The sequence below is a fragment of the Sulfitobacter sp. G21635-S1 genome, from assembly GCF_027213915.1.
Taxonomy (GTDB): Bacteria; Pseudomonadota; Alphaproteobacteria; order Rhodobacterales; family Rhodobacteraceae; genus Sulfitobacter.
In genome coordinates this window covers 55,904-112,089 of the sequence record NZ_JAPWGV010000001.1, presented here as the reverse complement: position 1 = coordinate 112,089, position 56,186 = coordinate 55,904, and the positions used below count along the sequence as shown (strand labels likewise).

The following is a 56,186-nucleotide window of genomic DNA, read 5'->3' as shown; positions in this document are numbered from 1 at the left end:
TATTGATTTAACCCTCTGCTTTTCCCAACCTGAAGCTCAGGAAGACAATGGCGTCTTCCGAAATCCAATTCCCAAAGTCCGGGTAATCCGAGCACAGCCGCTCGACCCCTCGTGCATGCGCATGGGGCTGGTCAGCGGTTATTTTCGTTTGTCCGGGGCGCCTGCCTTCCGGATCACACAAGGGACAAAGTACATGAACAGACTTGCGACCTGCCTACTCGCCTCCACCCTGCTGACCGGCCCGGCCTTTGCCGAGATGCTGGCGCTTGAAAAGGATGAACTGACACTCGGCTTTATCAAGCTGACCGATATGGCCCCGCTCGCGGTGGCCTATGAGAACGGCTATTTCCTGGATGAGGGGCTCTTCGTCACGCTTGAAGCACAGGCAAACTGGAAAGTGCTTCTGGACGGGGTGATCGGCGGTCAGCTGGACGGGGCGCATATGCTGGCCGGTCAACCGCTGGCAGCGACCATCGGCTATGGCACGCAGGCCCATATCATCACCCCCTTCTCGATGGATCTGAATGGTAACGGCATCACCGTATCCAATGCGGTCTGGGAAGAGATGAAACCGAATATCCCCACCAATGCCGACGGGTTGCCGCAGCATCCGATCTCGGCACAGGCGCTGGCTCCGGTGGTGGAACGCTACAAGGCCGATGGCAAACCCTTCAACATGGGCATGGTCTTTCCGGTCTCGACCCACAATTACGAGCTGCGCTACTGGCTGGCTGCCGGCGGGCTGAACCCGGGTCTTTACAGCCCCGATGACACCTCGGGGCAGATTGGCGCGGACGTATTCCTGTCCGTCACCCCGCCGCCGCAGATGCCCGCCACGCTGGAGGCCGGCACGATCGACGGCTATTGCGTGGGCGAGCCGTGGAACCAGCAAGCGGTGGTCAAGGGCATCGGCGTGCCGGTGATCACCGACTATGAGCTGTGGAAGAACAACCCGGAAAAGGTATTCGGCATCACCGCCGAATTTGCCGAGCAAAATCCAAACACCACGCTGGCCCTGACCAAGGCGCTGATCCGCGCCGCCATCTGGCTGGACGAGAACGAGAATGCAAACCGCGAGGCCGCGGTCGAAATCCTGAGCCGCCCGGAATACGTGGGCGCCGATGCCGAGGTGATCGCCGCCTCGATGACCGGAACCTTCGAATATGAACCAGGCGATGTGCGCGAAGTGCCCGATTTCAACGTCTTCTTCCGCTACAACGCCACCTACCCGTTCTATTCGGACGCGGTGTGGTATCTGACGCAGATGCGCCGCTGGGGCCAGATCGCCGAAACCAAGGACGACACATGGTTCGATGAAACCGCGCGTTCGGTTTACCGCCCCGACATCTATCTGGACGCCGCACGCCTGCTGGTGGACGAAGGCAATGCCGCCGAGGCCGATTTCCCCTGGGACAGCGATGGCTACAAGGCGCCGACACCCGCCGCAGATGTCATCGACGGCATTCCTTTCGATGGCAAAGCGCCCAATGCCTATATCGACAGCCTGCCCATCGGACTGAAGTCCGGTGAAGTTGCCGGCGGCTGACCTTTCCGCACCGCCCTGCCTGCGGGGCGGTGCATCTTTCCCTTTTACGTACCGGAGACCGCAATGACAGTCGTCGATCCCGATCACCTGGATACCAAGCACAAAGAGGCGCGCCGCGCCGTCTGGTTCACCCGCATCAACAAGGCAGACGCCTGGTTTTCCGTTCTTGGTCTTGCCTGGCTGACCCCCCTGCTCAAGGCCGCGGCGGGCGACAATCCGCGCGGACAGATGCGCGATGTCTGGCGGCTGCTGGGTGTGCCGCTGTTGTCCATCATCGTCTTCCTGATGCTCTGGGCCACCCTCGCCCCGCGTGTCGTCACGTCACTGGGCGCGATCCCCGGCCCCGTTGCGGTCTGGGAACAGGCCATGGAGCTGAACGCGGATGCCATCGACAAACGCGCCAAGGCAGCAATGTTCCACGAGCGGCTGGACCAGCGCAACGCGCGGCTGATCGAAGCCGGGCGCGCGGATGAGGTCAAGCAGATCGCCTATACCGGCGCGCCCAGCTATTACGACCAGATCTGGACCTCGATCAAGACCGTGTTCTTCGGCTTTCTGGTGGCCTCGGTGGTTGCGATCCCGCTGGGCATTGCTGCGGGCCTGTCGCCCACGGCCAATGCGGCCCTGAACCCGTTGATCCAGATTTTCAAACCGGTGTCGCCATTGGCATGGCTGCCGATTGTCACGATGGTGGTTTCGGCAGTCTATGCCACCAACGACGGGATGTTCTCCAAATCCTTCCTGGTCTCCGCGATCACCGTGACGTTGTGTTCCCTCTGGCCCACGCTGATCAACACCGCCCTTGGCGTCGCCTCCATCGACCGCGACCTGATCAGCGTAAGCCGGGTGCTGAAGATGGGCCCCTACGCCAAGATCACCAAGCTGGTTCTGCCCTCGGCGCTGCCGCTGATCTTTACCGGCCTGCGGCTGAGCCTTGGCGTGGGCTGGATGGTGCTGATCGCGGCGGAAATGCTGGCGCAGAACCCCGGCCTTGGCAAATTCGTCTGGGATGAATTCCAGAACGGATCATCGCAATCACTGGCCCGCATCATCGTGGCGGTGCTGACCATCGGCATCATCGGCTTCCTTCTGGACCGGGTGATGTACGCGATGCAGTCGTTCTTTACCTTCTCGGCGCAGCGGTGAGCGGCATGGGTATTCTTGAATTCAGGAACGTGAACAAGGGCTTTGGCGAAGGCACGCACCGCGCCGAGGTTCTGAAAAACATCACCCTGAGCGTGAAGGAGGGCGAGTTCCTGGCCATCCTGGGGTTCTCCGGCACTGGAAAATCCACCCTGATGAACCTGATCGCAGGGCTTGAGATGCCCGACAGCGGCACCTTGACCTTTCGGGAAGCGCCGGTCACAGGCCCGGGACCGGACCGGGGTCTGGTCTTTCAAAGCTACAGCCTGATGCCCTGGCTGACCGTGCGCGGCAACATCATGCTGGCCATCGAAGCGGTGCACGGCAAGCTGTCCAAGCCCGAAAAGATTGCCAAGGCGGATCATTACATCGCCATGGTTGGCCTTGCCCATGCCGCGCACCGCCGCCCGGCGGAACTGTCGGGGGGCATGCGTCAGCGGGTGGCCGTGGCACGGGCGCTGGCGATGGAGCCTGACCTGCTGCTTCTGGACGAGCCGCTGTCGGCGCTGGATGCGTTGACCCGCGCCAATCTGGCCGATGAGATCCTGGAGATCTGGGAGGCCGACAAGAAGACCTGCGTCCTGATCACCAACGACGTGGACGAGGCGATCCTGCTGGCCGACCGCATCATCGTGCTGAACCCCGACGGCACGCTGGCAGCGCCGATCCCGGTGACCATCCCGCGCCCGCGCAACCGTGACGCGATGAACCATGATGCGGGCTTCAAGAAGCTGCGCGCAGAGGTCACGCAATACCTGATGGACGTGGGCATTGCCGCCAAGGTTGCCGAAACACGCCACCTGCCGGACGTGAAACCGGTTCACCAGATGATCCCGGCTGCCGTCCGGGGCGCCCGCGAAGGCATGATCGAGCAGCGGTTCCTCGACTTCTCTCAGCTGCACAAGGTGTATCCGACCCCCAAGGGGCCGCTGACGGTGGTCGAGGATTTCGACCTCAAGGTAAATCAGGGCGAATTCATCAGCCTGATCGGCCATTCCGGCTGCGGCAAATCCACCGTGCTGACCATGGCTGCCGGCCTGAATGACATTTCCCAAGGCGCGATCAAGCTGGACGGCCGCCACGTCGAGGGCGCCGACCCGGAACGTGCCGTCGTGTTCCAGTCGCCCAATCTGTTCCCCTGGCTGACCGCCAAGGAAAACGTCGCGATTGGTGTGGACAAGGTCTATCCCCGGGCGAGCCAGTCCGAGCGGCAGGAGGTGGTCGAATACTACCTTGAACGCGTGGGACTGGCCGATGCGATGGACCGTGGCGCCCATTCCATGTCGAACGGGATGAAGCAACGCGTCGGCATCGCGCGGGCCTTTGCCCTCAGCCCCAAGCTGCTGTTGCTGGATGAGCCATTCGGGATGCTGGATTCCCTCACCCGCTGGGAGTTGCAGGAGGTCCTGATGGAGGTCTGGTCGCGCACCAAGGTGACGGCGATCTGCGTCACCCATGACGTGGACGAGGCGATCCTGCTGGCGGATCGCGTCGTGATGATGACCAACGGACCGCAGGCCACCATTGGCAAGATCACCGATGTAAAGCTGCCGCGCCCGCGCACCCGCAAGGCGCTGCTGGCCCACCCCGATTACTATGCGTACCGGCAGGAGGTCCTCGACTTTCTGACCGAATACGAACACGGCGCGAAGCCCGCGCCCAAGCCAAAACCCCTTGCGGCGGAGTAAGTCATGACCAGAAATCTGATTGTTATCGGTGCCGGAATGGCCTCGGGGCGGATGCTGGAGCATCTGTTCGAAACCCAGCCCGGCGTGTGGAACGTCACCCTGTTCAATGCCGAACCGCGCGGCAACTACAACCGGTTGATGCTCTCGCCCGTGCTGGCGGGGGACAAGACCTATGCGGAGATCGTCACCCATGATGCCGATTGGTACGAAAGCCATGGTGTGACCTGCCGTTTTGGCGAAAAGGTGCTGCGGATCGACCGGGAGGCGCAGGTCGTTGTCGGTGAAAACGGCGCTGTGCCCTATGACCGCGTCGTCATCGCCACCGGATCGAACCCCTTCATGATCCCACTGCCCGGCCATGATCTGGAGGGCGTGATCCCCTACCGCGATCTGGACGACACCGAAACGATGATGGCCCTGGGTGCCAGACCCGGCGCGCGAGCCATCGTCATCGGCGGCGGCCTGCTGGGGCTGGAAGCCGCCGCAGGCATGAAGGCGCAGGGCGTCGATGTGACGGTTATTCACGTCATGGGTCACCTGATGGAACGCCAGCTGGACGAGGCCGCAGGCTATCTGCTGAAAAAGTCGCTGGAGGAGAAAGGCATCAATGTCCTGACCTCGGCCAACTCGCAGGAAATCCTTGGCACCGACGGGCGCGTCAGCGGGTTGCGGCTGGACGATGGCACCGAAATTCCCTGTGACCTGCTGGTCATGGCGGTGGGCATCCGTCCGAACGTGGCGCTTGCGCAGGAAGCCGGACTTGCGGTCGGGCGCGGCATCCATGTGGACGATGCCATGGTCACCTCCGACGCCAATATCCTTGCCCTGGGCGAATGTGTGGAACATCAGGGCGCGGTCTTTGGCCTTGTTGCCCCGCTTTACGATCAGGCCAAGGTCGCGGCCGAAACCCTGGGCGGCAGGCCAGCGGCCTTCACTCCGAAGGAGGTGGCAACCAAGCTGAAAGTCACCGGCTGCGACCTGTTCAGCGCGGGCGATTTTGCCGAAGGCGAGGGCCGCGAAGACATCGTTTTCCGCGATCCCGCCCGCGGCGTCTACAAACGGTTGGTGCTGGAAGGGTCCCGGCTGATCGGTGCGGTCATGTATGGCGACACCGGTGACGGCGCCTGGTTTCACGGGCTGATCAAGGACCACAGCGACGTGTCCGACATGCGCGACACCTTGATATTCGGACCGGCGTTTCAGGGGGGTGCCCCCTCGGACCCTTTGGCAGCCGTTGCAGCCTTACCGGGTGACGCAGAAATCTGCGGCTGCAACGGCATTTGCAAATCCACCATAGTCGACGCGATCAACGGCGGGGCCACCACCCTGTCCGATGTGCGCGCCCAGACCAAGGCCAGCGCCTCCTGCGGGACATGCACCGGGCTGGTCGAACAGGTCATGGCACTGACACTTGGGGACGGGTTCGAGGCGCAGACCGTCAAGCCGATGTGCCCCTGCACGCCGCTGACCCATATGGACGTGCGTCGCCTGATCAAGTCGCGCGCGCTGAAGTCCATGGCCGCCGTCATGCAGGAATGCGGCTGGACCACCTCCTGCGGCTGCGCCTCCTGCCGTCCGGCGCTGAATTATTACCTGCTGTGCGACTGGCCCGGCGAATATCAGGACGACGATCAAAGCCGTTTCGTGAACGAGCGGATGCATTCGAACATCCAAAAGGACGGCACCTATTCCGTCGTGCCGCGCATGTGGGGAGGCATCACCACCCCGGACGAGCTGCGCGCGATTGCGGATGCGGCGGATAAATACGCGGTGCAGACCGTCAAGGTGACAGGCGGCCAGCGCATCGACCTGCTGGGCGTCAAGAAACAGGACCTGCCCGACATCTGGGCCGACCTGAATGCCGCAGGCATGGTCAGCGGTCAGGCCTATGCCAAGGGCTTACGCACGGTGAAAACCTGCGTCGGCAGCGATCATTGCCGCTTTGGCACACAGGACAGCACCGGGCTTGGCATCCGCATGGAAAAGGCGCTTTGGGGGTCGTGGACACCGGCCAAGGTCAAGATGGCGGTGTCGGGCTGCCCGCGCAACTGCGCCGAAAGCACCTGCAAGGACGTGGGCGTGATCTGCGTCGACAGCGGCTATGTGCTGCACATCGGCGGCGCTGCGGGGCTGCACATTCAGGGCACCGAGGTGATGTGCACCGTCAGGACCGAGGACGAGGTTCTGGAATACACCGCCGCGGTGGTCCAGCTCTACCGCGAAGAGGCCGCCTATCTGGAACGGATGTACAAGTGGATGGACAACGTGGGCCTTGACCACATCGTCGAACGGGTCGTGACCGATGCCGACAGCCGTCGTGCACTGGCCGACCGTTTTTACTACGCGCAAAAGTTCATGCAGCAGGACCCCTGGGCGGAGCGTACCAAACCGGCCTATCGCGCGCTCTATGCGCCGCTGGCCGATCTTACCCTGGAGGCTGCGGAATGACCGACTGGACAGATATCGGCGCTCTGGAAGACATCCCCGAACGGGGTGCGCGCATCATCAAGACCCACATCGGCTGCATTGCCATCTTTCGCACCGCCGAGAACGAAGTCTTTGCCATCGACGACGCCTGCCCGCACAAGGGCGGACCGCTGAGCGAAGGTATCGTGCATGGCAGATCCGTCACCTGTCCGCTGCACAACATGGTGCTGCGGCTGGACACCGGGCTGGCGCAGGGCGCCGACAGCGGTGCGGTCAATACCTATGCCACGCGGATCGACGGTGGGCGCATCCTGCTGGATACCACGCAACTGCGCCGCGAGCGGGTGGCCTGATGGACGGATCGGCGCATCGCGAAGAGCTGCGCACCACCTGCGCCTATTGCGGCGTCGGATGTGGCGTTCTGGTGCGGCCCGATGGCAAGGGCGGCCTGTCGGTGCGCGGCGATCCGGAGCATCCGGCCAACTTCGGACGGCTGTGTTCCAAAGGCACGGCGCTGGGGGATACCCTGTCGCTGGACGACCGGCTGCTGTCACCGCGCGCCTTTGGCGCAGATACCGATTGGGACAGCGCCCTTACACTGGTCGCGGACCGGTTTTCGCGCAGCATCGCGGAGCATGGCCCGGATTCGGTCGCCTTCTATGTCTCGGGACAATTGTTGACCGAGGATTATTATGTCGCCAACAAGCTGATGAAAGGCTTCATCGGCTCGGCCAATATCGACACCAATTCCCGCCTCTGCATGGCCTCGACCGTTGCGGGGCAAAAACGCGCCTTTGGCACAGATACGGTCCCCGGCACATACGAGGACCTTGAACTGGCCGATCTGGTGGTGCTTGTGGGCAGCAACCTGGCCTGGTGCCATCCGGTCCTTTACCAGCGCCTTGCGGCGGCCAAGGCCGCGCGCCCCGCGATGAAGGTCGTGGTGGTCGACCCGCGCCGCACCGCCACCTGCGATCTGGCGGATATGCATCTGGCCCTTGCGCCGGGCAGTGACGTTGCCCTGTTCAACCGTCTGCTGGCCGCGATCCATGAGGGCGGCGCGCTGGACCCGACCTATCTGAACCATGTCGACGGCTTTGAGGAGACCTTGCAGGCGGCACAGGCACAGCGCGCGGAGGTGACCGGCCTGCCCGCAGAGCAACTGGCCGCCTTCTGCGCGATGTGGCTGCGCACCGAGAAGGTCGTGACCGTGTTCAGCCAGGGCGTGAACCAATCCTCCTCCGGCACTGACAAGGTCAATGCGATCATCAACTGCCACCTGGCCACGGGCCGCATTGGTAAACCGGGGATGGGGCCGTTCTCCGTCACTGGCCAGCCCAATGCCATGGGTGGTCGCGAGGTCGGTGGCCTGTCCAATGCGCTGGCCTGTCACCTTGACCTCGAAGACGCGGGTCACCGCGCGCTGGTTGGCGAGTTCTGGAAAGCCCCTGCCATGGCCGAGGGCGCAGGGCTGAAGGCGGTTGACCTCTTCAGGCAGGTACGGGCCGGCCGGATCAAGGCGCTGTGGATCATGTGTACCAACCCCGCCGTCTCCATGCCGGATGCCGATGCGGTGCGCGAGGCGATTGCGGGCTGCGATTTCGTCGTGGTCAGCGATGTGACAGCCCGGACCGATACGGCGCGGCTGGCCCATGTGCTGCTGCCGGCAACCGGTTGGGGGGAGAAAGACGGCACCGTCACCAATTCCGACCGCACGATCAGCCGCCAGCGCGCTGTGCTGCCCGCCCCCGGCGCGGCCCGGCCCGATTGGGCCATCATCTGCGACGTGGGCCGTCGCATGGGCTGGCCCGAGGCGTTTGACTATGCCACCCCGGCCCAGATCTTTGACGAACATGCCAGACTGTCGGGTCTGGCCGCCGCCACGGCGGGGCGCGATTTTGACATATCCGGGCTGACCGGGCTGGGGGCCGACGGCTATGCCGATCTGGCACCCACCCGCTGGCCCGTGACCAAGCAGGGCAGCACCGAACGGTTCTTTGCCGATGGCCGGTTCTTTACCCCGCAGGGCCGGGCCCGGATGATTCCCGTGACCGCCCGTGCGCCCATGGCCCGTACCGGCCCGCGATACCCTTTCGTGCTGAACACCGGCCGCATCCGCGACCAGTGGCACACGATGACCCGCACTGCCAAAGCTCCGCGCCTGAACCAGCACCTGGGCGAGCCCTTCCTGGAAATTCATCCGCTGGACGCTCGGGCGCTTGGCATCGCGCCTGCTTCACTGGTCGCAGCCACCAGCCCGACAGGCCGCTGCATCTTGCGGGCGCTCATTACAGACCGGGTGCAGCGTGGGCAGGTCTTTGCCCCGATGCACTGGACCGGCGAAACCGCCCCCACCGGGCGCATCGACGCATTGGTCCCCGGCGTCGTGGACCCGTTGTCGGGCCAGCCCGAAAGCAAGGCCGCCGTGGTGGCGCTTGCCCCCCATGATGCCGCCTGGTTCGGCTTTGCCGTCAGCACCGGCACCCTGACCCCCGACTGCAGCTATTGGGCGCGCAGCCGCGTGACCGGCGGCTGGCGGGCGGAACTGGCGGGCGACATCGCAACGCAGGACTGGGAGGCCGAGGCGCGCCGCCTGTTCGACCTGCCCCATGCCCGCTGTCAATCCGTCGCGGACCCCGCGACCGGCACCGCGCGCCTGGCCTTTCTGGACCCCGACAACCGCCTGCTGGCCGCATTGTTCGTTTCGCCCAAGCCAGTGACACTGTCGCGCGACTTTCTGGCCGCGCAGCTGGGACAAGTCGCAGGAACCCCGCTGTCGGGGCGCCCCGGTGCCGATATGCCGGACCCCGGCCCCGTTGTCTGTGCCTGTCTGGGTGTCGGGTTGAACACCATCGGTGCCGCCATCGCCAGCGGACAGGCAACAACCGTCGCGCAGGTGGGCGAATGTACCGGCGCGGGGATGACCTGCGGCTCCTGCCGCCCGGAAATCGCCGCTCTGCTGGCCGGTGCCAGACAGGTGGAGGCCGCAGAATGACCGAACCCACCGCACTGGCACCCTATGTTGCCATCCTTGGTCGCGGACAGGGCCGCGCGCGGTCGCTGACGATGCCCGAGGCGCGGGCGGCAATGTCGGTGATCCTGTCGGGGAATGCCGCCCCCGAAGCCATCGGCGCGATGCTGATGCTGATGCGGATGAAGGGCGAGGTCGCCGAAGAAATTGCCGGGCTGACCGACGGGGCGCGGGCCGCACTTGCGCTCTGGACAGGGCCCGCCCCCGCTATTGACTGGCCGTCTTATGCCGCCGGGCGCACCCGTGGGCAGCCGTGGTTTCTGGCCGCGGCGAAACTGGTGGCCCAGGCGGGCTATCCGGTGCTGATGCACGGCTGGAATTCACATCAGGCGACGGGGGCAAGCGTACGTGCCGCGCTCGCCGATGTTGGTATCCCGCAAGTACCATGGGCCGACGCCCCCGGAACACTGGCGCAAACCGGTATTGCCTATGTCCCGCTGGAAGCGCTTTGCCCTGCCCTGCTGGACCTGTTGCGCCTGCGTGACGTTCTGGGCCTGCGGTCCTGCATCAACACGGTGCTGCGCATGTTGAACCCGGCCGCTGCGCCGATCGCCTTGCAGGGGGTCTTTCATCCCTCCTACCGCGAACTGCAGCGCGATGCGGCACTGCTGCTGAACCAGCCCGGCCTGCGCGTGCTCAAGGGCGGTGGCGGCGAGTTCGAACATCACCCGACCAAGGACATCACCCTGCACGGACTGCAGGACGGCGCCATCTGGGAAGGGCAGACCGGCACGGTGTTGAGCGGCCACCAGCGCCTGTCCGAAACCGACAGTACATTGGCCGATGTCTGGCAGGGCCGCATTCAGGACCCGTTCGCCATGGCCATCATCATCAGCACTGCAGCCCTTGCGCTGGAGGCCTGCGGCGTTGCCGACCCGGCCCGGCTGGCACGCGACCTGTGGCTGCGCCGCCACGACGCCAAAGCCGCCTGAAGGGACCATCATGCACAGCTTTCCCATGTTCATCCGCACCACCAACCGCCGCGTTGTGATTGCGGGCGGTGGGGAGCAGGCAGCGCAAAAAGCGCGCCTGATGCTCAAGACCGATGCGAAGCTGGTGCTGCTGGCACCGGTCCTTGACGTTGAACTGGCGGATCTGGTGGCGACGGGGCGTGCGACACAGGATGCCGGGCCCTTCACACCGGAACATTTTGCCGATGCGGCGCTTGTCTTTATCGCGAGCGGTTGCCCCGGCCTCGATGCGGCGCTGCATGCGCTCGCAAAAGCGGCGGGGGCGCAGGTCAATGTGGTGGACCAGCCCTCGCTTTGCGACATGACCACGCCGTCACTGGTGGACCGCGATCCGGTGGTCGTGGCCATCGGCACCGAAGGAACCGCCCCGGTGCTTGCCCGTCGGATCAAGACAGAGGTCGAGCAGATGCTGGACCCCCGGCTTGGCAGCTTTGCAGCCCTTGCCGGGCGGCTGCGCGGCGCGGTTGCGGCACATATCCCAAAACCGGACCGTCGGGCGTTCTGGCGGTGGGCGTTCGCCGATGCCCCCTGGCAGTTACACAAGACCGGACAGGAACGCGCCGCCGCCGATCTGCTGAAGCGCACAATTGCAACAAAAGACGTGCCTGACCGTCAGGGTCAGATTGCAATTGTGGGCGCTGGCCCCGGTGCGCGCGATCTGCTGACCCTGCGCGCTGTCGAGCGTCTGCAAGAGGCCGATGTGATCTTTTACGACGGGCGTGTCGATCCTGATGTGCTGGAACTCGCCCGCCGGGATGCAGAGCGTGTCTTTGTGGGAAATGTCCCTGGCACGCATATCTGGCCAGGGGAACGCATCAGCAGATTGGTCCTGGCCGAAGCCGCCAAGGGCCGCCGCGTCGTCCGTCTGGAATCCGGCGACGCGGGCATTTCCGGTCGTGCCAAAGAAACATTGGACGCCGCTACCGCCGCCAATATCCGCGTCGAGATTGTTCCCGGTGTCACGGCGGCAAGCGCCCTTGCCGCCGCCTCAGGTCAGCAGCTGAGCGGGGGAAGAGACCCGCAACCTGCCTTTCGCTCGGCAATCGCTGCCGGGCAGAACATTGGCGTTTGACCTGAAGTCAGAATGACAAAAGCGCCTTTCCGGCGCAGCGCCCGGGCCTCCAGCGGTTGCGAGACGGCACCGCAAAACCCTGCTATTTACCGGCCAGATATTCAAAGAAGGCCCCCACGGAATCCACGATCAAATCCTTGTCGTTGTCGAGCGTGGCGACGTGATATGATTCATTCAGCCAAAGCAGACGCACCTCATCCGACGATACGCCGTTGACGATCAAATTCGCATTCGCAGCCGGAACCACATGATCTTCGCGGCCCTGGATCACCAGCGTCGGACAGGTGATTTCCCGCAGCATGGTGCCGGTCGCCATGATCAACTTGGTAAGTTCCCCAAGGCAGACGGTCGGTACTTCGGTATAGGCCAACTCTTTCACATCCGGCGCCTTGATGTCCGATCCCACGCCCGGCAACAGCTCCGGCATCGGGTCAAGGAACATGGCACCTGACATCGGGTCGTTGAGGATGCCGACCGCGCCGGCAATCGGCGCGATGCCCTGGACAATCTCCTTGTGCCGCCAGGCCAGGTTGAGGGTAATCGTGCCACCCATGGAAAGACCCGTCACAAAGACCTTTGACTTGCGCGCGGCAAGCGCCTTCAGCGCCCGCTCTGCCTCTCCGACCCAATCGGTGGCACCGGTCGTCGCCATATCGGCAACCGATGTGCCATGACCGGGCAGACGCGGACCCACGACGGTAAAGCCGAATTTCTTGTGCAATTGCTCGCCAAGGTAACGCATGCTTTGGGTGCTGCCGGTAAAGCCATGAATTACAAGCACGCCGATGTCGTTTCCCTCGAACTCGAATGCTTCGGCTCCTTCAAGAACATCTACCATGTCATTTTCTCCTCCATGATCTGCCGATCCTCCGGTGCAAGGGGCATTGCCCAGCCTTGTTCAGTTTTGCGCTACAAAGCCACTTGGATCGACAAGTACCTTGCATTGGGTTGTGCGGCTTCTCAATGCCTCAAAAGCCTCTGGCATTGACAGCAGACTCACATGGTCGGAAATCAGATGGTGCGGCGTATGGGTGCCGCCGTCCAGGGCGCGGATGGCCATTTCGAATTCGGGCATCGAGAAGAACACCGACATTACGATGTCGACCTCCTTGGAGATTGCGCGAAAGCTGTTCATGTGATCGGGCGCGGTGCAAAGCCCGAGGACAAGCACCTTGCCGCGCGGCGCAACAAGATCGACACAATGATCAATCAGCCCCGGTTTGCCAACGCATTCAAAGACGATCTCCGGCGCGCTCCCGCCGCAGCTTTCGGCCAGGCGTCGGGCCATGTCTTTGCCGGACAGGATGAAATCCGTGGCGCCCAGTTCCATGGCGCGGTCGCGTTGATGGTCGTGAAGGTCAGCGACCACGACATGCGCCGCCCCCATGCGTCGCGCCCAGAAGGCGACGGCAAGCCCGATGGCACCGGCGCCGACGATAAGCACCCGGGCACCCGGTTGCATACGCGCACGCCGGATGCCGTGAAGCGCCACGCTCAGCGGTTCTGCGAGCGCGCCGTCGATGGCGGAAATGCCCCAGGGGAGCTTTCGGCATTGCACCGCGTCGAGCGCCGCAAATTCGGCAAACCCGCCGCCGATCAGATCGAAGTTCGCGCACCACGCAGGCTCGCCCCGTTTGCAGGACGCACAGGTGCCGCAGCCCCGCAGGGGAGCAGCCGAAACGTGATCGCCGGGTTTGAGGCCCGTGACGCCAGAGCCCACGTCGATCACTTCCCCGGAGAACTCGTGGCCGATCACCTCGCCGCCTTCCAGCCCGAATGTCGGGTCTTCGGTCATGTGCAGGTCGGAGCCGCAGATGCCACAGCGGCACACTTTGAGCAGCACCTGTCCCCGCCCGGCCTCGGGCAGTTTCACGTCGCCGATCCGGAGCGGTTTGCCCAGGGCGTCGAAGATAGCGGCTTTCATGATCACTCCTCCAGGATCAGTTTGCGACGCACCGGGAACCAGGGATGATCCCCGAGTTTCTGCAGCAGCCCCCAGACGCCACCCCGGGCATAGAGCGCGATGATGAGGGTGAGGATGCCGAGCACGATCAGGTAGGCAGAGCCGAACTCACCGAACAACCGGTCCGCGAAGAAATAGATCAGCGCGCCGATGAGGGCCCCTTCGATGGAACCGATGCCGCCGACCATCACGATGAAGATCGCCATCGAGGCCCAGAACGGATCGAAACCGGCAGAGGGGGTGATCCGCAACTGCGCCATGTAATAGATCGCCCCCGCGAACCCCGTTCCCACGGCTGCGGCGACAAATATATAGAGCCGCAGCTTGCCGACATTGACGCCCTGGCTGGCAGCGGCAACGGGATTGTCCCGCATCGCGGTCAGCGCCAGACCGTGTCGCGACCTGAGCAGCCAGTAGCTGCCCCCGATGGTCACGATCAGCAGGATTGCACATAAGATCACAAAGGCGACCTCGCGTTCGTGCTGGCTGTATTGCGTCATGACGCGCAGGGTCATGCCGGCCCCCGCATTCACATAGTCGATGTTTGAGGTCGCCAATCGCACGGCCTCTGCGACAACCCAGGTGCCGATGGCGAAATAGGGACCGTCCAGACGCCTGAGCAGGAAATAGGTCGGCACCGCCAGAACCGCCGGTGCGATCAGGGACAGGATCACCGCGACAAACGGGTTGATGCCAAAGTTCTGTGCCAGAACAAACAGCATGTAGCCCGCCACACCGATAAAGGCCTGTTGCCCGACCGAGACAAGCCCGGCGTATCCGGCAAGAAGGTTCCACATCTGGGCGATGGCGATATAGCAGCACAGCTCGATCGCCCAGCGGATGTTGCCCGATGTCGCCCACCAGGGCATGGCCACCAGCGCCAGAAGCAGGAAGAGGCCGATGGTCATGGCAATCCGGCTGGAGGTGGTCGCGCGCTGGACGCGCATCTGTTTGATCGTGTTCATTTTCCGCCCCTACTTCTTACGCGCCATGATGCCTTCGGGGCGCGTTGCGAGCACCAGAAGGAACACAAGATGGCCGAAGAGAATTCCAAGCCCTGGATCGACCCGCAAACCAACGGCCTGCGCGATCCCCAGCACCATTGCCCCAAGGAACGCGCCCCAGATTGAGCCCATGCCCCCGATGATGACCGCCTCGAAGGCATAGATCAGCTGCGCAGGCCCGTCAGACGGGGACACCGTCGCCCGGAGCGCTGCAAAGATCGCCGCAAGGCCCAGGATGCCCACGGCAATCGCCGTTGCCGTCGCATAGATACGTTTGGGATCGACGCCGGTCATTGCCGCCGCTTCGGTATCGGCGGCCGCCGCCCGCAGGCCGCGCCCGAACCTTGTGTAACGCAGCACGGCGTCCAGACCGCCGGCAATGACAAATGCACAGACCAGAACGATCACCGGCAGCAGACCCAGGTAAATCGGACCAATCTGGAAACTTGCGCTGGCGATATCGGAATTCGGCAAACTGCGCGTATCGGCCGACCAGATTTCCAGCATCAGGTTCTGCAGCGCGATCGACAGGCCGAAGGTCGCGATTAGTGACGGCAGCGGATCGGCCCCGACCACCCGGTTCAGGATAACCTTTTGCAAGATCCAGCCGATGGCCACGGCAATGGGCACGATCACGAGGACCAGACCGATGTTGCCGAACGGAAGCACCCCGGCCAATGACACCGCGATGAGCGACAGCAGGATCATCACGTCGCCATGGGCGATGTTCACGATCCGCATCACACCGAACATCAACGCCATGCCAAGCGCGTATTGGGCGTACATGCCCCCCAGAAGCACCCCTTGGACAATTGCATCAAGCCACTGCATTGGACGCTCCGAAGTAGGCCGCGGCGATTTGATCGCGGGAGATTTCGTTAGAATTGCCGGTCAGCGTGATCCGTCCTTCCAGCATGCAATACAGGCGGTTTGACGCCTCCCGCGCCAGCGTCACGTCCTGCTCCACAAGAACGATGGATGTGCCCCCCGAGATGATTTCCGGCAAGACCGCATAGATTTCCCGGATTACCCTGGGTGCCAGACCAAGGCTCAGCTCATCGCACAAAAGCACCCTGGGTTGGCAGAGCAGCGCGCGCGAAATGGCGACCATCTGCTGCTGACCGCCCGACAGGTCCTCGATTGGCTGGTTGCGTTTCTCGCGCAGGATGGGAAACAGCTCGAACAAGCGGTCCCGGGTCCATTGCCCCTCGCTTTCGGGAAGGCGCGCGTGGTCGATGGCGACACGCATGTTCTCTTCGACGGTCATGCCGGCAAACAGTCTGCGACCTTCCGGCACCATGGCCAGACCGCGCCCGACCATCTTGTGCGCCGGCGTGCCGCCAACGGGCACCCCCTCGTAGCGGACCATGTCGCGGCCAACCGGCAAAAGCCCGAAGACCGATTTGAGAAATGTGGATTTGCCCGCGCCATTTGCGCCGATCAGCGCAATGACCTCCCCCTGCAGCAGATGCAGGTCGATCCCGAACAGGGCCTGAAAGTCGCCGTATCCGCCAACCAGGCCATGCGTCGAAAGAATGGCTGTGCCGGTCATGCTTCGATCCCCATGTAAACGCGCTGCACCTCGGCATCCTGCATCACCGTATCCGGGCTGCCCTCGGCGATCTTCCTGCCAAAGTTCAACACCAGAACCTGATCCGCGACCGCCATCAGTGCGTGCAGCACATGTTCAATCCAGATGATGGTAACGCCCCGGTCGCGCACCCGCCGGACTAGGGTCACAAGCGCAGCACCCTCCGCCTCCGTCAGGCCGCCGGCAATTTCGTCCAGCAACAGGAGCTTTGGCTTGCCCGCAAGCGCGCGCGCCAGTTCGAGGCGTTTGCGGTCCAGCAGTGTCAGCCCCCCCGCAAGCTTGTTGGCCTGCGCAAGCAACCCGCAATCGCGCAAGACCTCGGCGGCATGTGCGCTTGCCTCCGCCTCGCTCATCCGGGCACTCAGCATCGCGGGAACCATAAGGTTCTCGAAGGCCGTCATGTTCCCGAAAGGCTGGGGCACCTGATAGGTGCGGCCAATCCCACGTTTGCACCGTTCGTAGGGCGGTTCGGCGGAGAGCTGGGAGCCGTCCAGAGACAGCTCCCCCGCATTTGCAGCAAGATCACCACTGATCAGATTGAACAGCGTCGTCTTGCCTGCACCATTGGGACCAAGGATGCCAAGCACCGTCCCGCGTGGCACGTCAAAGGTCACGTCGTCCACCACGGTGACGGCGCCGAAACGCTTGGTCAGACCGCGCGCTGACAAGAGCATCTGATCAGTCATGTGATCCCCCTCAGGACCAGTCGAGAGGTTTCATCACAGTATCGGGGTCCAGCACGTCGGGATAAAGCGTATTGTCCACGATCTCCAGATCGAAGGGCCACTTTTCACCTTTGACCCACTGGCCGCCAAAGATCGGCGTCTTGCAGATGTTCGGGTGCGGCCCTTCGGTGAAGTTGATGTTGCCGACGAGGGTGTCCAGATTGGTGGCCGCCAGCGCTGCGCGGTTGGCGTCGCGGTCCAGCGGATCGGCGGAGCGCTTGAGCGTGTCGAGAATGACCTCCCACAGGGCGTGAGAATAGCCCAGCGGCTGGGTCCATTGCTTGCCGGTTTCTGTTTCCCAGACCTCCGCGATTTCGCTGCTGGTTTGACCGGTAAGAGACGATTTGTAGGGGAATGCCGGGGTCCACCAGACTTCGGATGACATGCCTTCGCCCAGATCCCCCATGGCTTCGATGCCGGACGGGAAAAGCAGCGCCGCGGCCACGGTCACCACCTTGGGCTTGTAATTTTGCTGGCTGCATTGCGTGATGAAGGTCTTGAGGTCCGCCACATAGGTGATGCCGCCGACGATATCACAATTGTTCGCCTTGAACTCGGCAATCTGAGCCGAGAAATCGTTGGTCCGCGGTTCGAACATGGATGGGGCAAATGCTTCGAACCCGGCTTCGCGCACGGCATTGGGCAGACCGTATTCTTCGTTGCCCCAGGTCTCGCCATCGGCATTGCGCGGGAACAGCATCCCCACCTTGCCATTGGTTTCGATCGACCGCCACATGCCGGTAAAGGTGCCAAGCACGTCTTCGAGACCCCAGAAGAAATGGTAGGTCCAGGTGAAAGGGCTGTCTGCCCCTCCACGGGGCATCACAAAGGCTTGCCAGGGAGAGCTCGACGAGATGCAGGGCACGCCATAAAGCTCGCATTGATCGGCCGTCGGGTTGTTGATGTCGGTGGTCGAGGCCGGCAGCATCAGCGCGATCTCATCGTTGAGGATCAGATCGCCGGCCAGTTCCGCCGCCCGGTTGGGGTTGGATTGTGCATCCCGTATAAGGATCTCGATATTGTAGGTCTCGCCGTTGACGCTGATCCCGTCGGCAACCAGGGCCATGATCTTGGTCACCGTATATTCGTCGGTCTCCCCGAACAGGGACAACGGCCCGGTCAACGGGCTGATGACGCCGATCTTGATCGTCTTGGAATCTTGCGCACGTGCCGCATGTGGCAGTGCGATGGTTGCAGCGGTCACTGCCCCCAGCCCCTTGAGCAGCGAACGCCGGTCCATATAGGTCTTTGGATTGATTTCGAGTGTCATGGTAATCCTCCTTGATGACGTCACGCCGGGCTCCTCCTTCCCGGTTGGTGACGAGTGGCGGCAGGCGGCTGCAGGCCGCCTGTCCGAAATTCATTCTATTTCCTGGGCCGGTCGCAGGATCAGGCCACCGTCGATCACCATCTGCGATCCGGTGACATAAGCCGATGCGTTGGACGCAAGATACAGCGCCAGCGGCTTGATCTCATCCGCCTCCGCGACGCGTCCAAGACAGGACCAACGGATAAACGCCTGCCGGTCCTCGACATTGGCCATGCGCCCGCCCGCAATGTTGGTGATGAAGGGCCCCGGACAGATGGCGTTCACGCGGATCTGGTAGCGCCCCAGTTCCATCGCCAGTTGCTTGACCAGATGGCTGAGCCCCGCCTTCGCCGGCATATAGGGTGTGCCCACGATCCCGTCGACGTAGAATGCCGCGATGGACGATGTTGCGATGATCGCACCGCCACGGTTCTGCTGCTTCATATGGCGCGCCGCCAGTTTCATCGTGTTGTAGACGGAGGTCAGGTTGACCCCGATCACCTTGTCCCAATGGGCGTCGTCCAGCGTGTCGATCTGGCCCTCCGGATTGCGCCTGCCCTCCGGGGTCAGGAACCCCGGACCCGCGTCCACCCCGGCGTTGGCAAAGACGACATCAATGCCCGATTGCGCCCTGGCCGCGTCGTCGAAGGCCGCGCTCAGCGTCGCGCGGTCCGTCACGTCCACCACGGCACCGGTCACTCTGCCCCTCGGGGCAAGTTCGCGGATCTCGGCGACAGTGCGGTCCAACTGATCCTTGTTCAGGTCGAACAAGGTCACATTGGCCCCACGCTCGGCCATGATCTCGGCATAGGCCCGGCCCAGACCAAAGGCGGCGCCGGTCACGATGACGGATTTTCCCGCCACATCAAACATCGTCTCAAGCGACATGCATTCCTCCCTCACTGATCGCGTTCCGGATCAGATGAACATGTCTTTGTTGACGGGGATGTTGTTGGCTTCACAGTAGGTGACATAATGGTCGATGAACCAGAACACGTCCGCCGTGAATTCGAAATTTGCCTGATCGTCAAAGAACTCGATCGCGCCGCTCAGCCAGAAAAGTGCCTTCATGCCGTTCGGATCGTCCGAGTAGAGCGTATGTGCCGTGCCTGGCAGCTCGTAGACGAAATCACCCGGGCGCGCGACCCAGTCATATTCGTGATAGCCCCAGGAGCCCTCAAGCGTGACGGCGGATACGACGCCGCGGTGACGGTGTGTTCCAATGCGTCCGCCGCCCTTGACCCAAAGGATATTCGCCGCGGAGTTTTGCCGGACGTCGAATGCCAGATGCTTGATCGCAGCTTGCTCACCGAAAGGCACCCAGGGGTTGTTCTCGTCATCGCCGGGGATGAAAGCACCCTCTTTGCCAAAACGATGGATCATCGCTTCGTGGGGTTCATCCGGCAGTTTTGTAATCAACTTTTGATCGTTCATGTCTTCCTCCCTATGGCCCCGATTTCAGGAGCGACACACAGGAGACAGTCGAGTCCGTCACGGCGTCAAAATCTTTTTTCATGCCGCAACGCAGCAACCGCGTTTTGAGCGGCCTTTCGTAAGGAATACAGGGAAAGATTTGTTGGCCGGGCCGGGACAGAGAATGGATGCAGCGCCACATTTCTGCATCGCGGCTTAATTATATGATGAAATCATCTGATGATATGGTTAAATACTCCGATGAAGACACATCGTGACGAAGTGGAATTTCTGGACCGCGGCGGGCGTCCGACCCTGGCTGACATGCTGGACCGGATGACGTTCCGGCCTTCGCGCGGCAGCATCGAGCTGAACGGCGCGCGCATGGTGCTTTCCCGGGCGACCTTTGGCGCGGACCTGCAGGACGAGCTCATCCGGCGCTTCGGCGAACATGAGGCAATGGTGCTGCTGTTGCGCCTTGGCTATCGCAACGGCCGCGAGGATGCGGAGTTCATCCGGCGCGCCTGGCCCAACCTCGACATCGGAGATGCATTCACGGCGGGCACGCGCATTCACATGGTGACAGGCACCGTGCGCGTTGAAACGCTTCACAATGATTTCGACTTCAAGAACAACCGGTTTTCCGGCGATTTTCTCTGGCACGATTCCGTCGAGGCGATGGAATACGCGCGGCGTCACGGGCGCGCGACCAAACCGGTGTGCTGGGCGCAGACGGGATATGCCGCCGGATACGCCAGTGTCTTCTTCAGCAAACTGATCCTTTACAAAGAGGTAAGCTGCGCGGCGATGGGCGACAAATCCTGCCGTGTCGTGGGCAAGACCGTCGACGATTGGGGCAAGGACGACCCGTTCGTGCGCATTTTTCTGGACGAAGTGCTGGTCACACGGCCCGAGACTTCGCCGCGCATGCGCAAGGAAGGCGTGGCACAGGGCAGCAAGGCAGCGGGCATTCTGGAAGACATGATCGTGGCCCCGGTACACCGGGAGCTTGAGCAGCTGGCGAGGGCGGGATTAAGCACGTTGATCACCGGGCCCGATGGCGCAGGGTGTTTCAAGGCTGCGGCCTGGCTTCACACAAGGCGTTTTCCATCCGGCCAGTTGCACCGTGTGCATGGCGCATCCGATACCCTGCCGGCGCTGATACAGAACATTCGCCATACGCTGACCAAAAAGGGGGCGCGGGAACAGACCCTGGTGATCGAAACGCTGGAGGATCTGCCCCTCGACACGCAGCTTGAGCTGGTGGATCTGGTGCATACCGACGGCGCGGCGCCCGAGAACTTCATGCTGATCGGGATATCGCATCTGTCCTTGCCCCGGTTACAGCGCAGCAGCAATTTGCGGGCAGAATTCCTTCATGCGCTGTCCATTCTGCCCGTCACACTGCCGGCGCTGGCTGCGCGGGAGGATGACATTGCGCTGTTCGGCGACATTTACCTGTCTCACCTCAGCACGCAGAAATCCGGGTTCGAAGGTCACCTTACCCCGGATGCGCGTGCTTTCATCCGGGCCCAGAGCTGGCCCGGTAACCTGCCCGAGCTGAGAAGCACAATCCTGAGGGCGGCCCTTCAATCGGCGACCCCCACGGCGATCACAGCCGAAGATATCGCCCGGTCCCTGGCGGTTGACCCGTCCCCGCTGGCGAAGACCGGGGCCGACAGATTGCCAACCGAGGACGAAATCGAAGCGGTCTGGACCTCCCTCAAGGCGCTGTTGGATCAGGATATGTCCATAGATGGCGTCGTCGCGCAGTTTGAACAGCTTGCGCTGCAGGAAGCGGGCGGCAACGTGTCAGCCGCCGCCCGTCGCCTTGGCCTGACCCGGGCGAAGCTGGATTATCGCCTGACCGCGCAGGGTGCCAGAACCTCACGACAGCGATGATGCGTAGCGCCGGTGGCGCAGGGCGGTCTCCTCGTTGCCAGGCTCGGACAGTGACAGCACGCTGTCTGCGGTATTGCGGATCAGGGCCTGATCGTGACTGACAATCATCACGGCGATACCGTCGGTATCCGCAGCGCCCGTCACAAGCCTTATCACACTGGCCTGCGTGATGGGGTCGAGCCGCGAGGTCGGTTCATCTGCGAATATGAAGGCGGGTTTGCGCAGCAAGACGCGCAGCAAGGACAAACGCTGCAATTCCCCGCCCGACACGGCACCGGGCCTGCGTTGCAGCAACTTGGGGTCAAGGCCAAGGCTCTCCATCAGCACATCAACCTCGCGCGCAGCACAGCCCGCCATTGTCACCACATCCGCCAGAGCCTCGCCAATCCTGCGCTTGCGCGGAAAGGCCGCGACGGGATCCTGATAGAGTTTCTGGAAGGCAAAGGGATGCGCGCCACCTCGCCGCCTGATCTGCCCATGGGCGGTCGGCATCAGCCCAAGAATGGCATCACCAAGCGAGGATTTGCCGCATCCGGAGGGGCCGGTGACACCAAATACCTGCCCTGCCGCGATCTCAAGCGAAACACCTTGGAACAAGGTCCGCTGACCCCGGACCAGCGCGAGGTCTTCGGCGCTGACCACCGCAGGGCCGGGATGCGCCGCTGACGGCCGGGGGCTCCAGCTTTCCGGATCGGCGGCGAAAAGTTCCCGTGTGTAGGCCTGACCCGGCGCGGCAAAAATGTCTCGGGTCGTGCCGCTTTCGACCACCTGACCGGCGCGCAGGACAATGAGCCTGCCGCCGATCCGGCGGGCCAGTGACAGATCGTGGGTGATGATCAGCAATCCGCCCGCCTGCCCCAGTTCGGACAACAGAAGATCGGCGACCTCGTCCCGGCGCGCGGCATCCAGCCCCTTGGTCGGTTCATCCGCAATCACGATGCGGGCACCCCCGGCCCGGGCGGCGGCGATGGCCACCCGCTGCGCCATGCCGCCGGACAGTTGATGCGGAAACCGTGATCCGGCCTCGGCAAGTCCAAGCTCCGACAGGTCGGAAGCGGCGCGGGCCCGTGCGACCCGGGGCGACAGGCCGCGCACCAGACGATGTGCTTCGGCAATCTGCGTTTCAGCCCGCATCAGGGGATCAAGCGACAGCCACGGTTCTTGCGGCAGAACGCCTATTTCACGGCCCCAAAGCCCCCGGAACCGATCCGGGGTTCCGGCATTCAGGACACGGTCGCCGATGGCGACACGGCCCTTTGCCTCCAACCCCTCGGGCAGCGTGCCCATCAGGGCCTGCGCCAGCAGGCTCTTGCCCGATCCGGTTTCACCCAGGATGACCAGTGGTTCTCCCGGATCGAGGTGCAGCGATATCGGCGACAAAAGGGATGTGGCCCCGTCCCGGACCGTGATGTCTTCGGCAATCAACAGGCTCATGTTTCACGGCTCCCGGCCAGAAGGGTAAGGCCCAGCAGCAGGGCAAATGTGGCCACGACCGGCGACAGGAGCGCCAACGGCGCCTCGCGCCAGTAGGGCAGCAGTTCAACCATCATCAGGCCCAGTTCAGGTGTGGGCGCACGCATGCCCACATGCACAAACCCGAGCGCCGCAATGGCCATGATCGCAGTGGCGGTTCCGAAGGCAGCGGCGGTCAGCATCATCGGTGCGATTTCGGGCCAGATATGGACGCGGAAAAGATAGGCCGGACCGAACCCGAGAAGCCTGGACGCCTGCACGGCGGGCGAGGCCAGGGTTTCGCGCGTGGCCGCACGGGTCAGGCGAAAGAACTCGACCCAAAGCACCAGCGACAGCCCCGCCCAGAACCCAAGCGCCGTCCCCGGCACCATGGCCAGCACAATGAGAACCAGCAACAGGCCCGGAAGCGCCAGCAGCGCATCCGCCAGCATGACGAAAATCCGGTCGATCCAGCCCCCTTTGGCCGCCGAAAGCGTGCCCAGGACCAGCCCCGCAGCACCGGCCGTCACCACCGCGGCCAGGGCGATGACAGGTGACAGACGCAGCGCATCTGCCAGACGGTGAAAAACCGACCGGCCAAGGTGGTCATAGCCCAGCGGCGCGCCAGTTTCCGGCCCGGCCAATGCCTTGATCAGGGACTGCGCAAGGGGATTGCCCGGAACGATCACGGGGCCAAGCAATGCAATGGCAGCCACCAGCGCAATCAGGCCGATGCCGACTGTGCGCATTGGCGACAGCGGCAGGCGGCGCGTTGTTTGGGAATCAATACTGCTCATCCCGCAACCCTCGGATCAAGACGCCGCACGGCAAGGTCGATGGCGCTGTTGACGATGACAAAGCTGAGCCCCAGCACCAGCGCCGTGCCCTGCACCATCGGCACATCCCGCGAGAATATGGCGTGCACCAGTGCGTGCCCGATGCCGGGCCAGCCAAAGATCGATTCAACGATGATCACCCCTTCGACAAGTGTCACGAATTGCAGGCCAAGATAGGTGATCAGCGGCACAGAGACGTTGCGCAGCCCGTGCCGCAGCAGGGTTTGCCGTTCGGACAGCCCCTTCCATTGGGCGAACCGCCAGAACGGCATTTCCGCGATACGTGCCATGGCGTCCCGCGTGATGCGCGCATTGACCGCCGCCAGTCCAAGGGCAAGTGTCAGTCCCGGCAGGATGAAATGGCGCAGCTCACCGTGCCCCGCCGCGGGCAGCCATCGCAGGTGCACGGCAAGCAGCACGATCAGGACCAGCGCCATGAGAAACTGCGGAACGGCCTTTACCCCGGTCGAAGCGACCAGCAGCACACGGTCCAGCATCCCGCCCGGCCTGAGCCCCGCGAGAATGCCAAGGGGTGGCCCGATGACCAGCGACAGCAGAAGCGCCACCAGCGCGAGGGAGGCCGACGCGCCCAGCTGATGCACAATCTCGTCCATCACGGGCTGGCCGCTGACAAGCGAATTTCCAAAATCGAACCGCGCCAGATCGCTCAGCCATTGCAGCAGGGCAGGCAGCGCCGGGCCGTCAATGCCCAGTTCCCCACGCACCGCATCGGCGGCAGCGGCATCGACGTTGTCATAGCCGTAGCGGCCCGCAGCAATGCGCCAGGCCGCATCGCCGGGCAGGCTGCGCATCATGATGAATGTGGCGGTGCCGATCAGGATCGCGACCATCACCGCCTGCACCAGGCGCGAAACAAGCACCTTCATTCCGCCCACCGGATGTTCTCCAGGCCGAAGCTGCGCTCGAACGGGTCGATTTCCGCGCCTGTTACCCTGTCTGATACGGCCAGCGTCTGCCGATACCAGGCAATCGGGATGATCGGCAGTTCCGCTTGCAGGATTTCAGATGCCCTGGCACGTTCCGCGTTTCCGCCGTCACCCCGCGCCAGACCGCGCAGGAGCGTTGCGAATTCTTCGTTCCGCCAGTTCATCGCCCCCCAGTCGCCATTGCCAACGTAGTCGGACAGGATTGTGCCAATCGGATCGGGGACAAGAGAAAAGTTGCGCGCGATCAGGCCAAGCTCCAGCGAGCCATCCTGATGCCCTGCGGGAATTTCTGAGGAGTTGGTCGTGTTGACGGTCAGGTCAATACCGATCGTGCGGAACTGCTGTTCCAGCACCGCGGCAACCAGCGGCAGTTCCGGCCGGTCGGGATAAGTTGTCAGGGTGACCGCGAAACGCGCCCCGTCCCGTGTGAGGATACCGTCACTGCCCGCTTCCCATCCCAGGCCGGCAAGCAACTTCTTGGCCTCCTCCACCTCATAAGAGAGCGGGGCAAGCGCATCGTTGTGCCAGTCTGCGGTGGAAGGCGGGAACAACTGATCGGCCCCTTCGGGATAGCGCAGCACCGCCTGTGCGATACCGGCACGGTCAATCGCAAGGCTCAGCGCGCGGCGGGCATCGGGTTCGGCCAGAAACGGGTGACCCGCATTGACCTTGATCAGAAGCGTGCGGGGAATGGCAACCGAGAGCACCTCGACATCATCCAGCATGCCCAGCCGGGAGACGCTGGCAGGATCAAGGCCAAAAACGAATTCGGCTTCGCCGGATTCTGCCATCAGCGCCCGTGTTTCGACCCGGCTGACACCGGAATAGCTGACATCCGCGATATGCGGCGCATTCCCCCAATATTCGGCAAAGGCCGTCGCATCCAGGCTCAGCGGCGGTTCCATCGCGGTGATCCGGTAGGGGCCGGTGCCGATGATCGCGACCCCCGTGCCATCCGCAGCATATGATGCGGGCGACAGGATCTGTGACCGGTATTCCGCAAGGAACGCGGGCAAAGCCGCCATTGGCTCCGACAGGGTGACAGTGATTTCGCCGTCACCCGCCGCGATGCCTGTAATCGGCAAGTCCTGCAACGGGCCGGGTTTGGCACGCGCAATCTCAAGCGCATTGACCACGGCGTCTGCGGTCATCGCGCTGCCGTCGTGGAAAACCACACCTTCGCGCAGGGCAAAGACCCAGGTCAGCCCGTCCTGCGAAACCTCCCAGGAGGTGGCGAGACCGGGGGTCAGTTCACCAGTGGCATTTGCATTCACCAGCGTTTCGGCCACCCCCATCCGCGTAAAGATATAACCGCTGGTCGCGGGCTCCGGCGCCTTGATCTCGAATTGAGCGACGACATCAAGCCTGTTGTCCGCCTGCGCCAGCACCGGCAACGCGAAACACGCGAGAGTTGCAGCAGTCTTGAGGAAAGTTCTGGTCATCTGTTGGTATCCTGTTTGAAGAAAGAGCGTGGTATTGCGACGTGGCGGTCGCGGGAAAGGGTTTTCTGTTGGGCGCGATTCAGCCGCGCGATGGCGCCTTCAATGCCTTCGCCACAGGCCCGCGCCCGCCGCAGGATCTTCCGGCAGGACGCCGGGGACCACGGCAGTGCCGCCTGGGAAAGCCAGCATCGGATCGGGGCTGGCAACGCGTCAAAGGCCTGCATCGGATCTTCGGCGCGGCGTCTGATCCTGAGGCTGGTTGCGCCCCGGTTCGTGGGGGCCATTACCCTGTCTCCGCGGATCGCCAGACGGGAAACGGATCAGGCAGGTCGGGCAAGGCGTCGGGACCGGGTGCAAGGTCTTCGGGCACGAGACATGCATCAAGCCGCGCCTTGATCACCGGCCAGTCGATACCGGCACCAATGAACACCAGTTCCTGCCTCCGGTCGCCCCAGGGTTCCGACCAATGCGAAGCCATGTACTGGCGCGCGCCTTCGTGGTCCGGCCAGCGGTCACGCGGAACGGAGGCCCACCAGGTGCCCAGAGGCTTGACCGAGGACAATGCCCCGGCAAGGCTGAATTCAGCCACCCAATCGGGACGGGTGGCGATCCAGAAGTGCCCCTTGGCGCGGATCACACCGGGCAGCGCACCGTTCAGGACCGACAGGATCTTCTCTGGCTCGAAGGGTGCCCTTGCGCGGTAGACAAAACTGGCCACGCCATATTCTTCGGTCTCCGGCACATGGTCGGCAAAGCCGTAAAGTTCGCGCGCCCACATCGGATGTTGATGTGCCTTTTCAAAGTCGAACAGCCCCGTATTGAGGATGGCGCTGGCAGGCACGTCGGAATGGCTGGTCTCGATGATGCGCGCATCGGCGTTCAGACTGCGGATGATCTTGCGCGCCGCGTCAACCTGATGCGGCGCGGCATCCGCGACCTTGTTCAGGATCACCACATCGGCGAACTCGATCTGCTCGACCAACAGGTTGACCAGCGTGCGCTCGTCGTCTGCGCCCAGCGTCTCGCCACGGTCACGCAGGAAATCGTGGCTGCCGTAGTCGCGCAGCAGGTTCACCGCATCAACCACAGTCACCATCGTGTCGAGGCGCGACACATCCGAGAGGCTGTTCCCCGCCTCGTCCCGGAAATCGAAAGTCGCCGCCACGGGCAGCGGCTCGGAAATGCCGGTGGATTCAATCAGCAGATAGTCAAAGCGACCATCCTCGGCCAGGCGCCGGACCTCCTGCAGAAGATCGTCACGCAGCGTGCAGCAGATACAGCCGTTCGACATCTCGACCAGGGTTTCGTCGGTATGGCTCAGGTTTGCACCACCCTCGCGGACAAGATCGGCGTCGATGTTCACCTCGGACATGTCGTTGACGACGACGGCCACACGCCGCCCCTCGCGGTTGTTCAGCACGCGATTGAGCAAGGTGGTCTTTCCGGCCCCCAGAAAGCCGGACAGGACAGTTACGGGCAGACGCGGGTCAGTCATTGGGCGGCCTCCACGGGCGTGACGATTTCGGGAAACAGCAGCGAGGCGTGGCAACCGCTTCCGGCCTGCGCCCCGTCGGCAAGAGCGAAGTTTATGTTGGGCATCGGACGTGCGACATCTCCTGCGGCGAAGACGCCCGGAATACTGGTCTGCGCCATCGGCCCCACTTTCACGAAAGGCCCCATCGGCCCGTCGGACAGGGCACATCCCAGATGCGCCGCCGGACTTTCCGCCAGGGTGGTCCGGGGTCCCAGGAACAGGGCGGCAAACCTCTGACTGTCGCCGCCGGACAGGCTCAGGGTAATGCCGCTCTCGTCAATCTGCGCGGCTTCCAATGCCCTGCTGTCCATCTGGACACCGGCCAGTTCAAGTGCTGCGTGGTCAAGACCGTCCATCCCGCCCGTGATCAGCGTAACGCGGTCGCTCCAGTCGGCGCGCAGCATCAGCGCCTGATGGGCACCCATGTGAGAGGTGGCAAGGACGGCCAGCGGTTCGCCTTTCACCTCGTAACCGTGACAATAGGGACAATGCAGCACCTGACGGCCCCAGCCCTCTGCAAGTCCGGGAACATCCGGCAGGATGTCACGCACGCCATGGGCCAGGATGAGGCGCTTTGCGGCGAAATCCTCACCGTTTTCCAGCGTCACGGAGAAGGCACCCATCTGGCCGCCGATGGCCGTCACCTTGCCCCCGCGCTGGCTTAAATGGGGATATGCCTTCAGATCATCTCGGAACCGGCCAAGGATTTCAGCGGGCGCAATGCCGTCCCATCCCGCGACCCCATGCGCCCCCGCCGAAGTTCGGTTGCGCGGCAAACCGGCATCTATCACCAGAACCGACCGGCTGGCCCGCCCAAGCTGAAGGGCGGCGGTGAGGCCCGCGAAACTTCCGCCAATAACGATTACATCGTACATCTGTTACCTTTCGTCATGGATCCTGCGGCCAAAGCCACATCTGATTGTTTGGGGGACGTCTCCGCGCGCCCCATTCATTATGTAATTACATCACATCTTGGAGGCCCGAAAATCCGCGAGCCTCCTGCTGCGGCACAGGGTGTCCGCAGCAGGAAACGCCTGATGCGTCAGAGACACTCCGCCAGCGCGTTCGCCAGGTTGCGCAAGAGTTGCGGATAAAGCTCCGCACCCAGTTCAAGGTCAGACCCCAATGGGTCCATAACCCCCGTGCGCGCCGCCGTGCCTTCCATGACCGAGGCGACAATGCCTGGATTGAATTGCGGCTCGGACATGATGCAGGTCACCTTCTGGTCCGCGACACGCTCCTGAATCTCGGCAATGCGCGCCGGGCTCGGATCTGTGGCATCAGAAACGGAAATTGCGCCTGATGCCGGAAAATCGAAGGCCGCTTCGAAATACTGGTAGGCATCGTGGAAAACGATGAAGTTGGCACCGCGCAGGGGTTCCAGGATGCTGTTGATTTCAATGCGCAGATCCGCCAGTTCCTCGCGTCCCGCAGCGGCATTTGCATAATACGCTCCGGCATTGTCCGGATCAGCCGCTGAAAGCGCGGCAGCAATCGTGTTCAGCCAGGCCGAACCATTGTCCGGGGACAGCCAGACATGCGGGTCGTGATCGCCGTGGTCGTGGCCTGCATGTTCTTGCTCTCCATGATCGTGCTCCCCATGTTCGTGACCGGCATGATCGTGGCCGTCGTGTTCTTCGGCATGATCCGCGTGGTCATCGTGATTTTCATGTTCTGCATGATCATGCCCTTCATGATCTTCGGCATGTTCTTCATCGCCATGGTGATGCGCCTCGAACAATGCATTCTCGCGCAAAGGCAGCTCCGTGGTGCCCTCGGACTCCATCAGCGCCACAATTGTGGCATCGTCCGCCAGCGTGTCGATTGCATCGTCCAGCCAGGGGGTCAGTTCGGGACCGACCCAGAACACCAGCTCCGCATCCTGCAGGGCCTTCGCCTCGGAGGGGCGCAGGCTGTATTCATGCGGGCTGGCACCGGGTGCCACGATCAGCGACGGCTCCCCCACCCCTTCCATTACGCGGGCGACCAGCGCATGCACCGGTGCGATATCGACGGCCACATTCGGCACATCCGCGAGGGCCGTTCCGGCCAGCAGCACAGCCGCCAGGGACCAGGGCGCGAGGTTTCTGGACATCTCCAACTCCATGTGATTTTATAACGTTACGGGTCGGATACAGGAAATGTAATAACATGACAAGTAGGTCGCAGACAGATCATGAAACACCGTCAGATCCGGTCGGTTTCGACAAGCACGACCATGCCGATTGCATCAATACCGCAGTGGCCGCTGCCGAGGCGCATTGCGCCAACAACGGGCTGCGCTTTACCCCGGTCCGGCGCAAGGCGCTGGAGATTCTGCTGCAAGAACATCGCGCCCTAGGTGCCTATGAAACACTGGACCGGCTGCGTGACGCCGGTTTCGGGTCACAGCCTCCTGTCGCCTATCGTGCGCTTGAATTCCTTGTTGCCAATGGTTTCGCGCATAAGATCGAGCGGCTGAACGCCTTTGTTGCCTGTGCACATCCCGGTGCCAACCATTCGCCTGCCTTCATGATCTGCAGAGTCTGCGATTCGGTTGCCGAAGCACAATCGGCACCCGCACGCGGCTCCCTCGGAGAGGCAGCGCGCGCAACGGGGTTTCAGATCGAACGGACCGTGGTCGAGGCCGTCGGCCTCTGCCCCGCCTGTGCGGAGAATGCCGCACCATGAGCCTTGTCACCGTTGAAGACATCAGCGTCGGCTACGGGGCCGAAACGGTACTGGCCCATGTATCGCTCGCCATCGAACCCGGTGAAATCGTGACCATTGTCGGCCCGAACGGCTCCGGCAAGACCACGCTCCTGCGGGCGCTGATCGGCGCGGTGCGCCCCGCATCGGGGCGGATCACGCACAAGCCTGCGCTGCGCATCGGCTACGTGCCGCAGAAACTGCACATCGACCCGACCCTGCCCATCACGGTTGAGAGATTCCTGCGGCTTCCGGGCGGGATCGCGCGCGACGCCTGTGCTCGGGCGCTGGCCCGGGCCGGTGTCCCGGATCTGTCGCGGCGCCAGATGTCAGCCTTGTCCGGCGGCCAGATGCAGCGCGTTCTCTTGGCCCGCGCGTTGATCAATGAGCCCGAAATCCTGCTGCTGGACGAGGCAACGCAGGGTCTTGATCAACCCGGTTCCGCCGCATTCTACCGCCAAATCGAGGAGGTGCGCAAAGACACCGGATGCGCCGTCCTGATGATCAGCCACGAATTGCACGTGGTGATGAGCGCATCAGACCGGGTCATCTGCCTGAACGGACATGTCTGCTGCGAGGGCACGCCGGAAATCGTATCGGCCGCGCCGGAATACCGTGCCCTTTTCGGCTCCGGCACCGGCGGAGCACTTGCGCTGTACCGCCACGACCATGATCACGCGCATGATGAAGCCTGCAACCACGACCACGACCACGACCACGGGCACGACCATCCACCACAGACCAAGACCGAGGCCGCTGAATAATGCTGGACGATTTCATGACCCGCGCAACACTGGCCGGTATCGGTGTGGCCTGTGCCGCCGCCCCTCTGGGCAGTTTCGTCGTCTGGCGCCGCATGGCCTATTTCGGCGATGCAACGGCCCATGCCGCGATCCTTGGCGTGGCATTGTCCCTGGCGCTCCAGGTATCGATCTTTGCGGGCGCCGTGGCTGTGGCCCTGGCCATGGCCCTGACCGTCACGCTGCTGACCGGTCGCGGTTACGCAATGGACACGCTTCTGGGTGTCCTGGCTCATTCCGCCCTGGCCTTCGGGCTGGTCGCCGTCTCGTTCCTGTCCGGCATCCGCATCGACTTGATGGCCTATCTGTTCGGCGACATTCTGGCGGTGTCGCGCGGCGATCTGGCGGTGATCTGGGGCGGTGCCGTTCTGGTCGTCGGGCTGATCGGCTGGCGCTGGTCCGCGCTGCTGACCGCAACCCTGAGCGAAGAGCTTGCCTATGCCGGGGGTATCGACCCCAAGCGCGAACAACTGGTTCTGACCCTGGCGCTGGCCGTCACCGTCGCCGTTGCGATCAAGGTTGTCGGCGTCCTGCTGATCGCGGCGATGCTGATCATCCCCGCCGCCGCCGCGCGCGCGCTGTCGCGCACGCCGGAAGAAATGGCCCTGATCGCCGCCGTGATCGGCGGCGGATCGGCCATAGCCGGCTTGCGTGCCGCCTATGCCCTGGACACACCCGCGGGCCCTTCCATTGTTTGTGTTGCGGCCATCATCTTTCTGCTGACAAGCATCCTCAAGGGGGTGCGAACCCAAGGTTAGGGCCTGTCAGCGCCGCGTCACCCATAGGGCTGCGACCATCGATGCTCCGGCAAGGGCAAATGTCAGCTGCATGCCGTTGCCGATCGCACCGGGTGCCGCGGCTTCGATGATGCTTGTCCCCGCACCGAAGGAGAAAACGGCACCCATGACCGAGGCGCCACAGACAAGCCCGAGGTTGCGCGACAGACCAAGCAGGCCCGACACCGCGCCGCGCGCGCCGTCAGCGACATTTGCCATGACCATCGTGTTGTTGGCAGATTGGAACATCTGATATCCCGGTGTCAGGATCATGATGGCGGCAATATAGCCGTAAACACCGAACACTGTCGGCAGGGCCGACAGGGCAAATGCACCGGCAGCCAGCCCCGCAAGCCCGATCAGCAGCACGCGCGACGCGCCCCAGAAATCGACGAGATAGCCGGAAGGCACACCGACGCAGATCGAAATCACCGGCCCAAGCGACATGACCAGACCGACAGTTACAGGGCTGAACCCAAGCCCAAGGCCAAGATAGAATGGCCCCACGATCAGCGTGGCCATCATCAGGTTTGCCACCAGAAGATTGGCAGCCATGCCGGGGATGACACCTTTTTCGCGCAGCGCGGAAAGCCCCGTCCGTGGCGACGTGATGCCCGGCGCAGCCGACGGCAGGAACCGCCACGCCAGACCTGCCGCGCCCAGGCCGATCGGGACCAGGATAAAGAAGACAAACGGCCACCCGGCCAACCCGATCAACAACCCGCCCAGCGATGGCCCCAAAGCCGTTCCAACCGCAGACATGGTCGCAAGTAGCCCCATGATGCGCCCGACACTTTCGCCGCCAACCGTCTCCCTGACCAGGGCGATGGTCAATGTCATCAGGAAAGCCGCGCCGATGCCCTGCGCGGCGCGGGCCGCAACCAGAGCCCAAAGGCTGGGTGCCCAGCCACACAGGGCGGATGCCAGCGAGAAAACAATCAGCCCCAGCAGCAGCATCCGCGCGCGGCCAAACAGATCCCCAAGCCGCCCGGCGAGCACAACAAAGAGCGTGAGTGCCACAAGATAGGCGATCACGATCCACTGCACCTCATGGAACGGCGCCTCAAAAGCCACCGCAAGGGTCGGCAGCGCGATATTGGCAATGCTGGTGCCCAGCGAAGCCAGCAGCATCGACAGCGACAGGCACAGCAATGCGCCAAGCCTTGCAGCCGTCGGTTCGGATGATTTCATGACCTTCAATTTGCGTCTCCGCTTGCCAAAAATGGTGTGGGAAGCCATCCTACGAATTCAAGCCAACTTGAGGTCAAGTATGAAAATGCTCGATATCGGCGAGGTGTCGCAAACCGTCGGAATTCCGGCGTCGACCCTGCGCTACTATGATGAAATCGGCCTGATCTCATCGGTCGGGCGACACGGGCTTCGGCGACAATTCGCGCCCGATGTGCTGTTGCAGCTCGCCCTGATCTCGATGGGAAAGTCGGCGGGATTTTCTCTTGAAGACATCGCTGGCATGTTCGGCCGAGACGGGAGACCGGACCTGCCGCGCCAGGAATTGCACGACCGCGCGGACGATCTGGATCGGCAGATCCGCGAGCTGACGGCCCTGCGCGATACTCTGCGGCACGTGGCCGATTGCCCGGCACCGTCGCACATGGAATGCCCGACCTTCAGACGTCTTGTCGGTGTCATGGGGCGGCGAAAATCAAAGAAGGCAAAGAGCCGTTCAAAGGCATCTGCCGGATTGCGGTGAACCGCAGCCCCGTCGATGGATCACGCCGACAGGCGAGGTTTCCCTGATCGGCGGCAGGTCCAGCGAGCAGATTTTTCATGCCAACGTGGCAGATGCAACGCCCCCAAACGGTGCCGGCGTTGCATCAATTGTTTCCGGGCAAGCCCCGAACGCGGGGCTTTGCCTTTCATGTCGGTTGTCGCAGCGGATACGCCCGCGCTCAGCGCTGCGCAGCGGTCCATTCCGCCCAGACGAAACCGGCCACGACAACGGCCTGACCCAGCACAAGGATCCAGCCAAAGACGTTTGGCGATATAACGCCGGTAACGGGCAGCGCCAGGCTCGCCACGATCCACAGCACATTGCCGCCGATCACCAGATAGGTCCCCAGCGAGGGCACCGAGACGGTCCCGGCCAGAACCGCCATGAACGCGGCCACGGGCAAAAGCAGCAACCCTGCCCAGAACAGCAGATCCGCCGGAATTGCGGTAACCCCTGCCACCAACCCGGATGCAGATACCAACAGCGCGCCCATCAGCGCGCAGGTGGCGGAATCGAGTTTCAGAATGGTTTGCAACGCAGGTATCTGGCTTTGATGTAACATGATTGTCTCCTTTGCGGATGTTCAACGCGCCAATCCGGCGGCGTCTGTCTGGAATTTGCCCGCCTGCGCTGCTGGGGTCGATTACCTGGGAGGTAATTGTTTGCCGGCAGACAGCGCGGTAGACAATTGCCATGAACAACACATCGGAAACCGTAGGGCGACAGTTGCGGGAATGGCGGCAGCGGCGCAGGCTCAGTCAGCTGGCCCTGGCCAGCGAGGTCGAAATTTCACAACGGCACCTCAGCTTTGTCGAATCCGGGCGCGCGCGTCCCAGCCGGGACATGGTGCTGCTGCTCAGTGAATACCTCGACGTGCCATTGCGGGCGCGCAATACGATGCTGACGGCGGCGGGGCATGCGCCGCATTACCCGCATCACCGGCTGGACACGCCGGAACAATCCGGCATGCGCGGGATGATCGAAAAGGTCCTGCATGGCCATCTGCCGCATCCCGCCCTGGCGGTGGATCGCCACTGGGATCTGATCTGCGCCAATGCGGCAGCGCAGCGCCTGATGTCAGATGCCGCGCCGCATCTGCTGACGGGCGAGGTCAACGTGCTGCGGCTCAGCCTGCATCCAGAGGGGCTGGCCCCGCGCATTCTGAACCTCGCAGAATGGCATGCGCATCTGCTTAACCGGCTGGATCACGACATCTCGTATTCGGCGGACGCCAGGCTGGCGCAGCTGCGCGACGAGCTTGCCGCCTATCCCGTGTCCGGACCCGGGGGCAACCTGGCATCAGACGCCGCGCAAGCGGGCAGCATCGCAATTCCGCTCAGACTGAAGGGAGATGCAGGGCCGCTGTCTTTCCTCAGTACAACTACGGTATTCGGAACCGCCGTCGACGTTGCCCTGTCCGAGGTCACGATCGAGGCATTTTTCCCGGCAGACGACCGAACGGCGCAAGCCTTGGCGTAACATCCTCCGCCTCCAATCTGGGATGCGGAGGATACCAGGTCAGTCGGCGGTTTCACAGGTAGCTGAGCCAATGTCCCGTCGCCAGCGGCGGCTTCATCGAAAGGACCACCTCGACCGGCAAACGGGGTAAGCCGCAGACGGTGAGGTTACTGGAGCAGACCTGCCGCAGTCAGCTGTGTCACAGCGACGGCACCGATTGTCTCGACGAATTTGGCATATTCTTCGGGGCCCATATTGGAATCCGTGACACCGGTGCTCTTGGCATATTCCTGGTAGGAATCCGCTTTCATTGCATCGTGGAATGCATCAGCGATCTGCTGTTGCAGCTCCAGCGGCATGTCCTTGGGGCCAAAGACGCCTCGGACCTGAACCCAGCTGGTGTCCACTTCGATGCCTTGTTCGGCAAGCGTTGGCAGATCGGGTGCGCCCGCCAGCCGTTTGTCGTTCAGGACGCCCAGGCCCTTGATCCGGTCAGCTTCAAAGAACGCGGCTGTGGGACCGAGGTTGGAGACGGCGATATCAATGTGCCCGCCCAAAAGCGCGGTCGTGATGTCCGGCGTGGATTCATAGCCGATCCAGTTGAACTTGGCGCCGGTTGCCGTTTCGATCATCGAGGTGCCGAGGTTCTGCATGGATCCGACGGGGCCGAAACCGCCGATGGACACGCTGCCCGGGTTGGCTTTGGCGGCGGCGACAGCCTCTGCCATGGTGTTATAGGGGCTGTCTGCGCGCACGTAGTAGAGAATCGGGTCAACCTGAACCCCCGCAATCCACGAAAAATCCTCGGGAGCGAAGGTGCCTTTGAGGTTGGTGGCCATGCCGGTGAAATGGGTCAGTGTGTTGATGCCCAGCGTCAGCCCATCCGGTTTGGCGGAGCGGACTTTGGCCATCTGTGCGGCACCGCCGCCGCCGGGGGCGTTCTGGACCACAATGGTCTGGCCAATGGCCGGTTCCAGCGACTCGGCCAGGGTGCGGATGAAAATGTCGGACGTGCCGCCGGGCTTGGTGTGCATCACGACCTCGACCGGGCCGGCAGGCCAGCTGTCCTGCGCATAAAGCGCTGTGGCCGATACGGTCACCAGGCAGGCGGCGGCTGCCGCGCGCAAAGACTGTGTAAACGAAAATTTCATGGGCTCTCCTCCTCAGAGCGGAACGTCGCAGGTGCGACAAAGACAGGCGCAGTGTCATTGTTTTTCGTTGCCCATGAAACTGAGCAGAAGTTGGTCAAAGGCTGCAAAAATGAATGGCAGAGACCGGCACCTCCGTTTGCATCGAAGGCCCGTCAGAGCCAGAATTCACCCCCTTGGCCGTCACGACCACCCGCCGGGATGCCCCTTGTTGTTGGCGGCTGACCCGTCGCGCCCGGTGCAGGCGGCAAGCAAGTCGGCAATGCCGGAAGGGGGCCGAAGCCCCCTCACTCAGTCGTCAAACGCCGCATCCAGCCGTGCTTTGAACCGGCTGTGGAACCGCGTCTCGCCGATGATATGCAGGTGGTTGGTGCCGTTCACCACTTCGGCCGGGGTGGCCCGCGGCGACAGACGGCGCCAATCCATGAGGTTGAGCCCCCGGCTGAGACTGTCGCCCGCGCTGAACGAGGCCACGGGCAGGTCGAGCGGCGCGGGGCGGTGCTGGCGGAATACCAATGCATTGTCGATCAGCACCCAGAAGGTGTGTTCCCGGCTCGAAATCTCCGGCCCGTCAAACGGCAGCGGCTCCGCCTCATTGCCGATAAAACGCAGGAACTGGTCGTAACATTCCGCATCCATCGCGCCGATGAGCCTGTCCCATTGCGCGCGCATCCTGGTCTTGCCGAGCCAGACCTGCAGGTCTTGCGCCAGAGCCTCGCGTTCGCCCGGGGCAAACTCCGGCGTGACCCCCGGCATGAAATCCGTGCCAAGATCGCAGACATCGACCATGCCCGTCAGGCGCAGGTCGACCTCCCCCTGCAACTGGCGCGCCGCTTCCCAGGCGAGCAACCCGCCCCAGGACCAGCCGAGGAAGGCAACCGGCTGCCCGGCGCTTTCGCGGCGGATGTGGTCGGCATATTGCGCCACGACTTCTTCGACGGAGACATTGAGCCTTTTCTCCTCGTTGAGCGAATGGCACAGGAAGCCGGTCACCGGCTGATCCGGGCCGAGGTAATCGGTGAGCCGCAGATATTCGCGCGTGGACACGAGCAGACCGGGAAAGCAATAGAGCCGGGGTTTCGTGCCGCTTGCGCGCAGTGCAATGGCACTGCGCCCGGTCTGACCGCCCGCTTCGATCCGCGCCGCGATGGCGCGCACGCTGGGCGCATCGAAGAGGTCCGCGATGGTCAGCGCCGTGCCGGGCCAGCGTTTGCGCATCCCCGCGAGGGCTTTCAAAGCCAGGAGAGACTTGCCGCCCATGGCAAAGAAATCGTCGGTGACCCCCATCTCCGGCGCGCCGATGATCTCGCGCCAGAGCGTGAGGATCGCCTCCTCGGCCTCGCCCTCCGGCCGCACACCCGCGCCCTTGCGAGTCTGAACCGGTGCCATGGGCAGGGCCGCACGGTCGAGTTTCGCATTCGGATTGGTCGGCATCTTCTCCAGAACGATCACTGCCTCGGGCAACATGTGCCTTGGCAGTTTCGCCTCCAGCCCGGCCAGCAGCGCCTCGCCTGCCGACAGCTCCGGCCCCACCACATAGGCCAGCAACCGCTTCGCCGCGCCATCTTCGCGCAGCAGCACCAGGGCCTCGCTGACATCGGCATCGGTCAGCAGCGCGGCCTCGATCTCGCCCGGTTCGATCCGGTAGCCGTTCACCTTGATCTGAAGATCGACACGGCCGACGAATTCGATGGTGCCATCCTCGCGCCAGCGCCCCAGATCGCCGGTGCGATAAAGCCGCGCGCCGGAGGTGCCGTCGAGCAGCGGGCCAAAGGGATCGGGAATGAACCGATCGGCGGTGACATCGGGTTTGCCGACATAGCCGCGCGCCACGCCCGTGCCGCCAAGATAGATCTCACCGACAACGCCCTGCGGGCAGGGCATCATCTCGGGGTCGAGCACATAGGCGCGCCGGTCGCCGACGGCCCGGCCAAGAGGGGCATAGACCCCCTCGAACCGCGTGCCGGCGGCGACTTTCCACACCATCGGTGTCATGATCGTCTCCGTCGGGCCATAGCCGTTGATCAGGGTCCCGGCCTTGAGCGCGCGGGACAGGAGATCGAAGGTCAATTGCGCCAAGCCCTCGCCACCAAAGCTGTAAAGCCGCATTGGCGGGGCGCTGTCGGTCTCTTCGGCCCATTCGGCGAGCTGTTGCAGATAGGTGGTCGGGATCGACGCGTTGTTGCAGCCGTGTTCGCGCATCGCGCCCAGCGTCTGTTCCGGGGTCCAGAGCGGCCCGTCGGGCACCACCACGGAGCCGCCCATCATCAGCGGCACCATCCAGCGCTCATGCCCGCCGTCCGAGGAGAACGGCAGGAACGGCAATTCGCGGCTTTCCGAACTCATCTCATAGACACGCGCGGTGGTCTGGTTGTGGTCGGTGAGCGGACCGTGTTCGACGGCAACGCCCTTGGGCTTTCCGGTCGAGCCGGAGGTATACATGACATAGGCGAGCTGGTCGGGGTGGATCACCACCTGCGGCGCGTCCAGGCGCGGCGGGTCGGCGAAATCCTCAAGGCAGAGCACCGTCGCGGACAGCCCATCCGGCAGCCTGTCGCGATAGCGCCGGCGGGTCAGCACAACCCGCACGCCCGCATCGGAAAGGATGTGGTGATTGCGGCTTTCAGGATGATCCGGTTCCACGGGGATATAGGCCCCGCCCGCCTTCATCGCGGCGAGGATCGCCACCATGGCATCGGCCCCGCGTTCGATCAGGATCGCGACTGGCACCTCGGCGCAAACACCGAGCGTGACGAGGTGATGCGCCAGGGCATTGGCCCGTGCGTCGAGCATGCCATGGGTAAGCCGGTCTTCGCCGCAGATCACCGCCATCTTGTCCGGCGTGGCGCGGGCGTGATCCGCGATGATCTCATGGGTCGCGCGCCGGTCGATGGGCGTGTCATCCGGGTAGGGTGCAGAGAGCGCGTCCAGTTCCTGTTGCGACACCAACGCGATGCGCGCCGTCGGTGCCTCGGGCCTGTCCAGCCCGTCGGTGATCATCCGCTCAAGATGGGTAAGAAACCGGGCAATCTGGGCCTCGGTGAACAATCCCGCCTCCGCATCGGCGATCAGCCGCAGACCCTCTGACGCATGTTCCGCGACAATCACCACCTCTTCGGCCAGGGGCGGCAGAGGCCGGGCAATGCGGGTGATCCCCTCGGGCAGGTCCCGGACCGGCAAGACGTGCAGCGACACCGCGCCCAGCGGATGCCGGTCCGCATCGGCGCGGCTCAGTCGATCCTGAATAAGCACCTCGGCAGGCAGAAGATGCGCGCGGCCCTCTGCAATGGCGCGGGCGATGCGGACCTGCGCCTGACCAAAGCCCTTGAACGGGTCGAGGGCCGCGCAAAGCGGCATGACACCGGCATGGCGATGGTCGGATACAGCGGGCGAGCCGAGGGCAAAGCGCAGGTTCCGCAGCCCGGTGTAACGGTGCAACACAAGCGCAAGTGCTGTGGCCAGAACACTCTCGGTCCCCGCCGCTTGCAGGCGCGCCGACAGGGGCGCTGGCAACAGACGGGAAACCCGCAGGCGCGCGGTGTCCTCCGTCGTCGCCGGACGCGGGGGGATACGGGCAATCGCATAGCTGTCGAGCAGGTTTTGCCAGCCGCTCAGATCGCGCGCACGGGTGGCACGGTCTTTGGCCGGTGTGGGCGCAGGCGCCACCCCGGGCTCCTCCATGATCCCGAGCTCCCGCCAAAGCGCCGCCTCGATCGTGGCAAACACACCGTCATCTGCAAGAATTGGATGCAGCGTCAGTGCCAGGAAATGCCCCCCGGATCGTGCCGTCCAGAGATCAGCAAACGCCATCTGGCCGCTCAACACGGGGCGGTACGCGGTGCAGCGGTGGCGCACATCCGCGCGCAGACCCATGCCGCAGTGCGTCAGCGGCGTTTCCCCGTCAAAATGCCGCCAGACCTCGCCGCCGGGGCGCTGTTCGAACCGGGACGTGAAAGCGGGGTGGTGGTTGAGCACCGCGCCGAGCGCATTGACAATCTGTGCCTCAGAATGACGCGCATCCAATCCGAGGATGAGAATTCCCGGGACAAAGGCCGCCAGTTCGCCCACCTGTTCATGCGCGAAAATGCGTTTTTCCAGATCGCCGAGGCGGCGCGGCTGCATGGTGACGGCGGAGGTGTCGATGACCAGATCCTTGCTCATGCCGCCGCCTCCGCCCGCATGGCCGCTTTCAACGCCTCGGGGCGCATGTCGGTCCAGGTTTCCGCGATTTGTGCCAGACAGGCCTCGCGCGTGTCCGGGCCACCGGCAAGGCACCAGCCCGCAGGCGGATCATAGGCTGCGGGATGTACGGAATACCGGCCTTCGTGATTGCGCAGGATGCACCATTGCGCCTGAGGATGGGTCAGGGAATGTGCCTGCAAGCTGGCCTGTATCTGCAAACTGGTCTGGGGTGGGTGCGACATCGAAAACCTCCGGTCCGAATGTGAACTATTTCCTCTCAGACGTTCGGGGCAGCGCGAAATTCACCTTGGCGGATTAAATTTTCGCTTTTTTCGATTTTTTCTCCTCCGGCTGTGAATTTCCCGATAGCCCGCACGTCTTGGTGTGAGACCCCGCATGCTGGACCACAGAATGAACGCACTCGACCTCGCCGATCCGAACCTGCCCAGACTGATGCTGCGTCTGGGTCTGCCCGCCATGGCCGGGCTGTCGCTGAACGCCGCGCATCAGGTGGTGGATGCGGGCTTTGTCGGGCGGCTGGGCGCAGAACCTCTGGCGGTCCTGACACTGCTGGCGCCCTTCGCGGGCCTGATCGCGGCTCTGGGTGTCGGGCTGGGCGTCGGGGCCGCAAGCACATCTGCACGGGCGCTTGGCGCGAATGATCCGGAACGCGCCCGCCGCATCGCGGGGCTTGCCTTCTGCGTGGCTGGCGTTCTGGCGGTTGCCCTGTGGTGCCTGCTCCAGATCCTGCGCGCGCCGGTTCTGGACCTGCTTGGCACCCCCGAGGGAAGCCTGGCACCTGCCCGCGCCTACTACCCGCTTTTGACCCTCACGATGTCCTTCGGGCTGATCCAGATCCTGTGCGACTTTCTTGCCATCGGGCGCGGACACGCGGCGATGAGCCTCAAGACACTTGCGCCGTGTTTCGGGCTGAACATGGCGCTCGATCCGCTGTTTATCTTTGGCCTTGATCTGGGGCTGAACGGAGCGGCCTGGGCGACGCTGACCGCCCAGATCGTCACGCTGTCGGTCTGGGCCGTCTGGTTCCGCGCCCCCGCCCGGCGCCCGAAGCCGGGAACCCTCTCGCTGCTGGCGCCGATGCTGCGTGTCGGCCTGCCGGAGGCGGCGGCGCTGGCTGTGACCACATTCGGCCTCATGGCCCTGCTGCGCCTCGCTGCCGATCTGGGCGGCGTCGCGGCGGTGGCCGGATTGGGCCTTGCCCTGCGCCTCGTGTTTGTCGTGACCCTGCCGCTGGAAGGGTTTGCCATCGGCGTTCAGCCCGTTCTCGCCCATGCTTTCGGGGCCGGTGCATCGCGGCGCGCGGCTGATGCGCAGCGGTTCTTGCTCCGGGGTGCATTGGGCGTGGGGGCGGCTTTGGGCATCGTGCTGTGGCTCGGCGCGGTGCCGGTGAGCCGGGTTCTGAGCGTTGACACGGATGTTCAGGCGCATTGCGTTGCCACACTTGGCTGGCTTGCCCTCTGTGTCCCTGCCGTGGCGCTGCGCCTGGTGGCGCAGATCGGCCTTCAGGCGGCGATCCGCCCCCGCGCCGCGCTTCTCCTCGGGCTGGCCCCGATGGGGTGGCTGTTCTGGCCTTTGCTGGCGCTCATGGTGCCGCCTTTCGGGCTGTCCGCCCTGCCCGTTTCCATGGCGCTTGCCGCCTGCCTTGCCGCTCTTCTGGCGCTGATGCTGATGCGTCAGGGCCGCCTGTCCGCCACCACATCGGGAGTTTCCGCATGACCACATCTGATCCGACATTTCCTGACCTCATCAGCCCGGTTCACCAGCCGCCCTTTTCGGCCAGCGCCCCGCCGATCTTTCAAAGCTCCTCCTTTCTGTTCGACAGCTACGCGCAGATCGCCGATGTCTTTGCCGGACGCTCGGACCGCCTGGTCTATTCGCGCGGTGACAACCCGACGGTAAGCGAGCTGGAGGGGCTGATCGCCCGGCTCGAAGGGACAGAGGCCGCGCGCGGCTTCTCTTCCGGCATGGCCGCGATCTGCGGCGCGGTACTGCCTTTTGTTCAAAGCGGGGACCGGATCGTCACGGTCGAGCATCTCTATTCCGATGCCTATCGCCTGTTTGAGACGGTTCTGCGCCGGTTCGGGGTCGAGACGATCTATGTCGACGGCACCGACACGCAGGCCGTGATCGACGCCCTGCCGGGCGCACGCCTGGTCTATCTGGAAAGCCCGACAAGCTGGACGTTCCAGCCCCAGAATGTTGCCGCCATCGCCGCCGCAGCGCGGCGCCTTGAGGTGCTCTCCGTGATCGACAATTCCTGGGCCACCCCGGTGTTCCAGAAACCTGCCGCCCTTGGCGTCGACCTCATCGTTCATGCCGCCTCGAAATACCTCTCCGGGCACAGTGACACGCTGGCCGGGCTGGTCGCCGGACCGAAAGAGCTGATCACCAGGATCGACCACGAAGCAACGCATCTTTACGGCGGGCGCATGGCCCCGATGGATGCGTTTCTGGTGCTGCGCGGGATGCGGACGCTGCTGCTTCGGATGCGCACCCATATGGAGAGCGGGCTGACCATCGCCCGGACACTGGCTGACGATCCCCGGGTCACCGCGGTGCATCACCCCGGCCTTTCGGAGATGCCCAAGGGGCTGACCGGCTGCGGCGGGCTGTTCGCCTTTGACCTGGCGGAGGGTGTTGATGTCGAACGGTTCTGCAATGCGCTGCGGGTGATCCTTCTGGGTGTGAGCTGGGGCGGACCGGAAAGCCTGATTGTTCCGGGGCAGGCCGCCTGTGGCCTCGCCGGGGCGGCGAATTCCTTCCAACGCTTCGGCGTCAGCCCGCGCACCATTCGCCTCGCCGTGGGGCTGGAGCCGGTGGGGACCCTGCTCTCCGATCTCGGCCAGGCGCTCAACCGGGCCGGGCAGGTCGCGGCATGAGGGACGCGGATCAAACAATGGGCAACTTCTGCCGGGTGTTGCTCCGGACCCTGCCAAGAGAGACACCAAAGGAGAGACGCCATGCCTCGTGACCTGACTGAACATCCGCTTCTGGCGCGCCGGATCGGCGAGCGTATCGAAATCGCCGGATATGAGCCGCAGCGGCTCCGGGATCTGGGGGGCGGGCGGATTGAGCTTTCTGCCCCGCCGGGCGAGGATGCCTTCGCCCGGGCGCTGGCCGCCTTCGAGGCGCTGACCACGCAAGGTCCGGAGGTCGCGATCCGCCTCAAGGGGGCCGATTGGGCACCGCTTTTGCCAGAGTTGATGCATAAGGGGATCGCACTTGCCACAGAGATCGGCCCCCTGGTTCTGCCCGCTGCCTTCTGGCAGGTGACGGACCGCTGGCTGACCCGAACCGTGCCGACCTATCCGACGCTCTGGACGCAAGGTCCGCATGGCCGTCATCCGATCCGCCCGCCCCGGTCCGAAGGGGTGCTGTATCGCCGTCATATCCCCTGGCTCGACCAATGGTTGACGCTGCGGGCGCTCGACATCTCCGATCTCGAAACATTCCATCGTTGGCAGAACGATCCTCGCGTGGCGGAGTTTTTCGAAGAGGCAGGGACGCTGGATGAACACCGCGACTATATCGCGCGGCTCCTGGCCGACCCGCATATGTTGCCGCTGATCGGGGCGCTGGACGGTCGCGATTTCGGCTATTTTGAGCTATACTGGTGCCGGGAGAACCGGCTGGGCGCGCAATATGACGCCGCCGCATGGGATCGTGGCTGGCATGTCCTGATCGGCGAAGAGGATATTCGCGGGGCCGATTACGTCACCGCATGGATGCCTTCGCTCATGCATTACATGTTCCTCGCGGAACCGCGCACCCAGACCGTGATGGGCGAGCCGAAAGCCAGCCACGCCCGACAGCTCGCCAATCTGTCGCGCGGTGGCTTTGCCCATCTGCGCCAGTTCGACTTTTCCCACAAACGTGCCAGCCTCGTCGCTCTCGAACGCCAGCATTTCTTCGAGGCCCGCCTCTGGGCGCGGCCAGAGACCGGCCGGGGCGCTCCGCTCTGCTTTGCCCCTGCCCGCCTTCCCTCAACAGGAGACTGGACATGACTGCACCCACCCACACCCCCCGGAACGACGATGAGATCTACGACCTGATCGGCATCGGTTTCGGCCCTTCGAACCTGTCGCTTGCGATTGCGATCGAAGAGGCGGGGCTGCCGATCCGGGTGAAATTCCTTGAAGCGCGGCCCGCATTCGCCTGGCATCCCGGCATGATGATCCCCGGCACGGATATGCAGATTTCGTTCCTCAAGGACCTCGTCTCGCAACGTAATCCGCAAAGCCGCTACAGCTTTCTCAACTACCTGCACAAGAAGGGGCGGATGAACGCCTTTATCAATCGCAAGACGTTTTTCCCGTCGCGGGTCGAGTTCAACGACTATCTCGGCTGGGTTGCCGGACAGTTTGACTGCTGTGATTATGATCGGAACGTGTGCGGTATCGAACCGCTGGGCAATGCCGGCGCGGGCGGCACTGTTCAGACGCTCTGCGTCACCGCGCGCGACAGCGCGGGGGCTGAACATGTCTACCATGCGCGTAACCTCGTGATTGCGCCGGGCGGCGCGCCGATGTTGCCGCCAGTATGTGACGGCCTGCGCGGCGATGACCGCCTGTTCCATTCCAAAGACTACATGAGCCGGGTCGTGCCGGCGCTGAAGGCGGGCGACCGGATTGCCGTCGTGGGCGCGGGCCAGAGCGCAGCAGAGATTTTTGCCGATCTCGCCCAGAGAGCGGAAGCGCCGCAGGTTGATCTCATCCTGCGCGGATCGGCGATGAAACCCTCCGACGATTCCCCCTTCGTGAACGAGATTTTCGCCCCTGAACAAACCGACCGGTTCCATGAGATGTCCGAAAGTCTCCGGCGCGGTCTGCTCGATGAGCTGTCAGGGACAAATTACGCGGTGGTTGACGAGGATCTGATCTGTGCCATCTATGGGATGCTTTACGAGCAATCCGTGAGCGGCGCGGGTCGGCTGCGGTTGCGCAGTCAGACACAGGTTGTCGGCATGTCGTCGGAGGATGCGAAGCTCCGGGTCGAGCTGCGCGGCCGCAAGGCGCGCGATACGAAGCTCTATGACAAGGTTGTTTTTGCGACCGGCTATTCCAGAAAACTCGATGCCAGTGTCCTGCATGGGCTGGCCCCACTGTGTGAAGCCACGGAAACCCGCCGGGATTACCGCTTGTCCATGAAGCCCGGCTTCCGGCCCGCTGTCTTCGTTCAAGGCTACAGCGAAAGCAGCCACGGGTTGAGCGATACCCTGCTGTCGGTGCTGGCGCAAAGATCTGCCGAGATTGTCGCAGCGCTCGGCACGCTGGTCAACGAGGCGCAGGCCATCGCCGCCGAATGACACGGACGCCCCCGCGCCATACACGCGGGGGATGTTCGCCGGTCGCGGAACAAACGCTTGGCGTGTCTCGGCTTCTCATGTACCAAGCGCTCATTCACTCAGCTTGTGCCAGGTAGATCGCTTTTAGCCGCTACATGAGGCCACAATGTCCGAGAGTCTGCCCGTCGATCCATTGTCGAGCGCGACGCCTGTCGTATCACCGGAAAACGCAGCCGTCCGACGGCAGTTGCTGTACCATTTGGTACATGATCGCGACATGCTTATGTGTGAAGCCATGCGCATCCTGGGCTCTCCTGATCGTGCCGAAGACGTGCTGCAAGACGCGGTCCTGCGCTGCCTGTCCAGTCAGGCCTTGCAGCAGACCCCGGACAGCCCCTGCAGCTATTTGCGGCGCATGGTGCGCAATCTCGCGCTTGATCATTATCGAAAGCAGAAACGGGAAATTCCCTGCGATGCTTTTGCCGAGACGCTTGTCTGCCCGGCAACCCCAGTGGAGCAGAAACTCTCTGCACAAGAGGACCTTGTGCATCTGATGCGCGCGCTCGGCGCATTATGCCCGAAACGGCGCTACGCTTTTGTGGAGGCGCGTCTCAAAGCAAAGCAACAGACAGAGATCGCCCGGGAAATGAACCTGTCCGCCTCCCGTGTCCATGCGCTGATCCAAAGCGCGCAGACCCAGCTTGAGGCGGCGCTGGCCGAGACCCTGTGAAAGGCGATCCCGTAACCGCAGCAACGTATTATCGCGGCAAAGGCAGACATCCGGGCAAGCCTGCGGGCAGGACGATGCGGGCACCGGTACGATACAGCGATGCCGCAAATCCGCTGCGCGGTGCGGCGAGGGTGACGCTCCAGCCATTGCTTCCCAGGATGGCGATATCATCTGACAGGGATTGCATGAAGCTGGCAGAGGGAAACAGGACCACCTGGGCGGGCGCCTCATCGGTCAGAAGGCTGACCGTGATCAGCGTCAGAATCCAGCCCGTGAACACCAGCGGCACCGTACAAAGGATACCTCTAATAGTCATGGACATGCTCCAGCCGGGCACCGGATGCCGCAAGGTTCCGGATCTGGTCCGCAAGTTCGGTCACTTTCACCAGCACCAGATGGCGAAAGTCGCCGTATCCCTGCCTTGGGAGGCTGACAATTGCATCCTGATGACCTGGCTGATCCGAGAGGGCGGTAAAGAGAATGTCGTCATTGCCGGCAATCTCGCGGAATTGCCAGCCGTCCAGCGCCATGGACTGAAGCAGATGTGTCAGGATCCGATAACGCGGTGTTTCAATGACGATACCTTCCGGGAGCGTCTCGCCAATTGTTATCCCGTCATAGGCAGCCAGGTCTTCGGCGGATTTGCCGGAAACAACCATGCGCAGGCGAAGTTCGTCAAATCCGGTTGCGGCAACCGCCCGGGCGATCAGATCGGCATAGGCTGCTTTGGCGCCATATTCGAGCCCGAGCGCAAAGCGCCGTTCGCGATCCCGCAAAATGCCGGTGGCTGCCTGGCGCAGGGCCTCTGCGTCTTCGCGAAAATGCCACCGATACCACGGCACCTGCTGCAGGAACGCTGCATAGTCAGCGGCCTGAACCGCAGAGAGATCATCCAACGGCGCGCGGCCCGCACCCCGTTGCCAGGCGAACAGGCGGCCGATGGTTTCTTCGTAGGCCGCCTTCATCATCAGTTCGGCGGTAAAGCTGACCCCGATGACATAGACCATCTGTTTGGTGGCGGAATCGACGTCGCCAACACCGGAAGCGGTTTCATTCAGGACACAAAGTGACGACCAGAATCCGGTAATGCTTTTGAAGAATCCGAATTCATGCGGGTCCCCCGTTCGGATGACCTCGGCATAATCGTCATATGCGTGAACGATGTGCCATTCCGGATAGGTCAGCAGTGTGCGGGATTCCACCCGATGCTCTGCGGGTGGCAGCAAGGCCGCGTAAGGCGTTTGCACCTTGTCCCCCCGGCACATGGTTTCCACCCATGCCACAGGTGCAAGAAGGCCAGCGACAAGCAAAAGCATGACGACCCCGACCCGTTTCACCCATGTCCACAACCGCTTCATGCCGGGGCGGACCTGAACCCCGCCCAGACCGCCAGACCACCGAGCCCCAGATGCGGCAGGTTGGCCAGAACGCGCAGCAACGAAAAATCAAGCCCGGCAGAGGGGTTGGTAAAAATCCCCAGGTCAAGGAATCCGTAGCCCGTGAAGAACCCGAAAATACCGTCACCCAGATATGCCAGTCCAAACAGGATCAGAAAGGTCCGGGCCGCCCGGTAAGAGAGAAGCCCGGCCACAAGCGCCCATAACGCCGAGGCGACATGAAGGGCGTCATCGTAGATATCCAGTTCGAAGATACCAAATGCCAGCCCGTTTTCATCGGTCAGCCCGGGTATGTAATTCAGCGAGGCCGCGATCATCAGCGCTGCGAAATATCCCAGCGAAAGTTTCTGCAAGTTGCTCATAATTGCCCCAAATAGCTGTCCCAGAGATTGTTACGCAGGACCAGGTCCGGGTCCAGATCGCGTTTTGCCCGGGAAAACCGGACCGCATTTTCATAGGTTTGCGACAGCTGTGCGACGGTCGCATGCGGACGATACGGCAGGTAATAGGCCCCGTCGATGGCAGCGATCCTGTCGATCAGGTCGCGGGTCATGCGCGCCATGTCGGCCTCGCCGCGGATGGTCATTTCCTGGCTGAAGGACATCACCGCCGCAATGCGCGGCACCTTCGCATAGGACAACATGCTTTGATCGTCCTGCGCCACGTAACGCAGCGTGACATTCAGAAATTCCTGATAACTCGCCGGGATCACATCGCGGCAGGCCGTCAGGAATTCGCCGAACCGATCGAAACCAACGAAATACTCGTGCAGGATATCAGTCCGGTCCGGGTTGCGGTCATCAAGCGTCATCACCGGTTCGTTGATCAGGGTATTGCGCGTGACCTCCCCCCCGCCAAGCGCCGGGCCAACGGCGGTTTCATTCCACCATCTGAACGCCTTCATCCTCTCATTGCCCAATTGTGCGCGATAGATCCGGCTGGCGGCATGCGCCATCCAGCCCGAGCCTGAGGCCGGCGGCAGCGCGGCCTGATCCGGTGTTTCGCGATAGCTGACCAGCAAGGCCTTGGTGAAAAAGCTTTCGCGTTCGACGTTGAGCCGACCATAGGCCATTGTCACATCCGGATCCCTGATCACCGCGTCAAAGGCATCGGCAAATGCCGGCGCGTCAATCACGTCAAACTGCGGGGCAAGCCGACTGTTGGGCACCATGTCGACCTCAAGATCAACAATGACACCGATCAGCCCGTAGCCGCCCATCGCGAGGTTGAAGAGATCCGTGTTTTCCGACCGCGAACAGGTCACCAGTTCACCATCTGGCATGACCATCCGCAAGGACCGCACGGTTGACCCCATTGGCCCAAAGGGCACCGGCCACCCATGGGCATTGACCGAAAACGTCGCGGCGACACCGAAATCATGGTTCGATTGCATCACCGCAGGGGAAAACCCGGCAGGATCAAGCGCGTTAATCACCTGAGACCAACGTGCCCCGGCATGGGCACGATAGCTGCGGCTGGCGCTGTCCAGTTCCACCGATCCATTGTCAAAGGTGATGGCCGTGCCGTTGCGGGGAATGGCCTGACCCCCCATGGAATGGCGCGCCGCCCCCACGTTCAGGGGCCGCCCGTCTTTACGCGCTGCGGCAAGTTCTTGTCGAACAATGGCAATCAGGGCGTCATCGGGATCCTGTTTCACGACGATGTGTTTGTGGATCGGCGTTGGCGACAGGCCGCTTGCATCGTTCAAGGTGGTTTCACCTGCCCCGGAGGCTATGCGCCGGGTGCCGTCATAAACCGGCAGATTTGGTCCAAACGCCCGCGACAGGGTCCAGCCTGCGGCACCGCCTGCGCCCAACAGGGCCGCGCGCCGGGTGAATTTTTTCATGGCTGGGCCCCTCATCAATGACCTGGTCCGATTGGTCATTTGATACAGCCGACCCCATGGCCGTTACAAGGATATCAAAGGTAAGGAATTCCACCAGTTACTGGTTTCAAAAGCGGTATTCGCGGCAGTTTGCGTCAGATCATCCAGTACCTGTCAGCTCCGCAGGGCGCCTTGCGAAGTGGCACCCCATTGTCCGTCGGGCGCGCCTGTATCACCCCGTGTCGGCCCTTGCGGCAAGATCGCGCAGCCAGACGGCAATAGCATCCTCGCTCACCTGGCAGGACATCAGCTCTTCCATCATCCGGATACCGATGCCGGGATCCGGACTGAGGGGAACACCGTTCAATCGCAGGAAGGTAAAGGTTGCCACGAAAGCCTGCGCTTGTTGCCATCGACAAAGGCATGCGCCTTGGCGATGGTATCGGTATGGGCCGCCGCAACCGGAATGCCTATGGGCGACAGGCGGAACTGGAGCCTTGCCGGGTGATCCTCAACCGGAAACTCCAGATTTACGACGAGATAGAGAAGGATAAAGCATGAGAATAATTGTGGTTGGTGCAGCTGGCGATATCGGACAGGCAGCCTGCAACGAACTCGACCAGAGGCATGAAATCATCACCGTTGGCCGCACGACCGGCGACTTTCAAGTCGAAATAGGCGACCTGAATGCGGTGAAGTCACTGTATGAGGCGGTCGGTGCGTTTGATGCCGTTGTGTCATGTGCGGGCGACGCGGCTTTCACGCCTTTGGCGGATATGGATCAAGAGACCTTCATGGTTGGTCTCCGGCAAAAAGTCATGGGGCAGGTCAACCTCGTCCTTGCCGGACTGGGGGTCATATCAGATGCAGGTTCGTTCACCTTGACAAGCGGTGTTCTGGATCGCGACCCGATCCGAATGGGAACAAACGCGGCAACCGCGAACGGGGCATTGGCGGGGTTCGTCACCGGTGCCGCAATAGAAATGCCGCGCGGTTTGAGGATAAATGTCGTCAGCCCCGGAATGCTGGAGGTATCCGCACCGCGCTACGGCGCATGGTTCCGTGGTCACAAGCCGGTGTCATCTCATGACGTCGGTTTGGCTTATTCAAAATGTGTCGAGGGGGCTCGGACTGGACAGGTGGTGATCGTGGAGTAGCGCCGACCAAGGAAGAACCGGACATTGGCCCAGCCGCTGTCTGTGCACACATCGGGTATCGCCCTCCCGGGACGGCAATGCGCAGGTCTCCGCCTGCCGCGTACCGACGGGGCGATTGAATTTTCAGACAAGGGCCGGGCGCGGTGCTATATTGCGCGGCCGGTCCTCTGCCCCCGTACAGGTGGCTTGGGGCCGGAGCCTCCTAGTCTGAAAGACCCAGATAATGCTCTCCATGCATGCGATACCCGAAGCCTTCAGCGTCGGAGAATGCGACGCGATCGTAACCGCCATATCCCAGGCCCCCGCCGATCCGGCGCTGCTTGTGGGTCGCAACCGCGACCACAACATGCGCAATGCCGATCTGGTGTGGACCGACAAGGTGGACGGGCTGGGCTGGGTGATGGACCGGCTGATTGATCTGGTGCGGGTGGCGAACCGCGATCACTTTGGGTTCGATCTGACAGCATTTGAGGAAAGCCCGCAGGTGGCGATCTACCGCGCCACCGCCGGGGGGCATTTCGTGTGGCATTCGGACATTGGCGGCGGACCGATCTCGGCCAAGCGCAAGCTGACGCTGGTGCTGCAACTGTCGCCATCGGGCGACTATGAGGGCGGCACGTTGGAGGTGATGCCCGGTGCGCAGGTGCTGGAAGCCAGCCGGGCGCAAGGCTCCGTGACCGTGTTTCCCAGCTTTATGTTGCATCAGGTGACACCAGTACGCAGCGGCGTGCGACATTCGCTGACCGTCTGGGCGCACGGACCCGCGTTCCGGTGAAATGGGCCAACCCCAGATGATTTTGCGGCTTGCGCGGCGACGTTGATCCACGACGGGAGATCGGGCTTTCGCGAAAGCGGCTGAGAATGGCGACCGCATTTCAGTTCAGCCTGCGTTGATGATCGCTGGGGCCGGCAGGACTGCAGAACCGAAGCTGCTTTCAGCCGATGTCGTACAACCTTCGTGCTGCGGTTCCGTCCGACAGGTCACGCCAATCTGCGGCGCGGGACCAGACGTCGGCATAGCCGGTGCGGTGCTCGTGCTGGGTGTGGGGCCAGTCGCTGCCCCATACGACGTGATTGTCGGGCAGCAGGGATAGCAGTTCGCCGGCATGGGGGGTGACGTCGAAAGACGTGCGGTAGTGGGCGGCGAACTTGAAGTAGAGGGCGCTTCTGTCGTGCAGATCGGCAACTGCCCGGATCATGGGATCGCTGCGGGGATCCGGGTTGGAAGGCAGGCCGAAATGGTCAATGACCAGGTTCACGCCCTGATCGGCAAGCGCAGGAAGGACCGGGGCAAGGCGCGGACCTTCGAGATGGATCTCAAGGTGCAGGTCGCGGTCACTCAGCCGGGTCAGGAAACGCCGGGTCGGTGCGGCGCCGAGGTCCGGCATGGCCGCGCCGCGCACGAGGTTCCAGCGGACACCGCGCATGCCCGCCTGCACCAGGCGATCCAGTTCCGCATCGCAAACCTCCAGCGGCACGACACCGACACCGGCGAAACGCGCGCGGTCCAGCCTGGCGAGCGCGGCACACATCTCGGAATTGTCGGCGCCGAGGAAACTGACCTGCACGATCACGCCACCGCGCAGCCCATGCGCCTCCTGATGTGCCAGCCAGTCACCCAGGGGCGCCGGATGGGCGGGAACATAGCGCGCGCCGTCGATGGCGGTGACGGTTTCATAGACATGCGCGTGGCAGTCGAACTGGATCATGAGGCCCTCCCGGTATAATTCATATATATGACCAGTTGACTGAATGGGTCAATATCGTTTAGAAGTTCCCGAGGGAGGACGACAATGAACAACGGATTCGCCACGACTGACGCAAGGCTTCCGGCCTATGCCCGGCTGCGCGACACGCTGGCGGCGCGCATTGCCGCCGGCGACTGGACACCGGATACACCGATCCCCTCCGAGGCGCGGCTGGCGGCGGAATTCGACGTCTCCGTGGGCACGGTGCGCAAGGCGGTCGACGGGTTGGTCAGCGAAGGCCTGCTGGAACGGCGGCAAGGCTCGGGAACATTCATGCGCGCGCCGTCCTTCAGTGCCAGCCTGTTCCGCTTCTTTCCGATGCGCGACAGCGACGGCGCGCCGCCATCCATCCCGCAAAGCCAGATGATCCTGCGCAGCAGGGCCGAGGCCCCCGCCGAGGCGGCCGAAGCACTTGGCAGCAAGGATGTGATCAAAATCGTGCGTCTGCGCAGCCTGTCGGAAGTGCCGGTGCTGTTCGAGGAAATCTACATTCCGCAGGCACGCTTCGCCGGGTTCGAGGAATTGCGCGACACCGACTTCGGCCCGCTGCTGTATCCTGTCTATTTCGAACATTTCGGCGTGCTGGTGAGACGCGCAACCGACGAGGTGTCCTTCGGGCGCGCCACCGACACCGTGGCGCAGCAATTGCGCATCAAGTCCGGCGATCCGCTGGCGGTGATCCGGCGCACTGCCTTCGATGTCGAAGACAAGCCCATCGAATGGCGCATCGCCAGCGGCAGCGCCGAGGGCTTCCGCTATCGCAGCGAAATCAACTGACGACTTCAGTTTTATTGGGAGAGAGACCATGAAGATCAAGACAATCCTGCTCGGCCTGACCGCAGTCGCGGCGCTGGCCGGCCCGGCGCTGGCGGAATACCCCGAACGCGCCATCGAACTGACCATTCCGGCCGGTGCCGGTGGCGGCACCGACACCAGCGCCCGCAAGCTGGCAATCCTGCTTGAGGAAAAGCTCGGCACCTCCATCGCCATCCTCAACGTGGGCGGCGGCGGCGGCTCGGTCGGCGCGTCGCAGTTCATGCAGGCCAAGCCGGACGGCTATTCGCTGTTCGCCACCTGGAACAGCCCGCTGACCACCGTGCCACAGGTGCAGAACGTGGCCTATGCGCTCGACAGTTTCACCCCCATCGCCTCGACTTCGGAAACCGCCTACACGCTCTGCGTGAAGGCCGATTTCCCGGCCACCACCGGCGCGGAATTCCTGGCCGAACTGGAGGCCAACCCGGGCAAGTACACTTACGGCAATGACGGCATCGGCGGCACGATGCAGCTTGCCGCCGAGCGCATTTTCCAGGCCAAGGGCATCAACGCCATCGCCATCCCCTTCGGCGGCGCGGGCGAGACGCTGCAGAACTTCCTCGGCGGCCATGTGGACATCTACGGCGGTTCGATCTCGACCGTGCTGCCCTATGTCGAGAACGGCGAGGCCAAGTGCCCGCTGGTGACCTCCGCCGCTGACGTGCCGGCACTGCCGGGCGCCTCTGGGCTGGACGCGCTGGGGCTGGCTGACAAGGAAACGCTCCTGTGGCGGGCCATTCTCGGGCCGAAGGGTCTCGATCAGGCGATTGTCGACAAGCTGGCCGACACCATCGAAGAGGCGGTCAACGATCCGTCCTATGTCGAATTCCTCGCCACCAAGGGCGAAGTGCCCAATGTGGTCAGGGGTGACGACCTCGGCGCGCGGCTGCAGGCCGAATACGACGCGCTCGCCGAAGTTTCCAAGAACCTCGGGCTCTGAGCAATGGAGAAGCGTCAGGATATCGCACTCGGGCTGGTCTTTGCCGCTTTCGGCATAGCGGCGGCCTGGATGGCGACCGGCTACACCGGGGCCAGCGGGAATTACCCGATGGTGCTGGGCCTGCTCCTGGCGCTTCTTGGCGGGGCGGTAACGGTCAGGGCCGTCCGCGCCACCCGGAACGAAGTGCGGGCGCTGGTCGACGCGCCCGCGCAGATGATCATCGCGGCGGTGATCGCGACGATCTATGTGGCGCTGGTGGTGCCGCTGGGCTTTTACACCGCCTCCTTCCTGCTGATGCTGGCGCTGCCGGCAGCGCTTGGGTTCCGCCAGCCGGTCTATGCGCTGATCGTGGCGCTGGTCTTCATGGCGCTGATGTACCTCGTCTTCTCGGTGCTGCTGGAAAAACCGCTGCCGCGCGAAGCTCTCCTGTCGCTCTTCGGGTCCGGAGCCTGACATGGAATTCTACACCAACGCCCTGACCCATGTCCTGTCCTTCGGGCCGTTGACAGCGATGATCGGTGCCACATTGCTCGGCGTTCTCATCGGCGCACTGCCGGGGTTGAACCCCGTGATGGCCATCGCGCTTCTGCTGCCGCTGACCTATTCGATGGATCCGCTTGTGGCGCTGGCCATGGTGGCGGGCATCTACAACGGGTCGATGTACGGCGGCGCGATCCCGGCGATCCTCTTGCGCATTCCCGGCACGCCCGCCTCCATCGCCACGACCTTCGACGGCTTCCCGATGGCCGACAAGGGAGAGGCCGCCAAGGCGCTGAAAATCGCCTGCTGGTCCTCCGCAATCGGCGGCATCGCCAGCGCCATTGCGCTGATGACAATGGGGCCGCTCCTGGCGCGGGTGACGCTGTTCTTCGGCCCGGCCGAGTATTTCTGGATCGCGATCTTCGGCATGGCCTCGGTCGGCGTCATGGTCGGTTCCGATCCGGTCAAGGGCATCATGGCCGCGGTGCTGGGGCTCCTGATCGGCACCATGGGCATCGATAACCTTTCGGGCCAGGCGCGCTTTACCTTCGGCCAGACCTGGCTTCTGGGCGGGCTCGACCTCATCGTGGTGCTGGTGGGGCTCTACGCTTTGCCGCCGGTGCTGCAACTCGCCGAAAAGGCCGATCTCAAGGGGCTCTCTGCCGCTCAGCTCAGGCTGACCAACGTGCCTTTCAAACCCGGCGAGATACGCGGGCTGATCCCGACCTGGCTGCGCGCCTCCGGCATCGGCATCGGCGTCGGCATTCTGCCGGGCGCGGGCGGCAATATCGCGGCATTCCTCAGCTACAACGCGGCCAAGAACGCTTCCGATGACCCGTCGAGCTTTGGCAAGGGCAACCCGCAGGGCGTGGCGGCAGCGGAATGCGGCAACAACGCCGACAACGCCGCCTCGATGATCCCCGCGCTGTCGCTCGGCATCCCCGGCAACGTCGTCGCGGCGCTGGTCCTGAGCGCGCTGACCATCCACGGGTTGCAACCCGGCCCGCA

The 56,186-nt window shown here is 63.3% G+C and carries 54 protein-coding genes (1 of these 54 cut by a window edge); 26 read left to right on the top strand and 28 right to left on the bottom strand.

Features of this window, described 5'->3' with window-relative positions; genetic code table 11:
• Positions 1-193: 193 nt before the first annotated feature.
• From O4H53_RS00570 to O4H53_RS00535, 8 genes are all read left to right on the top strand, one after another.
• Complete coding sequence (locus O4H53_RS00570) at positions 194-1,546, top strand: CmpA/NrtA family ABC transporter substrate-binding protein (RefSeq protein WP_269360526.1); 1,353 nt, start codon at positions 194-196, stop codon at positions 1,544-1,546.
• Between the two features lie 63 nt (positions 1,547-1,609).
• Positions 1,610-2,692 carry an ABC transporter permease gene (locus O4H53_RS00565; protein WP_269360524.1) on the top strand — a complete coding sequence of 361 codons (1,083 nt, stop codon included), beginning with the start codon at positions 1,610-1,612 and terminating at the stop codon, positions 2,690-2,692.
• A gap of 5 nt (positions 2,693-2,697) precedes the next feature.
• Complete coding sequence (locus tag O4H53_RS00560) at positions 2,698-4,377, top strand: ABC transporter ATP-binding protein (RefSeq protein WP_269360522.1); 1,680 nt, start codon at positions 2,698-2,700, stop codon at positions 4,375-4,377.
• 3 nt (positions 4,378-4,380) lie between these two features.
• Entirely contained in the window at positions 4,381-6,825 is a 2,445-nt protein-coding gene (gene nirB, locus O4H53_RS00555; RefSeq protein WP_269360521.1) for a nitrite reductase large subunit NirB, read from the top strand.
• Positions 6,822-7,157: a nitrite reductase small subunit NirD gene (gene nirD / locus O4H53_RS00550; RefSeq protein ID WP_269360520.1), complete on the top strand. Its 336-nt coding sequence runs from the start codon at positions 6,822-6,824 to the stop codon at positions 7,155-7,157. Before nirB ends, nirD begins: the two co-directional genes overlap by 4 nt.
• Positions 7,157-9,799 (top strand): nitrate reductase, encoded by a 2,643-nt coding sequence (locus tag O4H53_RS00545; protein WP_269360519.1) that lies wholly within the window; start codon positions 7,157-7,159, stop codon positions 9,797-9,799. The genes nirD and O4H53_RS00545 overlap by 1 nt, the downstream gene beginning before the upstream one ends.
• Positions 9,796-10,767, top strand: a complete 972-nt coding sequence (locus O4H53_RS00540; RefSeq protein WP_269360517.1) for a glycosyl transferase family protein — start codon at positions 9,796-9,798, stop codon at positions 10,765-10,767. Before O4H53_RS00545 ends, O4H53_RS00540 begins: the two co-directional genes overlap by 4 nt.
• Before the next feature lie 10 nt (positions 10,768-10,777).
• A complete protein-coding gene (locus O4H53_RS00535) occupies positions 10,778-11,878 on the top strand; it encodes an SAM-dependent methyltransferase (protein WP_269360515.1) in 1,101 nt (366 codons plus the stop codon).
• Between the two features lie 82 nt (positions 11,879-11,960).
• Here the strand turns inward: O4H53_RS00535 and O4H53_RS00530 are convergent, their stop codons facing one another.
• The 9 genes from O4H53_RS00530 to O4H53_RS00490 all read right to left on the bottom strand — a co-directional run bounded on the left by O4H53_RS00530 (position 11,961) and on the right by O4H53_RS00490 (position 19,904).
• Positions 11,961-12,716 (bottom strand): alpha/beta hydrolase, encoded by a 756-nt coding sequence (locus tag O4H53_RS00530; RefSeq protein ID WP_269360514.1) that lies wholly within the window; start codon positions 12,714-12,716, stop codon positions 11,961-11,963.
• A gap of 60 nt (positions 12,717-12,776) precedes the next feature.
• Positions 12,777-13,802 (bottom strand): zinc-dependent alcohol dehydrogenase, encoded by a 1,026-nt coding sequence (locus tag O4H53_RS00525; protein ID WP_269360512.1) that lies wholly within the window; start codon positions 13,800-13,802, stop codon positions 12,777-12,779.
• 2 nt (positions 13,803-13,804) lie between these two features.
• Positions 13,805-14,806, bottom strand: a complete 1,002-nt coding sequence (locus O4H53_RS00520; RefSeq protein WP_269360511.1) for a branched-chain amino acid ABC transporter permease — start codon at positions 14,804-14,806, stop codon at positions 13,805-13,807.
• A gap of 9 nt (positions 14,807-14,815) precedes the next feature.
• On the bottom strand, positions 14,816-15,676 hold the full coding sequence (locus O4H53_RS00515; RefSeq protein ID WP_269360509.1) for a branched-chain amino acid ABC transporter permease: 861 nt from the start codon (positions 15,674-15,676) through the stop codon (positions 14,816-14,818).
• Positions 15,663-16,397, bottom strand: coding sequence for an ABC transporter ATP-binding protein (locus O4H53_RS00510; RefSeq protein ID WP_269360508.1), 735 nt, complete (start codon positions 16,395-16,397; stop codon positions 15,663-15,665). Before O4H53_RS00510 ends, O4H53_RS00515 begins: the two co-directional genes overlap by 14 nt.
• Positions 16,394-17,122, bottom strand: coding sequence for an ABC transporter ATP-binding protein (locus tag O4H53_RS00505; RefSeq protein WP_269360507.1), 729 nt, complete (start codon positions 17,120-17,122; stop codon positions 16,394-16,396). The genes O4H53_RS00510 and O4H53_RS00505 overlap by 4 nt, the downstream gene beginning before the upstream one ends.
• A gap of 10 nt (positions 17,123-17,132) precedes the next feature.
• The gene (locus O4H53_RS00500; RefSeq protein WP_269360506.1) at positions 17,133-18,431 is read right to left on the bottom strand and encodes an ABC transporter substrate-binding protein; all 1,299 of its coding nucleotides are present in this window, start codon (positions 18,429-18,431) and stop codon (positions 17,133-17,135) included.
• Between the two features lie 90 nt (positions 18,432-18,521).
• The gene (locus tag O4H53_RS00495; protein ID WP_269360505.1) at positions 18,522-19,358 is read right to left on the bottom strand and encodes an SDR family NAD(P)-dependent oxidoreductase; all 837 of its coding nucleotides are present in this window, start codon (positions 19,356-19,358) and stop codon (positions 18,522-18,524) included.
• 30 nt (positions 19,359-19,388) lie between these two features.
• Positions 19,389-19,904, bottom strand: a complete 516-nt coding sequence (locus O4H53_RS00490) for a 2,4'-dihydroxyacetophenone dioxygenase family protein (protein WP_269360504.1) — start codon at positions 19,902-19,904, stop codon at positions 19,389-19,391.
• 240 nt (positions 19,905-20,144) lie between these two features.
• Between O4H53_RS00490 and O4H53_RS00485 the strand changes: the two genes are divergently transcribed.
• Positions 20,145-21,785, top strand: a complete 1,641-nt coding sequence (locus O4H53_RS00485) for a XylR N-terminal domain-containing protein (protein ID WP_269360503.1) — start codon at positions 20,145-20,147, stop codon at positions 21,783-21,785.
• On the opposite strand, the gene O4H53_RS00480 is transcribed toward O4H53_RS00485, so the two are convergent.
• The 8 genes from O4H53_RS00480 to O4H53_RS00445 form a co-directional block, all read right to left on the bottom strand.
• A complete protein-coding gene (locus O4H53_RS00480) occupies positions 21,771-23,219 on the bottom strand; it encodes an ABC transporter ATP-binding protein (RefSeq protein WP_269360502.1) in 1,449 nt (482 codons plus the stop codon). The genes O4H53_RS00485 and O4H53_RS00480 overlap by 15 nt on opposite strands.
• Entirely contained in the window at positions 23,216-24,034 is an 819-nt protein-coding gene (locus tag O4H53_RS00475) for an ABC transporter permease (RefSeq protein ID WP_269360501.1), read from the bottom strand. Before O4H53_RS00475 ends, O4H53_RS00480 begins: the two co-directional genes overlap by 4 nt.
• On the bottom strand, positions 24,031-24,960 hold the full coding sequence (locus O4H53_RS00470; protein WP_269360500.1) for an ABC transporter permease: 930 nt from the start codon (positions 24,958-24,960) through the stop codon (positions 24,031-24,033). The genes O4H53_RS00475 and O4H53_RS00470 overlap by 4 nt, the downstream gene beginning before the upstream one ends.
• Positions 24,957-26,462, bottom strand: a complete 1,506-nt coding sequence (locus O4H53_RS00465) for an ABC transporter substrate-binding protein (RefSeq protein WP_269360499.1) — start codon at positions 26,460-26,462, stop codon at positions 24,957-24,959. The genes O4H53_RS00470 and O4H53_RS00465 overlap by 4 nt, the downstream gene beginning before the upstream one ends.
• A complete protein-coding gene (locus O4H53_RS00460) occupies positions 26,459-26,746 on the bottom strand; it encodes a DUF6525 family protein (protein WP_269360498.1) in 288 nt (95 codons plus the stop codon). The genes O4H53_RS00465 and O4H53_RS00460 overlap by 4 nt, the downstream gene beginning before the upstream one ends.
• The gene (locus tag O4H53_RS00455) at positions 26,746-27,957 is read right to left on the bottom strand and encodes a GTP-binding protein (protein WP_269360497.1); all 1,212 of its coding nucleotides are present in this window, start codon (positions 27,955-27,957) and stop codon (positions 26,746-26,748) included. Before O4H53_RS00455 ends, O4H53_RS00460 begins: the two co-directional genes overlap by 1 nt.
• A complete protein-coding gene (locus tag O4H53_RS00450; protein WP_269360496.1) occupies positions 27,954-28,871 on the bottom strand; it encodes an NAD(P)/FAD-dependent oxidoreductase in 918 nt (305 codons plus the stop codon). The genes O4H53_RS00455 and O4H53_RS00450 overlap by 4 nt, the downstream gene beginning before the upstream one ends.
• A 167-nt stretch (positions 28,872-29,038) precedes the next feature.
• Complete coding sequence (locus tag O4H53_RS00445) at positions 29,039-30,091, bottom strand: zinc ABC transporter substrate-binding protein (RefSeq protein WP_269360495.1); 1,053 nt, start codon at positions 30,089-30,091, stop codon at positions 29,039-29,041.
• Positions 30,092-30,147: 56 nt separating this feature from the next.
• Here O4H53_RS00445 and O4H53_RS00440 point away from each other — a divergent pair, with 56 nt between their 5' ends.
• Genes O4H53_RS00440 through O4H53_RS00430 form a run of 3 tightly spaced genes read left to right on the top strand, consistent with a single transcriptional unit; the run spans position 30,148 to position 32,242 of the window.
• Positions 30,148-30,666: a transcriptional repressor gene (locus O4H53_RS00440; protein WP_269360494.1), complete on the top strand. Its 519-nt coding sequence runs from the start codon at positions 30,148-30,150 to the stop codon at positions 30,664-30,666.
• Complete coding sequence (locus tag O4H53_RS00435; protein ID WP_269360493.1) at positions 30,663-31,448, top strand: ATP-binding cassette domain-containing protein; 786 nt, start codon at positions 30,663-30,665, stop codon at positions 31,446-31,448. Before O4H53_RS00440 ends, O4H53_RS00435 begins: the two co-directional genes overlap by 4 nt.
• On the top strand, positions 31,448-32,242 hold the full coding sequence (locus tag O4H53_RS00430) for a metal ABC transporter permease (protein ID WP_269360492.1): 795 nt from the start codon (positions 31,448-31,450) through the stop codon (positions 32,240-32,242). The genes O4H53_RS00435 and O4H53_RS00430 overlap by 1 nt, the downstream gene beginning before the upstream one ends.
• 6 nt (positions 32,243-32,248) lie before the next feature.
• On the opposite strand, the gene O4H53_RS00425 is transcribed toward O4H53_RS00430, so the two are convergent.
• Positions 32,249-33,451, bottom strand: a complete 1,203-nt coding sequence (locus O4H53_RS00425; RefSeq protein WP_269360491.1) for an MFS transporter — start codon at positions 33,449-33,451, stop codon at positions 32,249-32,251.
• Positions 33,452-33,530: 79 nt separating this feature from the next.
• Here O4H53_RS00425 and O4H53_RS00420 point away from each other — a divergent pair, with 79 nt between their 5' ends.
• Entirely contained in the window at positions 33,531-33,971 is a 441-nt protein-coding gene (locus O4H53_RS00420) for a helix-turn-helix domain-containing protein (protein WP_269361054.1), read from the top strand.
• Between the two features lie 199 nt (positions 33,972-34,170).
• Here O4H53_RS00420 and O4H53_RS00415 read toward each other — a convergent pair whose 3' ends face one another.
• Positions 34,171-34,554, bottom strand: coding sequence for a hypothetical protein (locus tag O4H53_RS00415; RefSeq protein ID WP_269360490.1), 384 nt, complete (start codon positions 34,552-34,554; stop codon positions 34,171-34,173).
• A gap of 131 nt (positions 34,555-34,685) precedes the next feature.
• Here O4H53_RS00415 and O4H53_RS00410 point away from each other — a divergent pair, with 131 nt between their 5' ends.
• Positions 34,686-35,471, top strand: coding sequence for a helix-turn-helix domain-containing protein (locus O4H53_RS00410; RefSeq protein WP_269360489.1), 786 nt, complete (start codon positions 34,686-34,688; stop codon positions 35,469-35,471).
• A 146-nt stretch (positions 35,472-35,617) separates the two neighbouring features.
• On the opposite strand, the gene O4H53_RS00405 is transcribed toward O4H53_RS00410, so the two are convergent.
• The 3 genes from O4H53_RS00405 to O4H53_RS00395 all read right to left on the bottom strand — a co-directional run bounded on the left by O4H53_RS00405 (position 35,618) and on the right by O4H53_RS00395 (position 41,022).
• On the bottom strand, positions 35,618-36,601 hold the full coding sequence (locus tag O4H53_RS00405; protein WP_269360488.1) for a Bug family tripartite tricarboxylate transporter substrate binding protein: 984 nt from the start codon (positions 36,599-36,601) through the stop codon (positions 35,618-35,620).
• A 288-nt stretch (positions 36,602-36,889) separates the two neighbouring features.
• Complete coding sequence (locus O4H53_RS00400) at positions 36,890-40,759, bottom strand: amino acid adenylation domain-containing protein (protein WP_269360487.1); 3,870 nt, start codon at positions 40,757-40,759, stop codon at positions 36,890-36,892.
• Positions 40,756-41,022 carry an MbtH family protein gene (locus O4H53_RS00395; RefSeq protein ID WP_269360486.1) on the bottom strand — a complete coding sequence of 89 codons (267 nt, stop codon included), beginning with the start codon at positions 41,020-41,022 and terminating at the stop codon, positions 40,756-40,758. Before O4H53_RS00395 ends, O4H53_RS00400 begins: the two co-directional genes overlap by 4 nt.
• A gap of 169 nt (positions 41,023-41,191) precedes the next feature.
• Between O4H53_RS00395 and O4H53_RS00390 the strand changes: the two genes are divergently transcribed.
• From O4H53_RS00390 to O4H53_RS00370, 5 genes are all read left to right on the top strand, one after another.
• A complete protein-coding gene (locus O4H53_RS00390) occupies positions 41,192-42,517 on the top strand; it encodes an MATE family efflux transporter (RefSeq protein WP_269360485.1) in 1,326 nt (441 codons plus the stop codon).
• A complete protein-coding gene (locus tag O4H53_RS00385) occupies positions 42,514-43,680 on the top strand; it encodes a PLP-dependent transferase (RefSeq protein WP_269360484.1) in 1,167 nt (388 codons plus the stop codon). Before O4H53_RS00390 ends, O4H53_RS00385 begins: the two co-directional genes overlap by 4 nt.
• An 81-nt stretch (positions 43,681-43,761) precedes the next feature.
• Positions 43,762-44,805: a GNAT family N-acetyltransferase gene (locus tag O4H53_RS00380; protein ID WP_269360483.1), complete on the top strand. Its 1,044-nt coding sequence runs from the start codon at positions 43,762-43,764 to the stop codon at positions 44,803-44,805.
• On the top strand, positions 44,802-46,106 hold the full coding sequence (locus O4H53_RS00375) for a lysine N(6)-hydroxylase/L-ornithine N(5)-oxygenase family protein (RefSeq protein ID WP_269360482.1): 1,305 nt from the start codon (positions 44,802-44,804) through the stop codon (positions 46,104-46,106). The genes O4H53_RS00380 and O4H53_RS00375 overlap by 4 nt, the downstream gene beginning before the upstream one ends.
• Positions 46,107-46,251: 145 nt before the next feature.
• Complete coding sequence (locus tag O4H53_RS00370) at positions 46,252-46,815, top strand: sigma-70 family RNA polymerase sigma factor (protein WP_269360481.1); 564 nt, start codon at positions 46,252-46,254, stop codon at positions 46,813-46,815.
• Positions 46,816-46,843: 28 nt separating this feature from the next.
• Here the strand turns inward: O4H53_RS00370 and O4H53_RS00365 are convergent, their stop codons facing one another.
• The 5 genes from O4H53_RS00365 to O4H53_RS00345 all read right to left on the bottom strand — a co-directional run bounded on the left by O4H53_RS00365 (position 46,844) and on the right by O4H53_RS00345 (position 50,428).
• Positions 46,844-47,131 (bottom strand): hypothetical protein, encoded by a 288-nt coding sequence (locus O4H53_RS00365; RefSeq protein ID WP_269360480.1) that lies wholly within the window; start codon positions 47,129-47,131, stop codon positions 46,844-46,846.
• Positions 47,121-48,173: a hypothetical protein gene (locus O4H53_RS00360; RefSeq protein WP_269360479.1), complete on the bottom strand. Its 1,053-nt coding sequence runs from the start codon at positions 48,171-48,173 to the stop codon at positions 47,121-47,123. The genes O4H53_RS00365 and O4H53_RS00360 overlap by 11 nt, the downstream gene beginning before the upstream one ends.
• The gene (locus O4H53_RS00355) at positions 48,170-48,574 is read right to left on the bottom strand and encodes a hypothetical protein (RefSeq protein ID WP_114276923.1); all 405 of its coding nucleotides are present in this window, start codon (positions 48,572-48,574) and stop codon (positions 48,170-48,172) included. The genes O4H53_RS00360 and O4H53_RS00355 overlap by 4 nt, the downstream gene beginning before the upstream one ends.
• Entirely contained in the window at positions 48,571-50,058 is a 1,488-nt protein-coding gene (locus tag O4H53_RS00350) for an FAD-binding oxidoreductase (protein WP_269360478.1), read from the bottom strand. The genes O4H53_RS00355 and O4H53_RS00350 overlap by 4 nt, the downstream gene beginning before the upstream one ends.
• A 211-nt stretch (positions 50,059-50,269) precedes the next feature.
• Positions 50,270-50,428, bottom strand: coding sequence for a hypothetical protein (locus tag O4H53_RS00345; protein ID WP_269360477.1), 159 nt, complete (start codon positions 50,426-50,428; stop codon positions 50,270-50,272).
• A gap of 32 nt (positions 50,429-50,460) precedes the next feature.
• Between O4H53_RS00345 and O4H53_RS00340 the strand changes: the two genes are divergently transcribed.
• The 3 genes from O4H53_RS00340 (at position 50,461) to O4H53_RS00330 (ending at position 51,969) form a co-directional block, all read left to right on the top strand.
• A complete protein-coding gene (locus O4H53_RS00340; RefSeq protein ID WP_269360476.1) occupies positions 50,461-50,598 on the top strand; it encodes a hypothetical protein in 138 nt (45 codons plus the stop codon).
• Entirely contained in the window at positions 50,595-51,194 is a 600-nt protein-coding gene (locus O4H53_RS00335) for a short chain dehydrogenase (RefSeq protein WP_269360475.1), read from the top strand. The genes O4H53_RS00340 and O4H53_RS00335 overlap by 4 nt, the downstream gene beginning before the upstream one ends.
• Positions 51,195-51,417: 223 nt before the next feature.
• Positions 51,418-51,969 (top strand): 2OG-Fe(II) oxygenase, encoded by a 552-nt coding sequence (locus O4H53_RS00330; RefSeq protein ID WP_269360474.1) that lies wholly within the window; start codon positions 51,418-51,420, stop codon positions 51,967-51,969.
• 160 nt (positions 51,970-52,129) lie between these two features.
• On the opposite strand, the gene O4H53_RS00325 is transcribed toward O4H53_RS00330, so the two are convergent.
• Positions 52,130-52,903: an amidohydrolase family protein gene (locus O4H53_RS00325; RefSeq protein ID WP_269360473.1), complete on the bottom strand. Its 774-nt coding sequence runs from the start codon at positions 52,901-52,903 to the stop codon at positions 52,130-52,132.
• Between the two features lie 84 nt (positions 52,904-52,987).
• On the opposite strand from O4H53_RS00325, the gene O4H53_RS00320 reads away from it, so the two are divergent.
• The 4 genes in view from O4H53_RS00320 to O4H53_RS00305 are tightly spaced (at most 28 nt apart) and all read left to right on the top strand, a layout consistent with a single transcriptional unit that may run on beyond the window.
• Positions 52,988-53,719 (top strand): GntR family transcriptional regulator, encoded by a 732-nt coding sequence (locus tag O4H53_RS00320; protein WP_269360472.1) that lies wholly within the window; start codon positions 52,988-52,990, stop codon positions 53,717-53,719.
• A gap of 28 nt (positions 53,720-53,747) precedes the next feature.
• Positions 53,748-54,698 carry a tripartite tricarboxylate transporter substrate binding protein gene (locus O4H53_RS00315; RefSeq protein WP_269360471.1) on the top strand — a complete coding sequence of 317 codons (951 nt, stop codon included), beginning with the start codon at positions 53,748-53,750 and terminating at the stop codon, positions 54,696-54,698.
• A gap of 3 nt (positions 54,699-54,701) precedes the next feature.
• Positions 54,702-55,151 (top strand): tripartite tricarboxylate transporter TctB family protein, encoded by a 450-nt coding sequence (locus tag O4H53_RS00310; RefSeq protein WP_269360470.1) that lies wholly within the window; start codon positions 54,702-54,704, stop codon positions 55,149-55,151.
• Between the two features lies 1 nt (position 55,152).
• A protein-coding gene (locus O4H53_RS00305; RefSeq protein ID WP_269360469.1) for a tripartite tricarboxylate transporter permease crosses the window boundary here: on the top strand, positions 55,153-56,186 show its 5' portion. It continues 463 nt past the right edge of the window; only the first 1,034 of its 1,497 coding nucleotides appear in the window; its start codon is at positions 55,153-55,155; the stop codon falls past the right edge of the window.

Bases quoted from the DNA above. Each gene is read 5' to 3' on its own strand.
- O4H53_RS00570 (WP_269360526.1), top strand. From the start codon at position 194: ATGAACAGACTTGCGACCTGCCTACTCGCCTCCACCCTGCTGACCGGC.
- O4H53_RS00565 (WP_269360524.1), top strand. From the start codon at position 1,610: ATGACAGTCGTCGATCCCGATCACCTGGATACCAAGCACAAAGAGGCG.
- O4H53_RS00560 (WP_269360522.1), top strand. From the start codon at position 2,698: ATGGGTATTCTTGAATTCAGGAACGTGAACAAGGGCTTTGGCGAAGGC.
- nirB (WP_269360521.1), top strand. From the start codon at position 4,381: ATGACCAGAAATCTGATTGTTATCGGTGCCGGAATGGCCTCGGGGCGG.
- nirD (WP_269360520.1), top strand. From the start codon at position 6,822: ATGACCGACTGGACAGATATCGGCGCTCTGGAAGACATCCCCGAACGG.
- O4H53_RS00545 (WP_269360519.1), top strand. From the start codon at position 7,157: ATGGACGGATCGGCGCATCGCGAAGAGCTGCGCACCACCTGCGCCTAT.
- O4H53_RS00540 (WP_269360517.1), top strand. From the start codon at position 9,796: ATGACCGAACCCACCGCACTGGCACCCTATGTTGCCATCCTTGGTCGC.
- O4H53_RS00535 (WP_269360515.1), top strand. From the start codon at position 10,778: ATGCACAGCTTTCCCATGTTCATCCGCACCACCAACCGCCGCGTTGTG.
- O4H53_RS00530 (WP_269360514.1), bottom strand. From the start codon at position 12,716: ATGGTAGATGTTCTTGAAGGAGCCGAAGCATTCGAGTTCGAGGGAAAC.
- O4H53_RS00525 (WP_269360512.1), bottom strand. From the start codon at position 13,802: ATGAAAGCCGCTATCTTCGACGCCCTGGGCAAACCGCTCCGGATCGGC.
- O4H53_RS00520 (WP_269360511.1), bottom strand. From the start codon at position 14,806: ATGAACACGATCAAACAGATGCGCGTCCAGCGCGCGACCACCTCCAGC.
- O4H53_RS00515 (WP_269360509.1), bottom strand. From the start codon at position 15,676: ATGCAGTGGCTTGATGCAATTGTCCAAGGGGTGCTTCTGGGGGGCATG.
- O4H53_RS00510 (WP_269360508.1), bottom strand. From the start codon at position 16,397: ATGACCGGCACAGCCATTCTTTCGACGCATGGCCTGGTTGGCGGATAC.
- O4H53_RS00505 (WP_269360507.1), bottom strand. From the start codon at position 17,122: ATGACTGATCAGATGCTCTTGTCAGCGCGCGGTCTGACCAAGCGTTTC.
- O4H53_RS00500 (WP_269360506.1), bottom strand. From the start codon at position 18,431: ATGACACTCGAAATCAATCCAAAGACCTATATGGACCGGCGTTCGCTG.
- O4H53_RS00495 (WP_269360505.1), bottom strand. From the start codon at position 19,358: ATGTCGCTTGAGACGATGTTTGATGTGGCGGGAAAATCCGTCATCGTG.
- O4H53_RS00490 (WP_269360504.1), bottom strand. From the start codon at position 19,904: ATGAACGATCAAAAGTTGATTACAAAACTGCCGGATGAACCCCACGAA.
- O4H53_RS00485 (WP_269360503.1), top strand. From the start codon at position 20,145: ATGAAGACACATCGTGACGAAGTGGAATTTCTGGACCGCGGCGGGCGT.
- O4H53_RS00480 (WP_269360502.1), bottom strand. From the start codon at position 23,219: ATGAGCCTGTTGATTGCCGAAGACATCACGGTCCGGGACGGGGCCACA.
- O4H53_RS00475 (WP_269360501.1), bottom strand. From the start codon at position 24,034: ATGAGCAGTATTGATTCCCAAACAACGCGCCGCCTGCCGCTGTCGCCA.
- O4H53_RS00470 (WP_269360500.1), bottom strand. From the start codon at position 24,960: ATGAAGGTGCTTGTTTCGCGCCTGGTGCAGGCGGTGATGGTCGCGATC.
- O4H53_RS00465 (WP_269360499.1), bottom strand. From the start codon at position 26,462: ATGACCAGAACTTTCCTCAAGACTGCTGCAACTCTCGCGTGTTTCGCG.
- O4H53_RS00460 (WP_269360498.1), bottom strand. From the start codon at position 26,746: ATGGCCCCCACGAACCGGGGCGCAACCAGCCTCAGGATCAGACGCCGC.
- O4H53_RS00455 (WP_269360497.1), bottom strand. From the start codon at position 27,957: ATGACTGACCCGCGTCTGCCCGTAACTGTCCTGTCCGGCTTTCTGGGG.
- O4H53_RS00450 (WP_269360496.1), bottom strand. From the start codon at position 28,871: ATGTACGATGTAATCGTTATTGGCGGAAGTTTCGCGGGCCTCACCGCC.
- O4H53_RS00445 (WP_269360495.1), bottom strand. From the start codon at position 30,091: ATGTCCAGAAACCTCGCGCCCTGGTCCCTGGCGGCTGTGCTGCTGGCC.
- O4H53_RS00440 (WP_269360494.1), top strand. From the start codon at position 30,148: ATGACAAGTAGGTCGCAGACAGATCATGAAACACCGTCAGATCCGGTC.
- O4H53_RS00435 (WP_269360493.1), top strand. From the start codon at position 30,663: ATGAGCCTTGTCACCGTTGAAGACATCAGCGTCGGCTACGGGGCCGAA.
- O4H53_RS00430 (WP_269360492.1), top strand. From the start codon at position 31,448: ATGCTGGACGATTTCATGACCCGCGCAACACTGGCCGGTATCGGTGTG.
- O4H53_RS00425 (WP_269360491.1), bottom strand. From the start codon at position 33,451: ATGAAATCATCCGAACCGACGGCTGCAAGGCTTGGCGCATTGCTGTGC.
- O4H53_RS00420 (WP_269361054.1), top strand. From the start codon at position 33,531: ATGAAAATGCTCGATATCGGCGAGGTGTCGCAAACCGTCGGAATTCCG.
- O4H53_RS00415 (WP_269360490.1), bottom strand. From the start codon at position 34,554: ATGTTACATCAAAGCCAGATACCTGCGTTGCAAACCATTCTGAAACTC.
- O4H53_RS00410 (WP_269360489.1), top strand. From the start codon at position 34,686: ATGAACAACACATCGGAAACCGTAGGGCGACAGTTGCGGGAATGGCGG.
- O4H53_RS00405 (WP_269360488.1), bottom strand. From the start codon at position 36,601: ATGAAATTTTCGTTTACACAGTCTTTGCGCGCGGCAGCCGCCGCCTGC.
- O4H53_RS00400 (WP_269360487.1), bottom strand. From the start codon at position 40,759: ATGAGCAAGGATCTGGTCATCGACACCTCCGCCGTCACCATGCAGCCG.
- O4H53_RS00395 (WP_269360486.1), bottom strand. From the start codon at position 41,022: ATGTCGCACCCACCCCAGACCAGTTTGCAGATACAGGCCAGCTTGCAG.
- O4H53_RS00390 (WP_269360485.1), top strand. From the start codon at position 41,192: ATGAACGCACTCGACCTCGCCGATCCGAACCTGCCCAGACTGATGCTG.
- O4H53_RS00385 (WP_269360484.1), top strand. From the start codon at position 42,514: ATGACCACATCTGATCCGACATTTCCTGACCTCATCAGCCCGGTTCAC.
- O4H53_RS00380 (WP_269360483.1), top strand. From the start codon at position 43,762: ATGCCTCGTGACCTGACTGAACATCCGCTTCTGGCGCGCCGGATCGGC.
- O4H53_RS00375 (WP_269360482.1), top strand. From the start codon at position 44,802: ATGACTGCACCCACCCACACCCCCCGGAACGACGATGAGATCTACGAC.
- O4H53_RS00370 (WP_269360481.1), top strand. From the start codon at position 46,252: ATGTCCGAGAGTCTGCCCGTCGATCCATTGTCGAGCGCGACGCCTGTC.
- O4H53_RS00365 (WP_269360480.1), bottom strand. From the start codon at position 47,131: ATGACTATTAGAGGTATCCTTTGTACGGTGCCGCTGGTGTTCACGGGC.
- O4H53_RS00360 (WP_269360479.1), bottom strand. From the start codon at position 48,173: ATGAAGCGGTTGTGGACATGGGTGAAACGGGTCGGGGTCGTCATGCTT.
- O4H53_RS00355 (WP_114276923.1), bottom strand. From the start codon at position 48,574: ATGAGCAACTTGCAGAAACTTTCGCTGGGATATTTCGCAGCGCTGATG.
- O4H53_RS00350 (WP_269360478.1), bottom strand. From the start codon at position 50,058: ATGAAAAAATTCACCCGGCGCGCGGCCCTGTTGGGCGCAGGCGGTGCC.
- O4H53_RS00340 (WP_269360476.1), top strand. From the start codon at position 50,461: ATGCGCCTTGGCGATGGTATCGGTATGGGCCGCCGCAACCGGAATGCC.
- O4H53_RS00335 (WP_269360475.1), top strand. From the start codon at position 50,595: ATGAGAATAATTGTGGTTGGTGCAGCTGGCGATATCGGACAGGCAGCC.
- O4H53_RS00330 (WP_269360474.1), top strand. From the start codon at position 51,418: ATGCTCTCCATGCATGCGATACCCGAAGCCTTCAGCGTCGGAGAATGC.
- O4H53_RS00325 (WP_269360473.1), bottom strand. From the start codon at position 52,903: ATGATCCAGTTCGACTGCCACGCGCATGTCTATGAAACCGTCACCGCC.
- O4H53_RS00320 (WP_269360472.1), top strand. From the start codon at position 52,988: ATGAACAACGGATTCGCCACGACTGACGCAAGGCTTCCGGCCTATGCC.
- O4H53_RS00315 (WP_269360471.1), top strand. From the start codon at position 53,748: ATGAAGATCAAGACAATCCTGCTCGGCCTGACCGCAGTCGCGGCGCTG.
- O4H53_RS00310 (WP_269360470.1), top strand. From the start codon at position 54,702: ATGGAGAAGCGTCAGGATATCGCACTCGGGCTGGTCTTTGCCGCTTTC.